We start from the raw sequence: 57,531 nt of genomic DNA on the forward strand, positions 1-57,531 counted from the left end.
CCGCCGATCGCGATCGCCGACAGGAACAGGCCCAGCGTGCGCGGATCGCCGCCGAACCGTTCGTCGTTGATCAGCGGGAACAGGCTGGCCGGCATCGCCAGGACGGTGGCGGCGAGGTCGGTGACGAGCGCGCCGCGCACCACCCGGTGGCCGGCCAGGAAGCGCAACCCGTCCAGCACCCCGTGCAGCCCCGCGCGGGACGGCTCGCCCTCGGGCGGCAGCGCGGGCAGACCGAACGCGCCGTAGAAGGACAGCAGGAAACTCAGCGCGTCGAGCAGATAGCAGACGCCGATGCCGAACCAGCCGAGCAACAGACCCCCGAGCGCGGGTCCGAGGAACATCATCGCCTGACCGGTGACCTGGTAGAGCGCGAGTCCGGAGGCCACCTGCTCCTTGGGCAGCAGCCGGGGCACGAACACACCGGCCGCCGGACCGCCGACCGCCGCGCAGGCGGACTGGGCGGCGACCAGGGCGAGCACACCGCCCACCGGCACGTTCCCGGTGAACCCCTGGACCGCCAGCAGCAGCGAGCAGACCGCCTGGCCGACCGTCGCGGCCAGGAAGATCCGGCGCCGGTCGCCCCGGTCGGCCCAGGCCCCGGCGAACAGCCCGAAGCAGACCAGTGGCAGCGCCTGCGCGAGCCCCACCGCGCCGCTCCAGGCCGCGCTGTGCGTCATCTCCCAGACCTGGTACATGACGGTGACCATGGTCATGAAGCCGCCGAGGAGGGACACCGTCCGCCCGATCAGCAGGCGCCTGAAGACCGGTGAGGTACGCAGGGGACGCACGTCGATCAGCGTGCGGGACAGGCTCACGAGGGCAGGGCGACGGGGCGGGGCACGGGCTGGGGCACGGCGGGGACGTTATCCGGCCGCCGCCCGCCCCGGCCAGTGGGTTTTCCGTCCGGTCAGGCCGACTCGCTGAGCAGCCGGGCCAGGTGCTCCCGGCCGGGGGTGAGCAGGCCGGGCAGCGGGGCGGCGTCGGCGTACCAGCGCTTCTCGTACTCCCAGCAGAGCCAGCCGTCCCAGCCGTGCCGGGAGAGGATCTCCACGCAGTCGGTCAGCGGGAGGACGCCGGCGCCGAGCGGGAGCGGGGTCGTGTCGTCGGCGGAGGCGATGTCCTTGACCTGGACGTAGCCGAGGTGCGGGGAGAGGGCCGCGTAGCTCTCGGCGGGCTGTTCGCCGCCGAGCCAGGTGTGCATCACGTCCCACAGCGCGCCCACCTGACGGTGGCCGACCAGGCCGAGGACCCGCATCGCGTCGGCGCCGGTGCGGTGCGAGTCGTGGGTCTCCAGCAGGATCCGTACGCCCAGGTCGGCGGCGTACTCGGCGGCCGTGCCCAGCCGGCGGGCGGCCGTCGCGTCCGCCTCCTCGGGGCTCTGCCCGGTGCCGCCGCCGGGGAGGACGCGGACGAAGGGGGCACCGAGGTCCCGGGCGAGGTCGAGGAGGGCGCGGATCTCGGCGAGGACGGGTTCGTCCTCGCCGGGCGCGGCGACCCGGGCGTACCCGGCGAGCCCCAGGATCTCGATGCCGGCCGCCTTGAACTCGGCGGCCACGTCGGCACGTTCGGCGGGGCCGAGCCCCGGATGGACGGGTTCCTCGGGGTGGGCGCGCAGCTCCACGCCGTGATAGCCGTGCGCGGTCGCGAGGGCCAGCACGTCGGTGAGGGGCAGCCCGGGGACGCCGAGGGTGGAGAACGCCAGCTTCATGAAAACGGACCCTACCCGCGAGGGACCGGACCGACTCCTCTCCCTCGCCCTGGTGTCGGCGTCCGCGCCCGCGCGGCGGAGCCGCACATTGATGCAGCCCCGCGCCCCTGGGAGGTTTCCGGTCGGGTGCGGGCCCGGTGGGGGTTTGTCGCGCAGTTCCCCGCGCCCCTGGGGTTGCCCCTGCCGACGCCGCAGAGGCCCCGGCAAGCACCCCCCCACGGGCCCGCACTCGACAACGCACCCCTCTAGGGGCGCGGGGAACTGCGCGAAAACCCCCCACGGGCCCGCACCGGCGGTGCAGACCCCGGACCGAGGTCCGATCAACCCCGCGGCCCCGCCGTGGACCCCCGCACCATCAACTCCCCCCGCACCGCCGCGATCCCCCCGTGCGGCGCCTCCTCCCGTCCCATGGCGATCCGCCCCGCACGGGCCCCCGCCTCCGCCAACGGCAACCGCACCGTCGTCAGCGCCGGCACCGCGTCGATGCTGAACGGCAGGTCGTCGAACCCGGCCACCGACACATCGTCCGGAATCCGCAGCCCCGAGTCCCGCAGCGCCGCGCACGCCCCCAGCGCGACGGAGTCGTTCGCCGCGACCACGGCCGTCAACGACGGATCACGCCGCAGGAGTTCGAGCGTCGCCTCGTACCCCGACCGCCGGTCGTACCGGCCGTGCACGGTCCACCGGGGATCCTCCTCGATGCCGTGCGCGGCCAGCGCGTCCCGGTGGCCCTCGAGCCGGTGCCGTGTCGTGGTCCGCTCCAGGGGCCCCGCGATGTACCCCAGCCGCCGGTGTCCCAGCCCGATCAGGTGTTCGGTGAGTTCCCGCCCGCCGCCCCGGTTGTCGAAGGTCAGCGCGATCGCCCCGGTCTCCACCGCCGGCGGCCGGCCGCACAGCACCACCCGGGTCCCGGCGTTCGCCAGTTTCCGCAGCTTCGCGTCCATGGCCGCCTTGTGCGGCGCGTCCTCGATCGCGCCACCGGTCAGCACCACCGCCGCCGCCCGCTGCCGCTGGAGCAGGGTGAGATAGGTCAGTTCGCGTTCGGGCGAGCCGCCCGTGTTGCACACGACCGCGAGTCTCTCCCCGCCGGCGCGCCCGCCCGGCCCGCCGATCTCCGCCTGGATCGCGCTCGCCATGATCCCGAAGAACGGGTCGGCGATGTCGTTCACCAGGATGCCCACCAGGTCGGAGGTGGCGGCGGCCAGCGCGCTCGCGGGACCGTTGAGGACGTAGTCCAGCTCGTCCACGGCCTTCAGCACCCGTTCGCGGGTGGACGCGGCCACGGGGTAGTTCCCGTTGAGCACGCGCGACACCGTCGCGGGGGAGACCTGTGCCCGTGCCGCCACGTCCGCCAGGGTCACCGTCATGTCTCGTCCTCCGCCTCGCGCGTTCGCCGTACGCCGTCGTACACATCCACGCCCACACCCGTGGTTCCGAGCAGACCCTACGGCCATCCGCGCGGTTGTTCGCCCCCTCGAACAACTCGGCTCCGCCGTGGTCTTGTCCACACCGCCGTTCAGAGGCTAGCTTCTCTCTACATAGAAAGCGCTTGCTGTCACGCTCACCAGTGGGCGTACGCGGCGCGAACCGCGTACGAAGGGAATGACGTGACACGCAAGACGGTGCGTATCGCCATGAACGGTGTGACCGGGCGCATGGGCTACCGCCAGCACCTCGTCCGCTCCATCCTGGCCCTGCGCGAGCAGGGTGGCCTCGACCTCGGTGACGGCACCGTGCTGTGGCCGGAGCCGATCCTGGTCGGCCGGCGGGAGCACGCGCTGAAGGCGCTGGCCGAACGGCACGGACTCGAGCACATCTCGACGGACGTGGACGCCGTCCTCGCCGACGACAGCGTCGACATCTACTTCGACGCCCAGGTGACCTCGGCCCGCGAGGAGGCGATCAAGAAGGCGATCGCGGCCGGCAAGCACATCTACACCGAGAAGCCGACCGCCACCGGCCTCGACGGCGCCCTGGAACTCGCCCGCCTGGCGAACGCGGCCGGCATCAAGCACGGCGTCGTCCAGGACAAGCTCTTCCTCCCCGGCCTGCTCAAGCTGAAGCGCCTCATCGACGGCGGCTTCTTCGGCCGCATCCTCTCCGTGCGCGGCGAGTTCGGCTACTGGGTCTTCGAGGGCGACTGGCAGGACGCGCAGCGCCCGTCCTGGAACTACCGCAGCGAGGACGGCGGCGGCATCGTCGTCGACATGTTCCCGCACTGGGAGTACGTGCTGCACGAGCTGTTCGGCCGCGTGAAGTCCGTACAGGCCCTCACCGCCACCCACATCCCGCAGCGCTGGGACGAGAACGGCAAGCCCTACGACGCCACCGCCGACGACGCCGCCTACGGCGTCTTCGAACTGGACGGCGGCGCCATCGCCCAGATCAACTCCTCCTGGGCGGTCCGCGTCAACCGCGACGAACTGGTCGAGTTCCAGGTCGACGGCACCGAGGGCTCGGCCGTCGCCGGCCTGCGCAACTGCCGCGTCCAGCACCGCTCCGCCACCCCCAAGCCGGTCTGGAACCCGGACATCCCCGCCACCGAGGTCTTCCGCGACCAGTGGCAGGAGGTCCCGGACAACGGCGAGTTCGACAACGGCTTCAAGGCCCAGTGGGAGCTGTTCCTGCGCCACGTCTACGCCGACGCCCCCTACCACTGGGACCTGCTGGCCGGCGCCCGCGGCGTCCAGCTCGCCGAGCTGGGCCTGAAGTCCTCGGCCGAGGGCCGCCGCCTCGACGTGCCGGAGGTCACGCTGTGACCCTCCACCTGCCCGACGCGAACGGCACCCTGCGCGCCTACGAGCCCCGCACCGAGCCCCTCGCCGTCACTCCGGGAAGCGCTTTCACCTCCCGTACGGTCTTCTCGGCGGCGCACGTCGTCGCCGACCCGTACGCGGACGTGTCACCCGACTCACCGGCCGCCGTCGACTGGGACGCCACCCTCGCCTTCCGCCGCCACCTGTGGTCGCACGGTCTGGGCGTCGCCGAGGCCATGGACACCGCGCAGCGCGGCATGGGCCTGGACTGGGCGGGCGCGGCCGAGCTGATCCGCCGCTCCGCCGCCGAGGCGAAGGCCGTCGGCGGCCGCATCGCCTGCGGCGTGGGCACCGACCAGCTCACCGGCGGCACCCTCGCCGAGGTCCGCGCGGCCTACGAGGAACAGCTCGCGGTCGTCGAGGAGTCCGGCGCGCAGGCCATCCTGATGGCGTCCCGCGCGCTGGCCGCGACGGCGAAGAGCCCGGACGACTACCTGGAGGTCTACGGCCACCTGCTCCGCCAGGCCGCCGAGCCCGTGGTCCTGCACTGGCTGGGCCCGATGTTCGACCCGGCCCTCGACGGCTACTGGGGCTCGTCCGACCTCGACGCGGCCACCGACACCTTCCTGGAGGTGATCGCCGCCCACCCCGACAAGGTCGACGGCATCAAGGTCTCCCTCCTCGACGCCCAGCGCGAGGTCGACCTGCGCCGCCGCCTCCCGCAGGGCGTGCGCTGCTACACCGGCGACGACTTCAACTACCCCGAGCTGATCGCCGGCGACGAGCAGGGCTTCAGCCACGCCCTGCTCGGCATCTTCGACCCGCTCGGCCCGCTGGCGGCGGAGGCGGTCCGCGTCCTCGACACCGGGAACACGGAGGGCTTCCGCGCCCTCCTCGACCCCACCGTCGAACTCTCCCGCCACCTCTTCCAGGCCCCCACCCGCTTCTACAAGACGGGCGTGGTCTTCCTGGCCTGGCTGGCCGGTCACCAGTCCCACTTCACGATGGTCGGCGGCCTGCAGTCGGCGCGTTCCCTGCCGCACTTCGCCCGCGCCTACGAACTCGCCGACGGCCTCGGCCTGTTCCCCGACCCCAAGCTCGCCGAGGAACGCATGAGGACCCTGCTGCACCTGTACGGAGTGACCCCATGAGCGCCGACCTCGCGCGTTTCAGCATCAACCAGATGACGGTCAGGCAGCTGTCGCTGCCGGAACTCGTCGACGCCTGCCGGGACCTGGGCGTACCGGGCGTGGGCCTGTGGCGCGAGCCCGTCCAGGCGTACGGCGTCGAGGCGGCCGCGAAACTGGTCCGTGACGCGGGCCTGGCGGTGACGACACTGTGCCGGGGCGGCTTCCTCACCGCGATCGACCCCGGCGAGCGGGCCGCCGCCCTGGCGGACAACCGCCGCGCCGTCGACGAGGCGGCCACGCTCGGCACCGACACCCTGGTCCTGGTCTCGGGCGGCCTCCCGGCCGGCTCCAAGGACCTGCGCGGCGCCCGTGAGCGCATCGCCGACGCGCTGGCCGAACTCGGCCCCTACGCCGAGGAACACGGGGTGAGACTGGCCATCGAGCCGCTGCACCCCATGTTCGCCTCCGACCGGTGCGTGGTCTCGACGCTCACCCAGGCCCTGGACATCGCGGAACGCTTCCCCGCCCACCAGGTCGGCGTCACGGTCGACACGTACCACATCTGGTGGGACGACCAGGCGCCCGCCCAGATCGCCCGCGCGGGCGCCCAGGGCCGCGTCCACACCTTCCAGCTCGCCGACTGGACCACCCCGCTGCCCGAGGGCGTCCTCAACGGCCGCGGCCAGATCGGCGACGGCGCGGTCGACATGCGGGAGTGGAAGGGCTACGTGGAGGCGGCCGGCTACACCGGCCCCATCGAGGTCGAACTCTTCAACGACGTGCTCTGGGCCCGCGACGGCCGCGAGGTCCTGGCGGAGACGGCGGCACGGTTCGTGGAGCACGCGGGCTAGGAGCCGCACGCGGCGATCCGGGTCCTGTGCGGGGCCCGGGTCCTGTCCGCGTGGCGTCCCGGGTCCTGTGCGGGGCCCGGGTCCTGTCCGCGTGGCGTCCCGGGTCCTGTGCGGGGCCCGGGTCGCCGCGCGCGGAGACGCGGGGCACGGGAGAAGCTCTGGGGAGAGGTCTTCCCGTGCCCTGTCGTCCCGCGCGGAGCGCACCGTCAGGCATCCGCCCCCGGCACACCGGCCCGCAGATGCGCCGCCAGGCGGTGCAGCTCGGCGAGGGCACCCGCGTCCGACCCGTCCCCCAGCGGGTAGTGCAGGGCCGGTTCGGACGCGGGCCCCAGGACGACGGGCCGTACCCCGACGGGCGGGCGACGGGCATGGGTGAGGCCGATGCCCCGTACGTCCCGCGCGCCCAGGGTGAAGGCGACCGGGACGGAAGGGGCCTGGAGCACGGGTCCCGTGGTGAGGTCACGGGAGGCCCGCCGCACCGAGGCCAGCATCGTCGTCAGGCCGTGCTCCGTGACGAGTATCTCGGCGAGCGGGGCGATCACCTCCAGGGGCGGTTCCTCGCCCTCCCCGTACCCGAGGACGAGCGTCACGTCCTGCTCGACCCCGGCCGTCGTCCGCGTGACCCGGATCCACGCCAGCGCGGGCCGGTCGGGGTGCCCCGTCACGATCAGATGGGTCGGCTCGGGGGCCCGGTCACGGGCCAGACCGGTCAGCCGACGCGGCGACCAGGGCAGGTTGACGGGCTCCGCGGTGCCCCAGCCGGCCGGCGCCGAGCCGGTGAGCGCGCGCCAGGCGGTCTCGAGCCCTTCGCCCAGGACGGCGTCCTCGTGTGCGGGGAGCGTCGTACGGAACGCCACGACGAGCTGTCGGTCACCCGACGGGGACGTCCGGCCGAACGCCTCGGCGACCGGGGCCGTGCCGTCCGCCCCGGGCACGGGCGCGAACGTCCCGTCCCGCCAGCGCAGCACCGCCCCGGACAGCCCGTCGTAGTAGCCCTGCTCCGGGTCCTGGACGACCCAGCGGTTGGGCACCTGGAGGAGGGTGGCACGGGCCGGGGCACTGAGCCGGACGTGCGGCGGGGTGACGATCTGCAGGGCACGGCCCGACCCGGAGGTGCCGCGCAGCACCTCGGAGAGCCAGGTGGTCAGGGCCAGGACCGGCCGGTCGGCCAGGACGACGGACGTGCTGTCGGTGAGGACGTCCACGACCGGCTGTCCGTCGTCCGGCGCGACGGCCGCGCGCACGTCCACGACCTCGGTGCTCGACGCCGGCCCGGGCCAGGTGCTGCCGCCCAGCAGCAGGGAGAGCCGCCCGCACACGGATCCCGCCAACCGCTCGGCCTCGGGCACGGCGCCGGAGGCCCGGACCTCGGTCCACCAGAACGGCACGGGCACGTCCCGTCCGAGCAACCGTTCGGCCTCCCCGGGGACCTGGACCAGCAGCGGGGCCTCCACGGACACGAGGGGCCTGCCGTCCGGGGCGCACAGCCGCAGCACGGCGCCTCCGGAGCCGGCGGTCACGCCCACCTCGGGGCCGCCCGCGTACAGGCCGGCCAACAGGGCCCAGGTGTCCGGCATCCTCGGGGTGAGGGCGATGACGTCCTTGGTCACGACCGCTCCTCTCCGGCTCCGGCCAGCGCGGTCTGGACGAGTCGGTGGTTCCGGCCGCGACGGACCAGGGTGCCGCGGCCGGGTGGCTGCCGGGAGGCGTACAGGCCGGGGAAGAGCTGCCCCTCGGTGCGGTCGCCGGTCATCACCAGGGCGGTGGCGCCCGTCTCGCGCAGTGTGGTCAGGAGCGGCTCGTACAGTGCGCGGGAGGCTCCCGCGGTGCGGCGCGCCAGCACGAAGTGCAGGCCGATGTCCTGCGCGGAGGACACGTACGGCAGGAAGGGCGCGAGGGGCTGTTGCCCGGCGGTGGTGAGGATGTCGTAGTCGTCGACGAGGATGACGATCCGCGGGCCCCGGAAGGCGGGTTCGCCGGTCTCGGGTGCGTCCGGGTCGGCGGTCTCCGGCATCCGCTTCCGCAGTTCGGCGGCGATGCCCGTGGAGAGGGCGGAGGCGAGCGTGGCGTTGTGGGCGTAGCCGCCCCGGTACGGTTCCGGGACGACGCCGCGCAGGCCGCGACGGGGGTCGAAGACACCGAAGACCAGCTCGTCGTCGGAGTACCGTTCGACGAGCCCGGCGACGATCAGCTTCAGCAGGTTCGTCTTGCCGCACTCGTTGTCGCCGAGGACCAGCAGGTGCTGGTCGTCGCCGAAGAGGTCGAGCAGCACGGGGGCGAGGGCGTCCTGGTCGAGGCCGACCGGTATCCGCCGCGGTTCGGCGGCCGGCGAGGGCAGCCGGGTCACCGGCAGCCGGGCCGGCAGCACCCGCACCGGGGCGGCGGGCTCGCCGTGCCAGGTGGCGCGGACCGTCCGGGCCGCCTCGTCCAGGGCCGGGCCCAGGTCACCGGTCGTGGGCGAGCCGTCGATACGGGGCAGGGCGGCCTGCGCGAACAGTTTGCCGTCGGTCAGCACCCGGCCGGGCACGTCCGGCGAGAGGGTCTCGGAGAGCTTGCGGTCGACGGAGGAGTCGGCGGGGTCGTTCAGGCGCAGCTCGACGCGGGTGCCGAAGAGCGACTGGGTGGCGATGCGGACGTCGTTCCAGCGCAGCATGCCCGCCACCACGTGGATGCCGTAGCCGCCGCCCCGCTTCAGCAGGTCGGCGACCGGCTCGTCGAGGTCGGCGAAGTCGTCGCGCAGCGCGCCGAAACCGTCGACCACGAGGACGACGTCGGTGGAGCCGAGCTGCGGCAGCCGACCCCGGGCGCGGAGCCGGCGGAGCTGGTCGACGGAGTCGATGCCGTGCTCGCGGAAGACCGTCTCGCGCTCGGTGAGCATGGCGCGCACCTCGGCGACCGTACGGGCCGCGCGTTCCCGGTCGGCCCGTCCGGCGATTCCGCCGACGTGCGGCAGGGCGGCCAGCGCCGACAGGCCGCCGCCGACCAGGTCCAGGCCGTACACGGCGACGTCGCGGGGCGTGTGGGTGACCGCCAGGGACAGCACGAGGGTCCGCAACAGCGTGGTCTTGCCGGACTGGGGGCCGCCGATCACGGCCACGTGACCGCCGGCCGTGGTCAGGTCCAGCACCCACTGGCCCTGCCACTGCCGGGCCGGGTCGTCGAGCACGCCGAGCGGCACCCGCATACCGTCCGTGGCACGCGCCAGGCGCAGCCCGTGCTCGGATACCCGGGCCGGTCCGGCGACCGCGTCCAGGGTGACGGCGTCCGGCAGCGGGGGCAGCCAGATACGGCGCACGGCGGGCGCGGCGCCGGCGAGCCGGCCGACCATCAGGGACAGGACGGCCGGGCCGGTCTCCCGACGGGGGGCGGCGGGTTCCTCCTCCGGCTCCTCGGTCCGTTCCGCGGTGTTGTACGCCGGGTAGGGCAGGGCGAGCGGTTCCTCGTCCCGCTGCTCGAGCACCGCGGGGCCGCGGTGGACGCCGGAGACGTACCCGGCCTTGAACCGTTCGTAGGTGGAGGTGTCGACCTTCAGATAGCCGAATCCGGGCAGGGGCGGCAGATGGAAGGCGTCGGTGGTGTCGAGGACCGTGCGGGACTCGTCGGCGGAGAAGGTGCGCAGGCCCAGCCGGTACGACAGGTAGGTGTCCAGGCCCTTGAGCCTGCCGCCCTCGATGCGCTGGCTGGACAGCAGCAGATGGACGCCGATGGAGCGGCCGATGCGTCCGATGGACAGGAACAGGTCGATGAAGTCCGGCTTGGCGGTGAGGAGTTCGCCGAACTCGTCGATGACGACGAACAGGTGCGGGAGCGGTTCGAGCTCCGGCCTCTCCGTCGCGCGCAGTGCGGCGTAGTGACCGATGTCGGCGACGTTCCCGGCGTCCTTCAGGACCTGTTGGCGGCGTTTGACCTCGCCGGCGAGGCTGGTGTGGACGCGTTCGACGAGCCCGGCCCGGTTCTCCAGATTGGTGATCATTCCGGCGGTGTGCGGGAGTTCGGCGAAGGGGGCGAACGTGGCGCCGCCCTTGTAGTCGATCAGGACGAGCGCCAGGTCCTCGGGGGAGTGGGTGGCGGCCAGGGCGAGGACGAGGGTGCGCAGGAGCTCGCTCTTGCCGGAACCGGTCGCGCCCACGCACAGCCCGTGCGGACCCATGCCGAGCTGGGACGACTCCTTCAGATCCAGCAGAACCGGCTCGTGCCGGTCCGTCAGTCCGATGGGCACGCGGAGGAAGTCCCGTTCGCTGCGGGGCTTCCACAGGGCGGGCAGATCGAGGTCGGCGGGGTCGGCGATGCCGAGGAGCGCGGGGAAGTCGACCGGCCCGGTGACGGGGCTTCCCTCGGCGACGGACTCCGGGGACAGCCGCAGCGGGGCCAGCAGCCGGGCGACACCCTCCGCCCCGGCCGCGGTGACCGGGTCGACGGTGCCCTCGGCGGCGGAACCGCGCAGGTCCTCGACGACCACCCGCTCGCCGTGGACGGTGATGCGCACGCTCACCTCGTCCGGCTCGTGGACCCGCTCCTGGAGGAGGTGCACCACGGTGACCCCCATGTCCGGCAGCCCGACCGCCGAGTCCGGGCGGGGGAGTTCGGCGGCCGGCTCGCCGTGGGCGTCGACGACCACCAGCAGCCGGTCCGCCAGCCGCAACGCGTTCCGGTCGGCCAGGCCACGCCGTACCTCCGCCGCGTACGCGGACCGCCGGCCCAGCTCGTGCCGCAGCCGTTCGGCCAGCTGCCGCAGCTCGGGCGCGATACGGCGGGCGGCCACCGGACCGTCGTGCGCCTGCGGATCCAGCACGTGGGGCAGCCACTTCGCCCATTCCCACTCGGTCAGCCGTTCGCCGGGCACGGCCAGGGCGAGCGCGACGTCGTCCGGAGCGTGCGTCACCGCGGTCTGCACCAGCAGCGCCCGGGCGACCCGCAGGACGTCCTCCCGGTCGCCGACGACGCTGACGTTCCCGGCGCGGTCCAGCGGCACCGTCAAGGGCACGTCGGCGGCCGTCGCGAACCGGCGTTGCAGGGCGCGCGCCTCGTTGAGCATGAACGGGTCCGGCGGCGTCAGCACCCCGCCGGCGCCGCTCCGCTGGATCGCCGGCTCCTGGACGGGTACGTCACCGAGACCGATTCGCACCCGCAGGAAGTCGGCGTCCCGGCGGCGCCGTTCCCACAACCGGGCGGGGTCCCGCACCAGGTCGTACAGCGCGTCCGGCGGCGGGTTCAGCTCCCGCTCCGCGTCCCGCAGCCGGCGTTCCGCGGCGCCGAGCTCCTCCCGCAGTTCCTCCAGGTACTCCAGGTAGCGCTCACGCTGCGTGCGCCGGGTGCGCTGCGCCTTGCCCCGCTGCGACAGGAACAGCGCCACCGCACCCAGCAGCGCGAAGACCAGCACGACCGCGCCCACCACCGCGAACCGGCTGTTGCGGACCACGGTCATCATGATCACGGAGCCCATGACGCCGGCCATCGGCAGCAGCGCGGTGGCCGCGTTGCCGATCTTCCCCTCGGGAAGGTTGGGCGGCGCCTCGACCGTACGGGGCCGGGCGGGTTCCGGGGGGCGGGTGCTGCGGGCTGGCCGGTGGACGATCTGCAGGGTCACGGGCGGACTTCTCCGGAGCGGGTCGTGACGGGAAAGGGGCGGAGCGGGTCGTGGCGGAGGAGGGGCGGGGCGGGCACGGGCCGGGGAGCACCGGCCGGATACTCAGCGCACCCTCACCGCGCGCTCCATCACCTCGGCGGCCAGCCGCAGGGCGGCCTGCCGCGTGGTGTGCGCCAGGAGGTCGGTGCGGATGGGGCCGCCACCGGCCAGATGACGGTCGTACGGCACGGTGACGACGGTGACACCGGCCTCCTTGAGGTGCCCGGCGGCCGTCTTGTCGTCGAGGAGCGTGTCGGGGGTGTTCGACACCAGCGCCACGACCGTCGTGGCCAGGGCGGAGTGCGGCAACCGGGCCAGCCAGTCCAGTACCTGGCGGGTGGCGCCGACGCCCTCCGCGGTGGCCGGCGCGACCACCACCCGGGCGTGCGCCGTGTCCATGGCCGTACGGGCCACCTCGCCGGGGAGCGTCTCGCAGTCGACCACGCTCACGGCGAAGTAGCGGCGCAGCGCCAGCGTCACCTTGCGGTACGACACCATGTCGAGCGGCGGACCGACCCGGCCCCGGCTCGCGGGCAGCAGCCAGCCGCCGTCCGACACCGGCACCAGGTAGCCGGTCACGTCCGTCAGTCGCATGGACGGGTGGAGGATCGGCGCGAGATCGGCGAGCGTCCAGCGCACCGCCTCCGCACCCATGCGCACCGGCAGGGTGCCCAGCGCGGCGTCCGCCTCCAGTGTGAGCACCGGGTCGTGCCGGTAGTGGTTGAGGGTGCGTCCGAGCAACGCGGAGACGGTGGACTTGCCGACGCCGCCACGGATGGAGGTGACGGCCACCACCCGGCCCGTGGTGACGGGCTGCTGCAACTCGCGGGCGATCCTGGTCTGTTCGGCGACGTCCCGGGTCACGGAGGAGGTGAGTTTGCGCAGGGCGCGCCCCGTGCGCCGGGTCACGGGGTCGCCGTGCGGGGGGCGTTTCAGGGCGAGGAGGAGACGGGGGTCGAGGGTGGGGGAGGACTCGGGGGCGGGGGCCGCGGGGAGGCGAGGGTCGCGGGCGGGGGCAGGGGCGGTGTGCGTCGCGGGCCGCTCCGGGGCCGGCTCGTCGGCGGCCCCCGCGCCGGACCTGAGGGCCGGGGACTCGGGGCCGCCCGGAGCGTCGGTCGGGCCGGACGCGTCACCGCCTGTGTCCGCCCCCGCTTCCGGCGCCGTGGCCGCGGGCTGCGGGGGTGCGGGGTGCACGAGCCGCAGCGCGGGCTCGCCGGGCCGGACGTCCGTACCCGGGTGGCCGCTCCCGGAGCCGCCGCCCAGCTCCCGCAGCACGTCCCGCTGCCAGTCGCCGCCACCGCCGTGTGCCGACGGCCGCTCCCGCCACTGGTCCCCCTGCTCCTGTGCCATGCCGCCGCGCCTCCTAGGCGAAGGTGTCGAGCAGTCGCCCGTACACACCGAACACGCCGACGAGCAGCGGGAGCAGCGCGATGACCCCCACCGATTCGAGCAGGTCACCGGCCCGCCGCAGCCGGACCCGCACATGCTCGGCCGGCTGCACGGCGAGCACGAGGAGCGGCAGGACCGCCAGCACGACGAGGACGGCCGACGGTGCCGCGGCCGAGGACCGCTCCGCCCACACCGTCAGCAACCGCACGACGACGCCCGCCGCGGCGGCCAGCAGCACGACCACCTCGGCGACCAGCGGAAACGCCCGGGCCCGCAGAGCCAGCACCACCGCTACGACCGCGGCCAGCGGCACCGTCCACACGGAGGGATCCCGCAGCGCCAGTACGGCGGCCACGGCGGCCGATCCGGCCACGGTGACCGTGGCGAGAACCAACCCGCGGTGGGCGGCGGCCAGGGCGGCGGACACCTGGTGGCGGCTGACGGAGATCCCCCCGGCCCGGCGGTCGTCGAGCCCCGAGAGCCCGGACGCCGTCAGCGCGAGCCGCGGCAGCATCCCGAGCACCACCACGCAGACGACGCCGAGCACGGCCCCGACACGGGCCTGCTGCTCCGCCGTCCCGGCGCCGGACTGCACGGCCACGACGGCCTCCCAGCCGACGGCGGTCACGGCCACGGCACCGGCGCCCACGACCCCGCCCCGCCCCAGCGGCGTGAACAGCCCGAGCAGGGCGAGGACCAGCACACCCACGGCGGCCACCCCGGCGAGCCGCAGGGCGCCCGCAGAGGAACCGCCGACGACGTCGACCAGGCTCCACACACCCGGCACACCGAGCGCGCCCGCGCCGCACAGCAGGGTCGCGGCCGGCCCGTGCCGGCGCAGCCGTCCCAGGACCGCGCCCGTGACCGCGGCCAGGCCGGCCGCGGCGAGCAGGGCACCGGCGACGGCCGTCCGGTCGTACTGCGCACGCGCGAACAGGGCGGCGACGACCATCCAGCCCACGCTCGCGGCACCCGCCGTGACCCGGCGCGCGGCCGGCCCCCACACCCATGCCCGATGACCGAGGTCCTCCGCCACCTCGTCGGTGACGTCGTGCACGACGGGGGCGGGCGGGGCGTCCTCCGCGCGGACGAGACGCAGCACGGCGCCGTCGCGGATGCCCGCCGTCTCCAGTGTGCTGTCGTGATCGAGCGCGGAGCCGTCCACCGTGACGAGGTGACGCGATGCGGGCCGCCCCGCCACACGGTCGTCCAGCAACCGCATGATCTCGGGCAGCAGCAGCCCGACCGGCTCCCGCGCCGGAAGCACCAGGTCGACGCGGCGCCGCTCACCGACGAGCGTGACCCGGCTCAACACCGTCGGCCCACCGGCCGTTTCCCTGCTCAAGGCCCCCGTAGACATCACGATCGCGAACCTATCACCGGCTCGTAGGACTGTCGGAGGGCGTGGAAACGCCAGGGGAGTACGGGCTCTGCCCGATCAGCCGGTGGGACACGAACGACCACCCCACGCACCCCGCGCACAGCACGGCCGCGATCACCACCCCGGCGACCGCCTTCCCCGTCCGCTCCTCCACGGCCCGCCGTTGCCGCTGCGCCCCGAACACCAGGGCGTCCCGCAACCGCCGTCGCCGCACGGAGACGGACTCGAGGAGCTGGCTGTCGTAGTCCTGAGCGGTCATACCGGTCACCTACCTCACGTGGGGAACTCGCCCAGCCAGCTGCGCTTGAGCAGGTTCTCGGGCAGGTACTCCGACTCGACCTCGACGGGCAGTCCGGCGTCGTGGGCGAGGCAGGCGAGGGCGAGGACGTCGAGGGGGATGTCACCGTCACTCGTCTCCCGGCGCTCCTCGTTCGCCGTCCAGTACTCCTTGTGCAGCTCGAGCGCCTGGGCCAGAGCCTCGTTGAACTGCTCGGCGTCCCGGCCGACGAAGCGGTAGAACAGATTGATCGGCGGATACAGGACCTTGAGCATCATCTCGCGGTCCATGAACCGCAGCCGGTCCGGGTCGGTCCCGTCGAACGCGGCGACCAGCTTCTCACCGAGTCCCGGCCGTTCCAGCCAGTACGTCTGGAGGGTGTCCACCCAGTGGTAGATGTACTCCTCGAAGACGGCGCCGGAGGCCCGCAGCGTCTCGACCGGCACCTCGCACAACTGGGTCATCCGCGCCTGGTCCCGGCAGACGACGGCCAGCCAGAAGGCTTCCAGCCAGGTACCGGCGTCGACGAAATGCGTGATCCCCACAGCGGGGATCGTCCGTACCTCGTGGCCGATCATGCACTCGACGGTGGAGCCCTCGGGAGCGGTCGCCGAGGCGAACAGGGCGGACCCGACCTGCATGGCCATGACCCAGGCTTCCCACGTCTCCAGTTTGTCCGCGGTGGGGTCGAGGGAGCACTGGAGCTTGGCGGTGTGCAAGGCACTGCTGAAGGTCATGCCAAAACTCTGAGGCCACTCCTCGAGCCGCCCGATGTCCTCGAGCGTGTCCTCGTTGAGTTCTTGTCTGAGTTCGTCGGGGTTCGGATGGCCGATTCCCTGCGCAGGTCGGGAGACGCGCGTCGGCATGAACTACTTCCTCATTTCGTGAGGTCGAACTGCTTCATTTCGTAGCCAGCGTACTTAGCCCCGTCGGGCTTGGCTTTCACGAGGACATAGTCCACCTTGCCCGCACCCAGCGCGGTTTTCAGGTCACGAGCCAAGGTGCGCTCAGCTCTGGCTTGATCGAGGTGACCATCCTTGCGGAGCTTCGCGGCCCTCTTTTCCATTTCCTTGAGAATGGTCTCGAAGTATTCTTTTGTCCCCTGTGTCACCAACCGTCCACTGTGCCCCTTGCGCACCCCGAGGGAGGCTTTCGTGGACCCCTTCGCCTCGACCACCACGTACCGGCCGTCCGTCGTCCGGTACACCTGGTCGAACCGGTTGTTGCCGAACGCCCCGTCGTCCAGGCGCACCGCACCCGCGTAGTGCTCCGGTATCGCGTGGTGTTCGGCCGCGTGCTCGCCGAGCAGTTCGCTCTGCCGGCCGGCGTCGCCGTGGAGCGGCGAGTGCGTTTTGTCGGCGAGATCCCTCGCGGCGGCCAGCTCGTCCGTGGGGTTGGCGGCATAGGCCTTCTCCGCGTCCTTGAGGACGTCCTCCGCCGCCTTGTCGGCCTTGATGGCCGCGTCCCGCTTGGCGGCCTGCTTGTTCAGGTCCTCAAGGACCTTGTCGGGGAGGTCCGATGCCTTGCCCTTGATGGGATCCGGGCGCACATAGTCCTCCTTGATCGCCGGAGGCATGTCACTCGCCGCGATCCACTTGGGCGGCGCGAGCGGGTTGCGCGTGAGCTGGGGTACGGCCTGGCCGTATCCGCCCTCGGCGGACGTGGAGCGCCGGTATCCGTTCTCGCGGTAGTGCTCCTTGAACCACTGGGGGTCGTTGTTGGCCCGCTCGACCTGCCGGCGCATGACCTCGCGTTCGGCATCCAGCGGATCGCGGCTGCCGGACGGCGATCCGCCGGAGCCGTCTCCGCCACCACCACCGCGACCGCCACCGGTCCCGCCGTGCTGGGCGGGAACCGAGCCGCTGTCGGCCCCGCCGCCCGCGTGCCCGTCACCACCCGCCGCATGCCCCCCGGTGTCGCGTGCGGGCACCGTGTCCGTGCCACGCGCCCCGGCGTGCTCGCCGGCGTGAGCGGTCGGTGCCGTGTTCCCGCCGGCCCGGCCCGTCGCGTCACCGCCGACGTGGGCCGCCGTCTCCCCGGCCGCGTGCACGCCTGCCCGCTCGCCCGCCCCGACGAGCACACCCTCCTCGTGCGGCAGGCTCCGCTCCAGCAGCTCCCGGTCCGCCGCCGACAGTTCCACCTTTGCCGGCGCCGCCGTGCCGTCCGCGCGGACGACCGAGCCGTCGTCCAGGTTCAGCCGGGTTCCGTCCGGCCACTCCACGACGTTGTCGCGGATGACCGGCGTGTCGTCGGCGACCCGGACCACGCTGCCGTCGGGCTGGACCCGTCCCGTTCCGGAGAGGACGTCGGCGTACGCGCCCGCGTGCACGCCCCGCAGACCGGCGAACAGGTCGGTGACCTTGACCGTGCCGAACGTGGCGGCCTTGCCGAGGTACGTCATCGGGTCGACCAACCGGGCCGTCTTGCCGAGCGCGCCGACCGTACGGGCCACCGCGCCGCCCTTCGCCGCCGCTCCGGCGCCTCCGGTGAAGACCGTCGTCAGGACGTTGAAGGTGACCGCGCCGCCCGCCCGCGCGGGGTTCTCGCCCCACTGGTCCCAGGCGACCAGCGCCTTGCCCGTCTCCTTGACCGCGTTGCGGGAGTCACGCAGGTAGGAGGGCAGCTTGTCCTCGGGCATCGCCCAGTAGGCGACGCCGACGACGGGCACCGCGGTGACGAGCACGCCGGTCGCGAGCTTGCCGAGCCCCTTCCATGCCTCGCCCGCGGCGTCCAGGCCGTCGAAGCCGACGAGGGTGCCGAGGCCCTGGATCGTGCCCCACACGCCGTCGACGACGAAGCCCTTGCCGAACTCCGTCAGCTGATGGCCCAGCCAGTCGAGCCCGTGCCGCTCCTTCTCCACGGTCCTGCCCCAGGGCAGTTCCTCGGACTGGTCCAGGAGGTCGGCGGTGAAGCCGTAGGTGCTGGTGCCGCGCTTCACCAGCCGTTGCCGGGCGCCGTCCTCGATGATCAGCGTCGAGCCGCCCACCAGCGCGGTGATCTTGTTGTGGCAGGAGATCTCCGCCAGCCAGAAGGCCTCCGCGGTGGCGTTGACGTCGTACACCAGGTCGTTGTTGAGCTGGACGTTGTCGTCGTCCTCACGCCAGTCGTCGTCCCCCGCGATCTGCTGACGGAAGGTTTCCGCACGCTGCTTGAGGCTCTTCAGTCTGGCCACGAGCGGCTGGATCTCCGTCTCGTACGAGCTGAGGGCCGCCGCCACCTTCTCCAGGTCGTCGGCGAACTCGTCGGCCCTGGCCGCCACCGGCGCCGTCGTGGCGAACAACTGCTCCGCCTCCGGCGCCGTGTAGCACGCCGACAACCCCTGGAAGCGGGTGTGCACGTCCGACCCCGACTGGCGGAAGACGAGGGCCTCCGCCGTCAGCAGCATGTGGTCCGTGCCCAGTTGCTCCAGGTCGCCGGTGAACTGCGGGATCTTCTGCGGTTCGATGAGGTCCGCGCTCACCGGCCCCCCTGCTGCCCACCCGCGCCCGGCAGGTCGATCTTCGGTTCCTTCAGCGCGTTCGCCTGGGCCTGCGCGGCCATCTCCAGGTCACCTTTGACGTAAGCGTTGGTCGCGCCGGCCGCCCCGTTGAGGGAGTTCGACGTGCGCACCGCGACGTACATCAGCTTCTCCTGGTAGGCGGTGAAGAACTCGCCCAGCGCCGCCGCGACCGGGCCCTGGACCCCGCTCCTCTCCACGCCACCCTGCTGGATCGTGCCGGCGGACTTCGCCGCGCTCGGCATGGTCTCCTGCAGGGCCTTCCCGGTGTCCGAGAGGCCCTCGGCCGCCTTGGCCGTCTCCGTGAGGACGTGCTGCACGCCCGACGGCGATATGTCCCACCCCGTCATGTGGATTCCCCGTACTCCCGTGTGCCGTCGTCCGCCGACGCGCCCGCGTCAGCCGATGTTGTCGACCGCCGCCCGCGCCCTCGCCATCGTCGACTGGGCCGTTCCGTCGTTCTCCTCGAGAGTCGTGCGCACCAGTTGGATGATGCTGCGCACCTCGTCGGCCGCGCGGTTCCAGCGCAGTTCCTTGCCGTGGTACTCCTCGGAGACCCCGTCGGCCTGGAAGTCGGCCATGGCGGCCTTCACGGCCCTGTCGCGGTCGGCCAGCACGCGCTCCAACTGCCCGACGATCCCCTGCAAGCCACCCTGCACCTCGCTCGACGCGCCGGTGTCGTAGGAGCGGCGGTCCAGATTCTGGCCCATCGTCAAAACCCCCTGTGGTTGTCGGCCTCGGCCCCGGCCGGCGGTCTAGCGCGCGCCGAAGCGGGCCGCGTCGAAGTTGGCCGCGCCCATGTTCTTCTGGGCGTTGTCCTGCTGTTCGGTCTCACCGGTGGTGAACGCGGTGTCCATACCGCCCTGGCCTTCGAGGATCGCGCCGAGTGACTCGTTCAGCGCGGCGGTGATCTCGTCCGCGCGCGTCTTGAACGAGTCGAAGGCGACCTTTCCGGAACCGTTGAACTTGCCCTCCAGCGGCTCGGCCGCCTGGATGAGCATGCGGATCAGCGTGCCCAGGTCGGTGCTCGAACCGAACGTGTTCCTGCCCAGCTCCGACAGGGTCGTGGACCCCATGTCGAACTTCACGTGTGTCACCCCCGTGCGTCACGTACGCATCACAAAGCTGTTCGAACATGTTGTCGCACAACCCGTTGCGGACGCAACGCCGTTGATCACGGTGTGACGCGATCCGGACATGGTGGGGACAAGGCCGATGCCTGCGCACGTCGGCGCGAGGTACTCACCGGGACGGCGGCACGGTTCGTGGGGCACGGGGGCCGGAGCCGGGACGGGGTTCGTGCGAGTGCGAGTGCGAGGGAACGGTTCCTTCCGGGCTCGCGCGGAGCGCAAGCCGTGCGGTGCCGGATCGGACGCCGACGTCCGCCGGCACCGCACGCTGCTTCCCCCCGTTCCCCCGTGCGTGCACAGCCCCCACTGCGCACGGGCACCAGCATGCGCCCACCGGACGGTTGCATCCTTGACCGTCCGTGCAGGGATCTTGTCGATTCCGGCAGGACGCGCCGGGCCCTACCGGTCGCGGCCCGCGTGGTGACGGCGGTGGTCCGTCGGCGTCATGCCGTACGCGCGGCGGAAGACACGGCTGAAGGTGGCCGCGTCGGCGAAGCCCCACCGCGCGGCGATCGCGTGGACGGAGCGGCCCCGCAGCCGGGGGTCGGCCAGGTCGCGGCGGCAACGCTCCAGCCGGCGGTGGCGGATCCAGGCCGCCGGGGCCTCGCCCTCCGCCGCGAACAACTGGTGCAGATGCCGTACCGAGATGCCGTGGGCCGCCGCGACGGTCGCCGGGGACAGCGACGGATCGCCCAGGTGCTGGTCGATGAAGTCCCGGATCCGGGTGCGCAGGGCGCGCCGGCGGGACTCCGGCGGCAGCGCGTCCTCGGAGTCCGCGCAGCGGCCGAGCACGGAGGCGAGCAGATCCGTGGTCACCGAGGCCAGGGCCGGCACGTCGGCCTCGGTGAACTCGTCGGCCCGCCGGGCGACGTCGGCCAGCCAGCGGTGCAGCGCGCCGCCCGTGCCCCGGTCCACCGGGACCGGCACCGCCAGCAGGCGGCGCACCGCGCGCGGCGGCAGCGGGAGCCGGGCCCGGGGCAGGCTGACGACCACCGTCGTGGACCGCTGCGACGTCCTGTTGATGCGGACGTCGTACGGCAGGCTGGTGTCGGCCATGATGAGCTGCCCCGCCCCGAACACCCCCTCGGTGCCGTCCTGCGCCAGCATGCCGTCACCGGAGAGATGGCAGTTGATCTGGAGGACCTCGGGGTCGAAACGCCGGATGGTGCGCGGTGTGCGCGTGGTGTCCAGGTGCGGCAGGTCCAGCTCGGCGATCTGCAGGTCCCCCAGCGGCAGGACCCGCATCGTGGCCTCGAAGTCGTCGCTGCGCTCGCTGCGCAGCAGGTTGGGCACGTGCGTCCGCGTGGCGACGTCCTGCCACAGATCCCACCGCTCGGCGGGCGGCACCACTCCGGTCCGGAACTCCTGCACCAGCATCGTCACACGCCCCCAACGCGTACCGGACGACCGCATCCTGCCCAGGAGGACATCGTAGGGAACCGGGGCCGGAAGAATTCCGGAGAGACCGTGCAACCCTCCCCGCGCCTCGCGGGTCGTACGTGGAGTCAGGACTCCTGGGAGGGGACCCGGGGGGGGCTTGAGGGGTGCTGACGGGGGAGGGACCGAGGGGCCCGGTCGACGGACCGGGCCCCCTCGAAGTGGTGCGCGCCTCGTACCGGGCGTTGCTAGAAGAACACCCCGCAGCGCAGCAGCACGTTCGCGTACGGCCGTGCCTCGCCGGTGCGCACGACGAGCCGGGCGCCCGCGCTCAGCTCCTTGAGCCGCTCGTGCGGGACCAGGCCGAGGCCGGGGAAGCGGTCCGTCAGCAGCTCGGCCGCCGCCGGATTGGCCTCCCGCACCTCGGACGCGGCCGTGGCGCCCTCGACGACCAGCTCGTCGAGGAGCCCCTCCAGCACCTCCGCGAACGACGGCACCCCCGCGCGGAAGGCGAGGTCCACCACGCGCGGCCCGCCGGGTATCGGCATCCCGGCGTCGCACACCAGCACCCCGTCGCCGTGCCCGAGCTCGGCCAGGGCGCCGGCGAGGTGCCGGTTCAGGATCCCGCGCCTCTTCACCGGGTGCCGCCTTCCGGGGCCACGCCGGACGCGCTGTCCGGCTCCCGGGGGGCGTCCCCCGGATCGGCACGGCACAGCGCCGCGACCTCCGCCGCCGTGGGGAAGGACACCTGCGCGCCCTCCTTGGTGACCGTCGCCGCGCCCACCCGGGCCGCGTACGCCGCCGCCCCGGCGAGCGGTTCGCCCGCGCCGAGGCGCCAGGCCAGCGCGGCGGTGAACGCGTCACCCGCACCGGTGGTGTCCACGGCGCGCACCTCGACGGACGGGACGCGGGCGACACCGTCGGCGGAGGCCACCAGCGCGCCCTCGCCGCCCAGCGTCACCACCACCGACCGCGGGCCCTTCGCCAGCAGCAGCCGCGCCCAGTCCTCGGGCTGGTCGCTCACCCCGGCGGTGTCGCCGAGGATCACCTTCGCCTCGTGCTCGTTGACGATCAGCGGGTCGCAGGCCGCCAGCACCTCCGCCGGGAGCGGGCGCGGCGGGGACGGGTTCAGCACGAACCGGCTGCCCGGCACCAGGCTCCGCACCACCTCCACCACCGTCTCCAGCGGGATCTCCAGCTGCGCGGAGACCACCCGGGAGGCGTGGAACAGGCTCCCGGCCGCCCGCACGTCCGCCGGCGTCAGCCGGCCGTTGGCGCCCGGCGAGACGACGATGCTGTTGTCCCCCGACGGGTCCACCGTGATCAGCGCGACCCCGGTGGGCGCCCCGCCGACCAGCACGCCCACCGTGTCCACCCCGGCCGCCCGCTGCGAGTCCAGCAGCAGCCGCCCGTGCCCGTCGTCGCCGACCCGCGCCAGCAGGGCCGTACGGGCACCGAGCCGGGCGGCCGCGACCGCCTGGTTCGCGCCCTTGCCGCCCGGGTGGACGGCCAGGTCGGAACCGAGCACCGTCTCCCCGGCGCCGGGCCGGCGCTCGACCGCGGTCACCAGGTCGGCGTTGGCCGATCCCACGACCAGGAGGTCGTAGTCGTACATGAATCGCTCCCCGATCTCGGTGTGCGTCAGCCCTCGAAGCCGGCCACGTTCTCCCGGGTGACCACCTTCACCGGCACCTTCACCATGTTCTCCACCTTCTCGTCCTCGGCGGCCCGCAACGCGTTCCGTACCGCGATCCTGCCCAGTTCCGACGGCTGCTGCGCGACGGACGCGTACAACGTGCCGGCCTCGACCGCCTTCAGCCCGTCCGGCGTACCGTCGAAGCCGACGACCTGGACCGACTTGCCGGCCTTGGAACCGAGCGCCTTGATCGCGCCGAGCGCCATCTCGTCGTTCTCGGCGAAGACACCGTCGACGTCGGGGTGCGCCTGGAGCAGGTTCGTCATCACGTCCAGGCCCTTGGTGCGGTCGAAGTCCGCGGGCTGCTTGGCGACGACCTCGATGCCCGGGTACTCCTTCAGCCCGGCCGCGAAGCCCGCGCCGCGCTCCCGGCTGGCGGAGGTGCCGGCCTGCCCCTGGAGGATGACGATGGTGCCCTTGCCGCCGAGCTTCTCGGCGAGCGCCCTGGCGCCCAGCGCGCCGCCCTCGACGTTGTCGGAGGCGACCAGCGCGGCCGTCTCCCCCTTGTTGACCCCGCGGTCCACGGCGACGACCGGGATGCCGGCCTTGTTGGCGCCGCGCACGGCGGGACCGGCGGCGTCGGAGTCGACCGGGTTGACGACGACCGCGGAGAGCGAGCCGCTGGTGAAGTTCTGCAGCTGGTTGGCCTGCTGGGAGGCGTCGTTCTGGGCGTCCGTGACCGTCAGGTCCACGCCCAGCTTCTTCGCCTCCTCCTCGGCGCCGTTGCGGATCTGCACGAAGAACGGGTTGTTGAGCGTCGACAGCGACAGGCCGATCTTCTGCGTCTTCGCGGCCGAGGAGCCGTTGTGCAGCAGCGAGGTCGCGCCGACGACGGCCACCGCGACGACCGCGGCGATGACGTACGTCAGTGCCTGCTTGCCCCTGTTCCCGTTCCCGGACGCCCCGGCCGCCGGGGTGGTCGCGCCCGCCTTGCGGCGCAGCGTGTCGAAGAGGACGGCCAGCGCGATGACGACACCGATGACGACCTGCTGCCAGAACGCGGAGACGGACAGCAGGTTGAGCCCGTTGCGCAGCACGGCGAGGATCAGTGCGCCGATCAGCGTGCCCGACGCCTTGCCGGTGCCGCCCGCGAGGGAGGCGCCGCCGATGACGACGGCGGCGATCGCGTCCAGCTCGTAGCCCTGCGCGGCCTGCGGCTGCGCGGAGGACAGCCGGGAGGCGAGCACGATGCCCGCGGCGGCGGCGAACAGACCCGAGAACGCGTAGATGGCGAGCTTCTGCCGCTTCACCCGCAGGCCCGAAAGGCGCGCGGCCTCCTCGTTGCCGCCGATGGCGTACATGGACCGGCCGATGTACGTCCGTCCGAGCACGAAGGCGGTGAGCAGCCCCATGACGACCATCACGAGCACCGGCACGGGCAGCCAGCCGCCCAGCGTGTCACCCAGGTGGGAGACGGAGTCCGGGAAGGGGATCGGGGAGCCCTGCGAGATGACGAGCGACAGACCGCGCCCCACCGACAGCATGGCCAGCGTCGCGATGAACGGCGGCAGCTTCCCGTACGAGATGAGGAAACCGTTCACCAGACCGCAGGCGATGCCCGTCGCGACGGCCAGCAGGACGGCCAGGGCGACCGGGATCCCTGCCTCGGTCGCGCTCCACGCCAGCACGGTCGCGGACAGCGCGGCGACCGAGCCGACCGACAGGTCGATGCCCGCCGAGACGATCACGAAGGTGACGCCGAAGGCGAGGATCGCGGTCACGGCGGCCTGGACGCCGACGTTGAGGAGGTTGTCGGCGGTCAGGAAGTCCCCGGACAGCGCCGACATGGCGATGACGAGGACGATCAGCGCGGTCAGCGCGCCGTTGTCGAGGAGCAGGCGGCGCAGGCCGGCCGTGGCGCCGCCCTGCGCGCCCGGCTTGCCCTTGAGCGTGTCAGTGGCCACGGGAGGCCTCCGTTCCGTTGGTGTGAGTGCTGACGGCGAGGGCCATCACGGCGTCCTGGGTGGCCTGTTCGGCGGTGAGTTCGCCCGCGACGCGTCCCTGCGCCATGACGACGACGCGGTCGCTCATGCCGAGCACCTCCGGCAGATCGCTGGAGATCATGAGCACGGCGGCGCCGGCGGCCGTCAGTTCGTTGACGAGCTGGTAGATCTCGACCTTCGCGCCGACGTCGATGCCGCGCGTCGGCTCGTCGAGGATGAGCACCTTGGTGTCCGCCAGCAGCCACTTGCCGATGACGACCTTCTGCTGGTTGCCGCCGGAGAGCGTGCGGACGTGCTGCCCGAGCCCGGCCATCCGCACGCCGAGCTGCCCGGCGATCCGCTCGGCGGCCTCGTGCTGCCCCTTGAGGTCGACGAGCCCCGCGCGGGAGGCGGACCGGAGGGTGACCAGGCCGAGGTTCTCCTCGACGGAGGCGTCGAGGACGAGCCCCTGCCCCTTGCGGTCCTCGGGCACGAGCCCGATCCCGGCCGCCATGGCGGCGTTCACGTCGTGGCGGCGCAGCGGGGTCCCCGCGACGTGCACGGCCCCGGCGTCGTACGGATCGGCCCCGAACACCGCCCGGACCACCTCCGTCCGCCCGGCGCCCACGAGCCCCGCGATGCCGACGACCTCACCGGCCCGCACCTCGAAACCCACGTCGTGGAAGACACCGTCCCGGGTCAGTCCCTCGACCTTGAGCAGCGCGTCACCGGCCTCGGCGCGCTCGCGCGGGTACTGCTGCTCGATCGACCGCCCGACCATGAGCCGTACCAGCTCGTCCTCGGGGGTCGAGGCGGGCACCTGCCCGACGCTGCGCCCGTCCCGGATGACGGTGACCCGGTCCCCCAGGGCGGCGATCTCCTCCAGGTGATGGGTGATGAACACGATCCCGACGCCGTCCTCGCGCAGCCGCCGCACGATGGCGAACAGCTTCTCGACCTCCTCGGAGGTCAGCACGGCGGTCGGCTCGTCCATGACGAGCACGCGCGCGTCCAGACTGAGCGCCTTGGCGATCTCGACCATCTGGAGCCGCGCGATGCCGAGTTCGCGCACGCGCGCACGGGGGGAGACGTCCACCCCGACCCGCTTCAGCAGCACCTCGGCGTCCGCGTCCATCCTCTTCCGGTCGATCATCCCGAACCGGCGCGGCTGCCGCCCGAGGAAGATGTTCTCGGCGACCGTCAGATCGGGGACGAGGTTGAACTCCTGGTAGATGGTGGCGATCCCGAGCCGCTCGGAGTCCTGCGCACCGTGGATGCGCACCTCCTCGCCGCCGACCGTGATCCGGCCGGCGTCGGGCGTGTAGGCACCGGAGAGCATCTTGATCAGCGTGCTCTTGCCGGCGCCGTTCTCACCGAGGAGCACGTGCACCTCGCCCCGGCGCAGGTCGAAGTCGACGCTGTCGAGGGCGACCACGCCCGGGAAGGTCTTGCGGATGCCCTCGATGCGCAGCAACTCGTCCGGGCTGCTCACGACGTACTCCTTCGTACGGGGGACGGGGACTGTGGGGGTACCGGCTCACCGCACGAGCGGCGCACGACGAGCCGGGCGGGGAGGGTGACGGACTCGCCGGGGCCGCCCTCGATCCGGTCGACGAGCGCGCGTACGGCGGCCCGGCCCAGCGCGCCGGTCGGCTGGGCGATGGCGGTGACCGGCGGATCGGTGTGCACGAACCAGCGGATGTCGTCGAACGCGGCCAGCGCGATGTCGTCGGGCACCCGCAGCCCGCGCGCGCGTACGGCGTCCAGCGCGCCGAGCGCCATCAGGTTGTCGGCGGCGAACACGACCTCGGGCGGCTCGGCCAGGTCGAGGAAGCCCTCGGTGACCCGGCGCCCGCTGTCGGCCTGGAAGTCGCCCTGGCCGATGTAGGCGTCGGGGAGGGGGAGCCCGTACGCGCCGAGCGCCTCCCGGAAGGCGTCCACGCGCTCGCGGCCGGTGGTGGTGGCGGCCGGCCCGGCGATGATCGCGAGCCGCCGGTGCCCGAGGGCGTACAGGTGCGCGACCAGATCCCGTACGGCGCCGCGTCCGTCCGACCTGACGACGGGTACGTCCACGCCGGGGATCCACCGGTCGACGAACACCATGGGCGTGCCCGCGCGGGCGGCGTCCAGCATGCGCGGGGAGCCGCCGTCGGTGGGGGAGACGAGCAGGCCGTCGATACGCCGGTCCAGCAGGGTGGTGACGTGGTGGTCCTGGAGGTCGGGCCGCTCGTCGGCGTTGCCGATGATCACGCTGTACCCGAGCGCGCGGGCCTCCTCCTCGACGGAGCGGGCCAGCTCGGTGAAGTACGGGTTCATCACGTCGCTGATGACCAGCCCGAGGGTGCGGGTCTGGTCGGTGCGCAGGGAGCGGGCGACGGCGTTCGGGCGGTAGCCCAGCGCCTCGACGGCGGCCAGCACGCGGGTGCGGGCGTCCGCGCTGACCGACGGGTGGTCGTTCAGGACGCGCGACACCGTGGCGACGGACACCCCGGCCCGCGCGGCGACGTCCTTGATGCTCGCCATCGCCGTTCCACCTCCTCGTGGAATCGATTACACGGAGGATTGGAATCGATTACACGGGTGGCTGACAAGAGGGTGCGGGGTGGCCGAAATCGAATCGTGACCGGGGTGGGGGAGCGCGGCGGAGGACGCCTGCCGGCGAGGAGGCCCTCGGGCCGCCCAGGACCTGTCCTGGCGATCATGAGCGGAGCCAGACCGCAAGAGCCGCGGTGGTGACCGTGCCGAGGAAGATGTAGACGCGTTTGTCATACCGGGTCGCGACCGCGCGGAAGTTCTTCAGCCGGTTGATCGCTCGCTCAACGGTGTTGCGCTTCTCGTAGCGGTCCTGGTCGAAGCCGGGTGACCGTCCGCCGCGTGAGCCTTCGCGCAGGCGGGCGGCCTGGCTGTCGGTCTTCTCCGGGATCGCGTGCCGGATACCGCGACGCCGCAGGTACTCGCGGGCGGGGCCGTTGCTGTAAGCCTTGTCGGCCGCGAGACTGTTCGGCTTCTTGCGGGGCCTGCCCGCCCAGCGTCGCGGTCTCGGTGGCCGGGGCGAGCGCGGCCAGCATCGTGAGCGCCTCGATGCACGGGCTGATCAGGGAGTCGTTGACGAAGAGCGAGGAGAAGCCCGAGCGTTCGGCCTGGCGTCCGAAGGCGACCAGCTCGCGAGGGTCGTCGGACGCGCCCCACTGGGCGGTTCCGGTCGGAAGCAGTACACCGATGTCCATGCCACAGATGTTCACGACCGGTTCGGGTGGCGACAATTCCCTGCGGGGAATGGCCCGGGACCCTTCCTCGTCGGTACAACAGGCCCGTGGACTTCCCTCGTACGCTTCGCGAACGCCGTACCCGCCGTCATCTCAGCCAGCTCGACCTGGCGCTGCGGGCGGGCACCACCCAGCGGCACCTCAGCTTCATCGAATCCGGCAGGTCCGTTCCGGGCCGGAACATGGTCGTGCGCCTGGCCGAGTCGCTGGAGCTGCCGCTGCGCGAGCGTAACGAACTGCTGCTGGCCGCCGGGTACGCGCCCGCCTACCCCGAGAGCTCACTGGACGACTCGGCGCTGGCCCCCGTGCGCACAGCGATCGACCACATCCTCCGGGGGCATCTGCCGTATCCGGCGCTGGTGGTGGACCGGGGCGGTGACCTGATAGCCGCGAACACCGCATTCGACCTGATCACCGAGGGTGCGGCCGCCGAACTGGTGGGCCCGGGCAGGAACATTTACCGCCTTGCGCTGCATCCCGACGGCCTGGCTCCCCGCATCCGCAACCTCGCCGAATGGGCGCGCCACATCCTGGCCCGCCTCGGCCACCTGGAGGAGTTGCGCGCCGAGCTCACCGGGTACGTTCCCGAGCTGGAGCGGTCCGCCGGGCTGCTCGGTTTCGCAGTTCCACTCCGCCTGCGGTCCTCGTACGGCGAGCTGAGCCTGATGACGACCGTGACGACCTTCGCCACCGCCGTTGACGTGACACTTGCCGAGCTGAAGCTGGAGGCGTTCCTGCCGGCAGACCCGGCGACAGCCGAGGCTCTCACGGCCGCCGCCAGACCGATGGCCTCCGCTGCTGCGGGTCAGGCCCCCGGAAACATGTAGTCGGCCTTGATCCGGCCGTCGTCGTCGAGCACCAGAATCTCCAAGCCCCCACCCACCACGTCGCCGGTTTCGGTGGACACCGCCTCCCAGCCGAACTTGACCAGGCCGTGAAGGCGTACCGCATCGGCGCGTGCCCGGAAGGTGAATCCCCTTTTCTCGACGAACCGCTCGTAGCTTCGCGCCACTCGGGTCTCGATGGCGTCGTGCCCCTGAGCCTCCAGAGTCGTGTGGCCGAAGCCGAGTTCCGCAGCGATCTCCCGAATCTCCGCGGGCGGCTGCAGGATGTGAGTGGCGTCGTCGGACCACAGCCGCTCGATGGCCGCGCGGCGTTCGGCGGCGTCCGGCACTGTCCACTGAGCCATATAGCGGTGGGCCAGGTGCTGCGGGTCGATCTCGATCATGTACATCTCCTTGCCGGGCGGGTCGCTTCGGACCAGATCCTGCGGCGCGCGGCCGAGACCGACAATTCCCTGCAGGGAATGGGCTTTCAAGTCAGGAACGGCGGCGGTCATGCATGATCTCAGTGAAATGATCACTACATGAGCGGTGTGATTCCGGCGTCGGAGCCGTTTGGATAGCTCCCTTCACCGGGCTGAGTCCGCAGATTTCCGGCAAGCTGGTGGCCCGGCTGCGGCGTGAGGGCGCCGACGCGTCCAGCCGGGGCGGCCGTGGAAGCTGTCACTTGAGGACCGTGTGCTGCTGGTGGCAGCGTACTGGCGGACGAACCTGACGCTGCGGCAACTGGCTTTGCTCTTCGGGGTGTCGAAGTCCGCGGCCGACCGCGTCATCGACGACCTCGGCCCGAAGTTCGCGCTCCGGCCGCGCAAGCGGTTCGCGAAGGATGCGGTGCTGATCGTGGACGGCACCCTGGTCCCGACCAGGGACCACAAGGTGGCTGAGCAGTCGAAGAATTACCGCTGCTCCACCGACCATCAGGTGGTCGTCGACGCCGGCACCCGGCTGGTGGTCCTGGTCGGCTGGCCGCTGCCGGGGAACCGGAACGACTGCCGGGCCTGGGCCGAGTCCGGTGCCGCGGCCGCCGTCAGGAACACCACCACGATCGCCGACGGCGGCTGTCCGGGCACAGGCCTGGTCATTCCGCACCGCCGCCGCAGGGCGAGGAACTTCCGGTATGGAAGCAGGCCCACGACAAGAGCCACAAGCGGGTGAGAGCCCGCGTCGAGCACGCCTTCGCCCGCATGAAGACCTGGAAGATCCTTCGCGATTGCCGCCTACGCGGTGACGGCGTCCACCATGCGATGTCCGGCATTGCCCGCATGCACAACCTCATGCTCGCCGGACAGGCACCCGGTCCCCGCGACGTCAGGACGCACCCCGACCGGGAGAACGATCACTTACGGGACAGCTCTCAGTCACCTGAGAATCCGAAGATTCCCAGGTGAGTCGGCTTGTCGCCGGAGTAGAGGACGATGTAGTAACCGGTCCACCTCATCCGGCACTCGCCTAGCAGGCTTTGCTCGTACTCCTCGTGGCTCGCGGCCTCGTCGGCGGCAGCAGCGTGTTCCTCGTACTGCTCGACCGACGGGCGATCTGTGCCGAAGTGGTGCATCACGCGGGTGAGGGCAAGAGGGCGCAGGGTGCCGTAGTCGGCGATACCGGAGCGTGTCGGCGGGGCATCCGTGGCGACAACCCCGTCGATGTCGAGGATCGTATGGGTACCCTCGGTCCCCATGAACTCCTCGTCCTCGTAGAGATCCTCCAGGCTTCGGTATCGGGCATCGTCGCCGTATTCCTCCTGGAACACCCTGGCCTGCAATGCCGCCAAAGCCGCCTCGACATCACCGTCGTACCTGGTGACGTGACCCCATCCGCTGGCGCCCATCGACCCACCCCTCCCTGAAGATCGTGAACGCGCGAACGATAGCGGCGGGGACTGACAACGCAGCGGCCTGGCGGCGGGTTCTGCTCGACGTCCCGGACGGAGGTGTCCGAGCGGTCGACCGCATCACGAAGATCACCAGGACAGGTCCTGGCCTCTTCGCCGGTGCCGTGCTTCCGTGAGCCGGGCAGAGGGCGCTCCGTCACGCCCCGTGCCGCTCACGGCGACGGCACTCCGGGCCGCAGGCCGGCGGTCACGTTTCCTGCGCGTCGCCGTCGCCGTCGCCGTCGCCGTCGCCGTCGCCGTCGCCGTCGCCGTCGCCGTCGCCGTCGCCGTCGACGTCCGCGCGCGTGATCACTGGAGGGCGCCGCTGTGCCTGCCCTCGGCGAGCAGGGCCTGGACCAGGGCGGACTTCGCGCCCGGAGCCACGAGCCAGAGGGGCGCGGCGGAACGGCTCCTGAAGATCTCGATGCGGTGGCAGCCCATGACGTACCCCACTATCACCGTCTGCTGCACCCCGGTCACCTCGCTCCACGCCACGGAGTCGCGTATCCGGCCGAACCGGCCGGTGACGGCCACGCCGCCCGCGCACAGGTAACACCTGTTCACACCGAGCCGGGCGGTCAGCAGGCGCCACCCGAACTTCAGGGCGTACACCACGGCCACCACGACCGTCGCGACGGCGGCGTTGTCGTCGACCGCGTCCGGATCGACGACGGTGGCGATCAGCAGGGCGATCCAGAGGATCAGCAGGAACCCTCGCAGCACCTGGAACATGGCGCCCATCGCCGGGTTGATGACGGCGTGGTCGCCACGGATCCCACCGAGTCCCAGACCAGCCACTCTGTCGCGCATGGATCCCCCTCGGTCCAAGCCGGATCCGCGCGCACGGCATGCGCGCGGCAGGGCATGGCATACCCGCGCCGCCGGTGCCCCGAACGGGATCGCCCCGGCGGATTCCCCGTCCTTTCCGACCCTCAAGTGACTGCCGTAGGAGAACAGTTGACCTTTTCGCGCGTACGCCGTGAAGCGGGAACGGCGGTCGCCGACGCCGAGTGCGTCGTGCCCCGGTGGGGTACCACCGACGGCGCTGGTCCTCACGCGGCGGGCGGAGGTGCGACAACGGGCGGGTTGAGGCGGGCGAAGCCTTCCTGGCGCTGGTAGGGGAAGTACGGGTAGGGCGCCGTCCTGTCGCTCGCCGCGTCGAGTTTCGCCGTCTGCTCGGGCGTGAGCGTCCAGCCGACGGCGCCGAGGTTCTGGCGGAGCTGGCGCTCGTCGCGGGCGCCGATGATGACGGAGGAGACGGTCGGTCGCCGCAGCAGCCAGTTGAGGGCGATCTGCGGAACGCTCCTGCCGGTCTCCCGCGCGACCTCGTCGAGGGCGTCGACCACGCGGTAGAGGTGTTCGTCCTCGACCGGCGGGCCGTGGTCCGCGGTGCGGTGCAGTCGGCTGCCGGCCGGCAGCGGCCGGCCGCGGCGGACCTTGCCGGTGAGCCGTCCCCAGCCGAGCGGGCTCCAGACGAGGGCTCCGAGCCCCTGGTCGAGCCCGAGGGGCATCAGCTCCCACTCGTAGTCGCGGCCGATGAGCGAGTAGTAGACCTGATGCGCGACATAGCGCGGACGGCCGTGTCTCTCCGCGCTCGCGAGGGACTTCATCGCCTGCCAGCCGGAGAAGTTGGAGATGCCGAGGTAGCGGACCTTCCCCGCCCGTACGAGATCGTCGAGCGCGGACAGGACTTCCTCGACCGGTGTGCCGGCGTCGTAGGCGTGCAGCTGGAACAGGTCGATGTGGTCGGTGCCGAGCCGGCGCAGGGCGTCCTCGCACGCGGTGATCAGGCGTGCGCGGGAGGTGCCCGCGTCGCCGGGGCCGTCGCCCATCGGCAGGCCGGTCTTGGTGGACACGATCACCCGGTCCCTGCGGCCCTTGATCGCTTCGCCCAGCACCTCCTCGGAGGCCCCGCCGGAGTAGACGTCGGCGGTGTCGAACATCGTGACTCCGGCGTCGAGGCAGATGTCCACGAGACGTCGTGCTTCCCGCGCGTCCGTGGTGCCCCAGGCGCCGAACAGCGGCCCCTGGCCGCCGAAGGTGCCGGCGCCGAAGCTCAGTGCGGGGACCTTGAGGCCGGACGCGCCCAGCCGCCTGTACTCCATGGCTGTACCTCTCTCATCACACGACCTGGCTAACGGGTCTGTAGTTCCATTAATGTGGACCCCAACGTAGCAGGTGTGAGTGATTAATGGAACTGGGGTGCCGTTATGGAGTTCGAGGGTGCGGATCCGGGGACCGTTCGCCCTGGTGGGCGCACGGCGCGGGTGCGGGCGTCGGTGCTGCGGGCGGCCGGGGACGCCCTGGCGGAGCACGGCTTCGCCCACCTGGACCTCGCCGACGTCGCGCGCCGTGCCGAGGTGGGCAAGACCACCGTCTACCGGCGCTGGGGGACGGTGACCGGCCTGGTGGCCGATCTGCTGCTGGACATGGCCGAGCAGTCACTGCCGCGTACCGAGACCGGCTCGCTGCTCGGTGACCTCAAGGCCAACGCCCGGCTCGTGCAGCGCACCTTGTCCGACCCGCGGCAGGGAGCGCTGTTCAAGGCGGTGATCGCCGCCGCCACCTGCGAGGCGAGGACGGCCGAGGCCCTGCGCCGCTTCTACGACGTCCGCGTCGAGGAGTGGGCGCCCTGCGTCCAGCAGGCCGTCGACCGGGGCGAGGTCCCCGAGGGGACCGACGTCCACGAGGTGATCCGCGCCGTCTCCGCCCCCCTCTACTACCGCCTGCTGACCGGCGGCGCCCCCCTCGACGAAGCGGCCGCGGACCGGGCCGCCGAGGCCGCGGTGGCGGCAGCGCGCGCGGGAGTGTACGTACGGGGCGGCGAAGGCCGTACGTGACGGGCTTCCCGCTTCATGTCCGCTCACGGGGGTCGAGCGGGCGCGGGAAGCTCCGCGCGGACAGGCCGTGTGTCCCGGCCGCGCGTCAGGCCGCCGACAGCTCGCACCACACGTACTTGCCCCGGCTGCCCTGTCTGGCCAGTGGCTGCCACCCCACACGTCGGCGCAGGCCCGCACCAGCGCCGGCCCCCGCCCGTCCTCCGCCTCCTCCTCGAACGGCCTCGGCGGCTCCGGGGGTTGGGGGTCCGCGTCCCACACCCCGATCCGCAACGTCCCCGGCGGCGACCAGCGCACGCGCAGGCCGGCGGGGCCCTTGGTGTGCCGTACGGCGTTGGAGACCGGCTCGGTGGCGAGCGGTTCGGCGACGTCGACGAGGCGGATCAGTCCGTGCACGGTCAGGATCAGGCGGAGGGTACGGCGGCTGACGGTGACGGTGCGGAGGTCGGTTGATGGTCCTGAGGCGCGAACCAACCGCACGTCAGGTGCGCCTTGGACTTGAGCTGCGCAGGCTCCGCGAGGCGGCAGGGCTCACCACCATCGAGGCGGCAGCGCTGCTCGGGGTGAATCGGGTGCAGATCAGCCAGATCGAAACCGGGGTCACGGGTGTGAGTGAGCAGCGACTGCGCCGCCTTGCATCCCACTATGCGTGCACGGACGAGGAGTTCACCGCAGCCCTGACCACTATGGCCACTGACCGGACTCAGGGCTGGTGGGAGGAGTACCGGGGCCACCTGCCCACCTCGTTCCTGGACCTCGCCGAACTGGAACACCACGCCGTGTTCTTGCGGGAGGTGGCGCTCCTGTACGTGCCGGGCCTGCTTCAGACGGAGGATTACGCACGGGCGGTCTTTTCCTCAAGGGTTCCTGAACTGACTCGCGAAGAACTTGATCTGCGCGTAGGGCACCGCATGAGGCGCCAAAAGATCACGACTCCATACGAGTTGGTGATCCACGAGTCCGCCCTGCGTATCAGGGTCAGCGACCGTGCTGCGTCCCGGGATCAACTCGCCAAGCTCCTGGAGTTCTCCGAAGCGGACCGCATCACCGTGCGCGTCATCCCCTTCGACCTGGATGGCTTCGCCAGGGCGGGCAGCACCATGACGTATGCGGGTGGCCCCGTGCGCAGGCTGGACACTGTGGTGCGGGACGTGCCGCACGGCTCGGCGTTCATCGATTCCGAAGCGCAGCTCGCTGCTTTTCGAACGCGCTTCCGTAAGGTGGAAGCCGTCTCGCTCGGCACCGAGCGGTCGCGAGACTTCATCAACCGCCTGGCGAAAGAGCTGTGAGGCATCCATGGACAACTGGCGGAAGTCGTCCTACTCGGGTCCCGACGACGGCAACAACTGCGTCGAGATCGCGAACGTCTCCACCCGTATAGCCGTCCGCGACTCCAAGGCCCCCGCCCGGGCCACCCCGACCTTCCCGCCGGAGGCCTTCGCCCCCTTCCTCGAAGACCTCAAGTCACAGCCGCGCCGTTAACCGTCCCTGCCGTACCTGCGGAACTCCGACGTCTCCACCGTCCACGGCCCGAACGGCACCGAGTCGCCGAAGATGTACGGCTCCTTGTTGCTGTAGCGGCCCTTGCACGGCTCGGAGTGCACCTCGATCGTGCCGGTGCGCGGGTCGACGATCATGTAGTGCGGGATGCCCATGGCCGGATAGTCGGCCAATTTCTCGTCGTAGTCGTTGCTCGGGTTGGACGGCGAGACGATCTCGACAGCGGCCAGCACCTGCGTCGCGTCGACGGCCAGGCCCTCCTCGTCGAGGGTGGCCTCGGGGATCACAACGGCATCGGGTCGGCGCATGCGTCCGATGGCCGGGTGCTCGATCTCGGGTCCGTTCGCGCAGATGTGACCGGGGTGGGTGCGGGGCAGTTGCGCGTCCAACTGCTTGCAGATGCGGCGGACAGTCCCCTCGTGGCGCTTCGACGGGCACATCATCGCCAGTATCGGACCGGACGGCCCGATCTCGACACTCCACGACCCCTCGAGCTGCTCCGAGTAGGCCCCGAGCTCTGCGGCGATGGCGCGCATCTTGGCGTAGTCCATGAGCCCAGAGTACTGAGGGGGCGACTCTCCGGCCGCCCTGTCAGTCCCCAGCGGTACCGTCGGATCATGCCCAACCAGTCCGCCCAACCCTCCGCGGCCCCCGGCGAACGCCGGCTCGCCACCCTCGAAGGCGTGCTGGAGCGCATCACGTACGCCAACGAGGAGAACGGCTACACGGTCGCCCGGGTCGACACCGGCAGAGGCGCCGGTGATCTGCTCACCGTCGTCGGCGCGCTGCTCGGCGCGCAGGTCGGGGAGTCGCTGCGGATGGAGGGGCGCTGGGGGTCGCACCCGCAGTACGGGAAGCAGTTCCACGTCGAGAACTACACGACCCTCCTCCCCGCCACGGTGCAGGGCATCCGCCGTTACCTCGGCTCCGGCCTGGTCAAGGGCATCGGACCGGTCTTCGCCGACCGCATCACCCAGCACTTCGGGCTGGACACGCTCCAGATCATCGAGGAGGAGCCCAAGCGGCTCATCGAGGTCCCCGGGCTCGGCCCCAAGCGGACCAAGAAGATCGCCGACGCCTGGGAGGAGCAGAAGGCGATCAAGGAGGTCATGCTCTTCCTCCAGACCGTCGAGGTGTCCACCTCCATCGCCGTCCGCATCTACAAGAAGTACGGCGACGCCTCGATCTCCGTCGTGAAGAACCAGCCGTACCGGCTCGCCGCCGACGTCTGGGGCATCGGCTTCCTCACCGCCGACAAGATCGCCCAGTCCGTCGGCATCCCGCACGACAGCCCCGACCGGGTGAAGGCCGGCCTGCAGTACGCCCTCTCGCAGGCCACCGACCAGGGGCACTGCTACCTCCCCGAGGAGAAGCTGATCGCCGACGCGGTGAAGCTGCTCCAGGTGGACACCGGCCTCGTCATCGAGTGCCTCGCCGAACTCGCCGCCGAGCCCGAAGAGGGGGAAGACCCCGGTGTCGTACGCGAGAAGGTCCCCGATCCGCAGGGCGGCGACCCCGTCACCGCCGTCTACCTCGTCCCCTTCCACCGCGCCGAACTGGCCCTCTCCGCCCAGTTGCAGCGCCTGCTCCGTACCGACGAGGACCGGATGCCGGTCTTCCGGGACGTGGCCTGGGACAAGGCGCTCGGCTGGCTGAAGGGGCGTACCGGCACCGACCTCGCCCCCGAGCAGGAGGCCGCCGTCAAGCTGGCGCTGAGCGAGAAGGTCGCCGTACTGACCGGCGGTCCCGGCTGCGGCAAGTCCTTCACCGTCCGGTCGATCGTGGAGCTGGCCCGCGCCAAGAAGGCCAAGGTCGTCCTCGCCGCCCCGACCGGCCGCGCCGCCAAGCGCCTCGCCGAGCTGACCGGAGCCGAGGCCTCCACCGTCCACCGCCTCCTGGAGCTCAAGCCCGGCGGCGACGCCGCCTACGACCGTGACCGCCCGCTCGACGCCGACCTGGTGGTGGTCGACGAGGCGTCCATGCTGGACCTCCTCCTCGCGAACAAGCTGGTCAAGGCCGTACCGCCGGGCGCCCACCTGCTCTTCGTCGGGGACGTCGACCAGCTCCCCAGCGTCGGCGCGGGGGAGGTGCTCCGGGACCTCCTCGCCGACGGCGGCCCCGTCCCCGCCGTCCGGCTCACCCGTGTCTTCCGCCAGGCCCAGCAGTCCGGCGTGGTGACCAACGCGCACCGGATCAACGCGGGGCAGCATCCCGTCACCGACGGCATGAAGGACTTCTTCCTCTTCGTCGAGGACGACACCGAGGAGGCGGGCCGGCTCACCGTGGACGTCGCGGCCCGGCGCATCCCGGCGAAGTTCGGCCTCGACCCCCGCCGTGACGTGCAGGTCCTCGCCCCCATGCACCGGGGCCCGGCCGGCGCGGGCACGCTCAACGGGCTGCTCCAGCAGGCCATCACCCCCGGCCGCCCCGACCTCGCCGAGAAGCGGTTCGGCGGCCGGGTCTTCCGCGTCGGCGACAAGGTGACCCAGATTCGCAACAATTACGAGAAGGGGGAGAACGGTGTCTTCAACGGCACCGTGGGCGTGGTCACCGCCCTCGACCCGGTCGACCAGCGTCTGACGGTGCTGACCGACGAGGACGAGGAGGTGCCGTACGAGTTCGACGAACTGGACGAGCTGGCGCACGCCTACGCCGTGACCATCCACCGTTCCCAGGGCAGCGAGTACCCGGCGGTCGTCATCCCGGTGACCACGGGCGCCTGGATGATGCTCCAGCGCAACCTGCTGTACACGGCGGTCACCCGGGCCAAGCGGCTGGTCGTCCTCGTCGGCTCCCGCAAGGCGATCGGACAGGCGGTGCGCACGGTCTCGGCGGGCCGCCGGTGCACGGCGCTGGACTTCCGCCTCGCCGGCTCCCGCCTCTCGACCCCCGCGTCACCCCTGTGAGCGGTCCGTCATCAAAAAATGATCGATCAAATGAGTCACGAAGGTCACAGAACCCTTCCGGACAGGGGGCACAGGGGGCAGGATGGGCAAGTTGGCGGCACTCAGTGCCGCCGATAGGCCCGATGGTCGACCCCGAGTGCACTCTCCTGCGCCGAGTGGGGGATGGTGGAGACAGTCAGGGCACCTCGAAGATGAGGCACTAGGTCGGTGAGGGAAGACGTGAGCGACAACTCTGTAGTACTGCGGTACGACGGCAGCGAGTACACCTACCCGGTGATCGACAGCACCGTCGGCGACAAGGGCTTCGACATCGGGAAGCTCCGCGCGCAGACCGGTCTGGTGACACTGGACAGCGGCTACGGCAACACCGCCGCCTATAAATCCGGGGTGACCTACCTGGACGGCGAGGCCGGCATCCTCCGGTACCGCGGCTACCCGATCGAGCAGCTGGCCGAGCGCTCCACCTTCCTGGAGGTCGCCTACCTGCTGATCAACGGCGAGCTGCCGACCGTCGACGAGCTCTCCGCGTTCAAGGGCGAGATCACGCAGCACACCCTGCTGCACGAGGACGTCAAGAACTTCTACAAGGGCTTCCCGCGCGACGCCCACCCGATGGCCATGCTGTCGTCGGTCGTCTCCGCGCTGTCGACGTTCTACCAGGACAGCCACAACCCGTTCGACGAGCAGCAGCGCAACCTCTCCACCATCCGGCTGCTCGCCAAGCTTCCGACGATCGCGGCCTACGCGTACAAGAAGTCGGTCGGCCACCCGTTCGTCTACCCGCGCAACGACCTCGGCTACGTCGAGAACTTCCTGCGCATGACGTTCTCGGTCCCGGCTCAGGACTACGAGCTCGACCCGGTCGTCGTGGCCGCCCTGGACAAGCTGCTCATCCTGCACGCGGACCACGAGCAGAACTGTTCGACCTCCACCGTGCGCCTGGTCGGCTCCTCGCAGGCGAACATGTTCGCCTCGATCTCCGCGGGTATCTCCGCCCTGTGGGGCCCGCTGCACGGCGGTGCCAACCAGTCGGTGCTGGAGATGCTGGAGGGCATCCGGGCCGACGGCGGCGACGTCGACTCCTTCATCCGCAAGGTGAAGAACAAGGAGGACGGCGTCCGCCTGATGGGCTTCGGCCACCGGGTCTACAAGAACTTCGACCCGCGCGCCAAGATCATCAAGGCTGCCGCGCACGATGTGCTGTCCGCCCTCGGCAAGTCCGACGAGCTGCTGGACATCGCGCTGAAGCTGGAGGAGCACGCGCTCTCCGACGACTACTTCGTCTCGCGCAGCCTCTACCCGAACGTCGACTTCTACACCGGTCTGATCTACCGGGCCATGGGCTTCCCGACCGAGATGTTCACGGTCCTGTTCGCCCTCGGCCGCCTTCCGGGCTGGATCGCCCAGTGGCACGAGATGATCAAGGAGCCGGGTTCCCGCATCGGCCGCCCGCGCCAGATCTACACGGGCGTCGTCGAGCGCGACTTCGTCCCGGTCGAGAAGCGCTGACACCTGCCGGTGGGGCGTTTGATGTGCGCCCGGCACCGGCCGGTGGGGGCGCTGAGCGCCCAGTAGCTCGTTGCTGAAGGGGTGTGGGCGGCTGCCGGCCGGTCTGTGGCTGGTCGCGCCCACGCGGCGGAGCCGCATATCGATACAGTCCCGCGCCCCTTCAGGCATGCTGCCCAGCCGCAAGCCGCAAGCCGCAAGCCGCAAGCCGCAAGCCGCAAGCCGCAAGCCGCAAGCCGCAAGCCGCAAGCCGCAAGCCGCAAGCCGCACGGAAGCCCGTGCCCCTTCGGGCGTGTCGCACAACGGCCCGTGCCCCTTCGGGCGTGTCGCACAACGGCAAATGAAGAAGGCGCCCCGGTCGCCGGTCCCCCCACGGGCCGACGAACCAGGGCGCCTTCCCATGTCCCGGTGCGGATTCCCCCCACGGGATCCGGCCGGGCGTCTGTGAGGACAGCGCCTGAATCGCTGTGTGAGTGCGGACGGACCTGAACCCGCCGTACTCGTCGGTGTGTGCGGTCTGCCGGGACAGCGCACGTTCGGGAGGGCCGCTCAAAGCTCCCCGCTGGGTACGTGCCCCGGCAACGCAATCTCCGGGAAAAGTCCCCCAAGACATTCCCCAGATGTCAGGAAGCGCCCCCCAAGACGCTGCCCGACATCGCCAACTTAGACCTTCGAACCCCTTCGATGGTTACGTTCAGATCACTATGATCTGCGTCTCTTGCATATCCCCTCAAGGTGCGCAAGAGCCCGCAAACCGCTCACGGGGCCCAAGCGTAAGGAAGATGCGCGAGCCGTGTGAAGAGCTTATGTGAGGGTCGTACCGGATGACAGGGGTACACCCCAACTCGAGACCTCAATGAAACGCCCGCAGGCGCAGGCTGTTCGTCACCACGAAAACGGACGAGAACGCCATCGCCGCACCGGCGATCATCGGGTTCAGCAGCCCGGCCGCGGCCAGCGGCAGGGCGGCCACGTTGTAGCCGAAGGCCCACACCAGATTGCCCTTGATCGTGCCGAGCGTCCTGCGGGACAGCCGTATCGCGTCCGCGGCCACCCGCAGGTCGCCGCGGACCAGGGTCAGATCGCCCGCCTCGATCGCCGCGTCCGTGCCGGTGCCCAGGGCGAGACCCAGATCGGCGACGGCCAGCGCGGCCGCGTCGTTGACGCCGTCGCCGACCATGGCGACGCTTCGCCCCTCGTCCCGCAGCCGTCGTACGACGTCGGCCTTGTCCTCGGGCAGCACCTCGGCGATCACCCGGTCGATGCCCACGGTCCGCGCCACCGCCTCGGCGACGGTCCGGTTGTCACCGGTCAGCAGCACCGGCGTGAGCCCCAGCGCGCGCAGCTCGCGCACCGCCTCGGCGCTGGTCTCCTTCACGGCGTCGGCGACCGCGAGGACACCGCGCGCCACCCCGTCCCAGCCGGCCACGACGGCCGTACGCCCGTCCCGCTCGGCCTCCTCCCTGGCCCGGGCCAGCTCCGGCGGCACCTCGTCGAAGAGGCGTCCCACGGCCACCTCGTGGCCCTCCACGCGCCCGCGTACGCCCCGGCCGGGGACGTTCTCGAAGTGCTCGGCGCGAGGCAGCGCGCCAGTGCGTTCCTCGGCGCCCGCAGCGATCGCCCGGGCGATCGGGTGCTCGGAGGCGTGTTCCAGGGCGCCCGCGAGGCGCAGCACCTCGGTCTCGTCGGTGTCGTCGGCGGTGTGCACGGCGAGCAGGGTCATGCGGCCGGTGGTGACGGTGCCGGTCTTGTCGAGGACGACGGTGTCGACGCGGCGGGTGGACTCCAGGACCTCGGGGCCCTTGATGAGGATGCCGAGCTGGGCGCCGCGCCCGGTGCCGACCATCAGCGCGGTCGGCGTGGCGAGCCCGAGGGCGCAGGGGCAGGCGATGATCAGGACGGCGACGGCGGCGGTGAACGCGGCGACGGTGTCACCGGTCGCGCCGAGCCACGTCCCGAAGGTGCCGGCCGCGATCAGCAGCACCACGGGGACGAAGACCCCGGAGATCCGGTCGGCGAGGCGCTGCACCTGCGCCTTGCCGTTCTGCGCCTCCTCGACCAGCTTCGCCATCCGCGCGAGCCGCGTGTCGGCGCCGATCCGGGTCGCCTCGACGACGAGCCGTCCGCCCGCGTTGACCGTGGCGCCGGTGACGGTGTCGCCGACGGTGACGTCCACCGGGACGGACTCGCCGGTCAGCATGGACGCGTCCACGGCGGAGACGCCCTCGACGACCGTGCCGTCGGTGGCGATCTTCTCCCCGGGCCGTACGACGAACCGGTCGCCCACGGCCAGCCGCTCCGCCGGGATCCGCACCTCGCGCCCGTCGCGGAGCACGGCCACCTCCTTGGCGCCCAGTTCCATCAGCGCCCGCAGGGCCGCTCCCGCGCGGCGCTTGGAGCGGGCCTCCAGATAGCGGCCGAGCAGGAGGAACGCGGTGACGCCCGCGGCGACCTCCAGGTAGATCGTGGAGGCGCCGTCGGTGCGGGCGACGGTGAGTTCGAAGGGGTGCCGCATGCCGGGCATGCCCGCGTCGCCGAGGAACAGCGCCCACAGGGACCAGCCGAACGCGGCGAGCGTGCCGACGGAGACCAGCGTGTCCATGGTGGCCGCGCCGTGCCGGAGGTTGGTCCAGGCGGCCCGGTGGAAGGGGGCGGCGCCCCAGACCACGACGGGCGCGGCGAGGGTGAGCGAGAGCCACTGCCAGTTGTCGAACTGCAGGGGCGGGATCATCGCCGGCAGGACGACGGGGAGGGCGAGGAGCGCGGAGACGGTGAGGCGGTGGCGCAGGGTGGCCAGCTCGGGGTCGGTCTCCCCCAGGGCGGGCGTCTCGTCCTGCGGGGACCGCGGAGGCGCGGGCTCCTCGGCGGTGTAGCCGGTCCGCACCACCGTGGTGATCAGGTCGGCGACTTCGGTGCCCGGCGGGTAGGTGATCCGGGCCTTCTCCGTCGCGTAGTTCACCGTGGCGGTGACGCCGTCCATGCGGTTGAGCTTCTTCTCGACGCGGGCCGCGCAGGAGGCGCAGGTCATCCCGCCGATGAGCAGCTCGACCTCCGAGAGGGCCGGCTGCCCGGCGGCCGGTGCCTCGGGGGCGGAGGTGCTGGTCATCGGTGCTCTCCTTCGTGGATACCCCCGGCTTCAGCCGGGGGAGGAAACGAAGCTCCTGCGGAGCAGGGCGGGGAAAGCCGGTTCGCCGCCGGGACGGACCGGCGTTCACCCCAAACCACCGGCAGCCCGTCACAAACTGATGGTCCAGTATGTGAGATATGGGAACCGCCCATGTGAAGCGGGCGTTCAAGTACCGCTTCCATCCGACCGATGCGCAGGCAGCCGAGCTGTCGCGCACGTTCGGGTGTGTGCGGAAGGTCTACAACCTGGCTCTTGCGGCGCGCACTCAGGCGTGGACGCGGCAGGAGCGGGTGAACTACAACCAGACGTCGGCGATGCTGACGGCCTGGAAGAAGACCGAGGAACTCGCGTACCTCAACGAGGTCTCCTCCGTCCCGCTCCAGCAGGCCCTGCGTCACCTCCAGACGGCGTTCACCCACTTCTTCGGCAAGCGGGCCAGGTACCCGCGGTTCAAGTCGCGGAAGAAGTCGCGGAAGTCGGCGGAGTACACCACCAGCGCGTTCCGGTTCCAAGACGGCCGGCTGATCCTGGCGAAGATGGCCCGGCCGCTCGACATCGTGTGGTCCCGTCCACTGCCCGAGGGAGCGTCGCCGTCCACGGTGACCGTGTCGCAGGACGCGGCCGGACGCTGGTACGTGTCCCTGCTGGTCGAGGACCCGACGGTTCAGCCGCTCCCGGCCACCGATACGGCCGTCGGCGTGGACGTCGGACTCGACCACCTGCTGACCCTCTCCACCGGGGAGAAGGCCGCCAACCCCCGGCACGAGCGGCGCGACCGCGCCCGTCTCGCCAAGTCCCAGCGGCAGCTCGCCCGCAAGGCCAGGGGCGAGGGTGCCAACCGCCGTAAGGCCCGTCAGAAGGTCGCCGGAATCTACGCCCGGATCACCGACCGGCGCCGGGACAACCTCCACAAGCTCACCACTCGACTCGTTCGTGAGAACCAAACGATCGTGATCGAGGACCTCACCGTTCGGAACATGGTGAAGAACGGCAAGCTGGCCCGCGCCATCAGCGACGCGGCCTGGGCCGACTTCCGGAGCCTGCTGGAGTACAAGGCCCAGTGGTACGGCCGCGAAGTGATCGCGGTCGACCGCTGGTTCCCCTCCTCCAGGCTGTGCTCCACCTGCGGCATCCTGCGGGACAAGATGCCGCTGCACGTCCGCACCTGGACGTGCGACTGCGGGACGACCCACGACCGGGACGTGAACGCGGCGAAGAACATCCTGGCCGTCGGGCTGACGGCGTCTGTCTGCGGAGCTGGCGTAAGACCTCAACGGAGTACTCCGGGCGGGCGGCCGGCGATGAAGCAGAAACCCCTACGGCGCGAGCCGTAGGAATTCCCCTCCTTCAAGAGGGGAGGAAGCCAAGTCCGTATCTCCAGGGACGAGCTCAGGGGGCGTGGCGTGCCGGGCCGCAGGGAACGGGGGCTGGTACGACCCGGTTCACGCCGCGCGGGGGCTCAGGACCGGCTCAGGCCTGGCCCGCCAGCTCGAAGCCGGCCTCGTCGACGGCGGCGCGGACGGCCTCCTCGTCGAGCGGGGCCTCGGAGACGACGGTCACCTCGCCGGAGGAGGCGACCGCCTGCACCGAGCTGACACCGGGGAGTTGGGAGATCTCGCCGGAGACGGCGCCCTCGCAGTGCCCGCAGCTCATCCCGCTCACCTTGTAGACGGTGGTGACGGAGCCCTGGGTGTCGGTCTGGAAGGTCATGTCGTTGCTCCTCGTCGAGGTGTGGATGATGGGTGGGGCGGTGCGGGCCCACGCGGGTCACGGGGACCTCAAGACCCTCCTGCCACCCAGATTATACCCCTAGGGGGTATAAATCCACGATGATCGGGCCGAGCGGAAGGCGGGACGGTTCATGCGGGCGGTGGTGTTCGAGCGGTACGGGGAGCCGGCCGGGGTGCGGGAGGTCGCGGACCCGGAGCCCGCGGAGCACGGGGTCGTGGTCCGCGTCGAGGCCACCGGCCTGTGCCGCAGCGACTGGCACGGCTGGCAGGGCCACGACCCGGACATCACCCTCCCGCACGTCCCCGGCCATGAACTCGCCGGGACCGTCGAGGCCGTCGGCGCCCGGGTCACCGGCTGGCGCGCCGGGGACCGGGTCACCGTCCCCTTCGTCTGCGCCTGCGGTTCCTGCTCCGCCTGCACGGCCGGAGACCAGCAGGTGTGCGAACGCCAGACCCAGCCCGGCTTCACCCACTGGGGCTCCTTCGCCCAGTACGTGGCGCTGGACCACGCGGACGTCAACCTCGTCGCCGTCCCCGACGGGATGTCCTTCGCGACGGCCGCCTCGCTCGGCTGCCGTTTCGCCACGGCCTACCGCGCGGTGGTGCAGCGGGGCCGGGTGGCGGCGGGGGAGTGGGTGGCCGTGCACGGCTGCGGCGGGGTGGGCCTGTCGGCGGTGATGATCGCCGCGGCGGCCGGTGCGCGCGTCGTCGCCGTCGACGTGTCACCGGGGGCCCTCGACCTGGCACGGAGGTTCGGCGCCGCGCAGTGCGTGGACGCCGCGGCCGTGCGGGACCCCGCCGGGGCGGTCCGCGACCTCACCGGCGGCGGCGCCCACCTCTCCCTGGACGCCCTCGGCGCACCCGCCACCTGCGCCGCCTCGGTGAACGGCCTGCGCCGCCGGGGCCGCCACGTCCAGGTCGGCCTGCTGCCCTCACCGACGGGCACCACACCCGTCCCCATGGCCCGCGCCATCGCCCTCGAACTCGAACTCCTCGGCAGCCACGGCATGGCCGCGCACACCTACCCCCCGATGCTGGAACTGGTCCGGGCCGGCGTGCTCCGCCCCGATCTGCTGGTGACCTCCACCATCACCCTGGACGCCGCCCCGTCCGCCCTCGCCGCCATGGGCGGGGCGGCGGCGGGGGCGGGCGTGACCGTCATCGAACCCTGGAGCTGATCTCAGCCGTTCCCGCGTCCCCGGTTGCCCGGACGGGAGGCGACCCACGCCCGGACGGTGTCGGCGTACCAGTAGGGCTTGCCCGCCTCCACATGGTCGGGCGGGGGCAGCAGTCCGTGCTTGCGATACGAGCGGACGGTGTCCGGCTGCACCTTGATGTGGGCCGCGATGTCCTTGTAGGACCACAGCGATCGGTCGGTCATGGTGGCACCTCCCCGCGCGCACCACGGCGACGGCCGGGGGCGGCCGTCAGGGGGGCCGGGCGTGCGCTGGTGATCGGGCATGCGTTGTGCCCGGTGAACGAGGCCCGTCGGCGGCAGGGCAGGGGTTGTGTGCCGGGTGTGACGGAAGGTCCGCGCACGTGTGACGCCCGTGACGGCACGGGAGTGTTTGTGACAGGGATGTCACACAGGCGCACGCCGGTCCGTCGGCGGGGCGCGTTGACTTCCCTCGCGGCAGCAGGCCCGGACCCCGCGGCGGCGGAGCCGGCCCGGACCCCGCGGCGGCGGAGCCGGGCAGGACTCGACAAAGTCTCGTCCGAATGTCCGGACAAAACATTGACAGGGCTTCGTGACCGGGGCTAGAAACCGGGGGAGGACCACACAGGCGTGGAGCCGTACGAAGGGGACGCGATGGCGTACGACGTGATCACCATGGGGCGGATCGGGGTGGACCTCTATCCGCTCCAGACGGGCGTACCGCTGCCGCAGGTCACGTCCTTCGGCAAGTTCCTCGGCGGCTCGGCGGCCAATGTCGCGGTCGCCGCCGCCCGCCTCGGCCGCCGTACCGCCGTGATCACCCGCACCGGCGACGACCCCTTCGGCACCTACCTCCACGAGGCGCTGCGCGACTTCGGCGTCGACGACCGCTGGGTCACCCCCGTCCCCGGCCTGCCCACCCCGGTCACCTTCTGCGAGGTCTTCCCGCCGGACGACTTCCCGCTCTACTTCTACCGCCGGCCCAAGGCCCCCGACCTGGAGATCGACGCCCACGAACTCGACCTGGACGCCATCCGCGACGCGAGCGTCTTCTGGGTCACCGGCACCGGCCTGAGCGAGGAACCCAGCCGCACCGCCACCCTCGCCGCCCTCGCCCACCGCGCCGGGTCCCACGCCACGGTCTTCGACCTCGACTGGCGCCCCATGTTCTGGACCGACCCCGACGCCGCCCGCCCCTTCTACCGCGAGGCCCTGCGCCACACCACGGTCGCCGTCGGCAACCTGGACGAGGTGGAGGTCGCCACCGGGGAGCGCGAACCGCACGCCGCGGCCCGCGCCCTGCTCGCCGCCGGAGTGGAGATCGCGGTGGTCAAGCAGGGCCCGAAGGGCGTCCTGGCCATGGACCGCGACGGCCGGTCGGCCGAGGTCCCGCCGCTCCCGGTGACCGTCCTCAACGGCCTGGGCGCCGGCGACGCGTTCGGCGGCTCGCTCTGCCACGGCCTGCTGGCCGGCTGGGACCTGGAGAAGACCATGCGGCACGCCAACGCCGCCGGGGCCGTCGTCGCCTCCCGCCTGGAGTGCTCCTCCGCGATGCCCACCCCCGACGAGATCGACGCGGCACTCGCCGCGGGAGCCGTCACATGACCGCCCCGCACGTCCCCCGGTGCGCCGGCACGGGCACCACAGGCACCACAGGCACCACCCCACCGATCGCCTCCGGCGCGGGAGGCCGCTTCGCTTTGGCAGGAGCGAAGTGCGAGCGACGACTCCCCGCCCGCCGCGGCCCCGCGCCGGAGGTTCCGCCGAAGTCCCATGTGTCCACTCGGAGACCCGAACGGCCGACACTGTGTCGGGCCCGCCCGGCAGCCCCTCCCTGGTGGGATGGATCCATGGCCGAGGCCGCGGCGCGTCCGCCCGCGGCCGAGGCGCACGAGCTGTACGAACGGCACGTCACCACCCGTCGCCGCCATCTGTGAAGGAGTTCTCGGTCATGACGAAGGTCGTCAACCACTGGATCGGCGGCAGGACCGCCGAAGGCGCCTCGGGTACGTACGGCCCGGTGACGGACCCGGCGACCGGCGAGGTCACCACGAAGGTCGCGTTCGCCTCCGTCGAGGAGGTCGACGCCGCCGTCGCCGCCGCCAAGGAGGCGTACCTGAGCTGGGGCCAGTCCTCGCTCGCCACCCGCACCACCGTCCTCTTCCGGTTCCGCGCGCTGCTCGACGCCCACCGCGACGAGATCGCCGAGCTGATCACCGCCGAGCACGGCAAGGTGCACTCCGACGCGCTCGGCGAGGTGGCGCGCGGCCTGGAGATCGTCGACCTGGCCTGCGGCATCAACGTGCAGCTCAAGGGCGAGCTGTCCACGCAGGTCGCCAGCCGCGTCGACGTGGCGTCCATCCGCCAGCCGCTGGGCGTCGTCGCCGGCATCACGCCGTTCAACTTCCCGGCGATGGTGCCGATGTGGATGTTCCCGCTCGCCATCGCCTGCGGCAACACGTTCGTGCTGAAGCCGTCCGAGAAGGACCCGTCTGCCTCGGTCCGCCTCGCCGAACTCCTCTCCGAAGCAGGCCTGCCCGACGGCGTGTTCAACGTCGTCCACGGCGACAAGGTGGCCGTCGACCGCCTCCTGGCCCACCCCGACGTCAAGGCGGTCTCCTTCGTCGGCTCCACCCCGATCGCCCGCTACATCCACACCACCGCCTCCGCGAACGGCAAGCGCGTCCAGGCCCTCGGCGGCGCCAAGAACCACATGCTGGTCCTCCCCGACGCCGACCTCGACGCGGCGGCCGACGCGGCCGTCTCCGCGGCCTACGGCTCGGCCGGCGAGCGCTGCATGGCGATCTCCGCGGTCGTCGCCGTCGGCGCGATCGGCGACACGCTGGTGGAGAAGATCCGCGAGCGCGCCGAGAAGATCAAGATCGGCCCCGGCGACGACCCCGCCTCCGAGATGGGCCCGCTGATCACCAAGGTCCACCGCGACAAGGTCGCCTCCTACGTGACCGGCGCGGCCGACGAGGGCGCCGAGGTCGTCCTGGACGGCACCGGCCACACGGTGGACGGCCACGAGAACGGCCACTGGATCGGCATCTCCCTCCTCGACAAGGTGCCGGTCACGGCGAAGGCCTACCAGGACGAGATCTTCGGCCCGGTCCTCTGCGTCCTGCGCACGGACACCTACGAAGAAGCCCTCGACCTCATCAACAGCTCCCCCTTCGGCAACGGCACCGCGATCTTCACCCGCGACGGCGGCGCCGCCCGCCGCTTCCAGCTGGAGGTCGAGGCCGGCATGGTCGGCGTGAACGTCCCGATCCCGGTCCCCGTCGGCTACCACTCCTTCGGCGGCTGGAAGGACTCCCTCTTCGGCGACCACCACGTCTACGGCAACGACGGCACGCACTTCTACACCCGCGGCAAGGTCGTCACCACCCGCTGGCCCGACCCGGCGGACGCCCCCGCCGGCGTCGACCTGGGCTTCCCGCGCAACCACTGAGCCCGCGCGGACCGTCACCCCGGCCGGCCGGGACCGTGCCCACCTCCACGGTCCCGGCCGGCCCTCCTCCGCACCTCCCCCGGAACCAAATGATCCGGATGAGTGGTCCTCCTGTCCGAGATCCTGACCGGAGGAGGAGATGATCCTGGACAGCGCACAGCAGCCCACGTCCCGGCGCAAGGTGCTCGCCTGGGGGACCGGCGCGGCACTGGCCACCGCCCTGCCCATGAGCGGGAGCGCCCACGCCTCGGCGCCGGACGGCGACAGAAGGGCCGGCGGTGCGGTCGTGCGCCGGCTGAGGGAACTCGAACAGCGGCACTCCGCCCGACTGGGCGTCTACGCCCGCGACACCGCCACCGGCCGAACCGTGCGGTACCGCGCGGACGAGCGTTTCCCCATGTGCTCGCTCTTCAAGACACCGGCCGTCGCCGCCGTACTGCGCGACCTCGACCGCGACGGGGAGTTCCTGGCCGAGCGGATCCGGTACACCGAGAAGGACGTCACGGACTCGGGGTACGCGCCGGTCACCGGGGAGCCCGGGAACCTCGCCTCGGGCATGACCGTCGCGGAGCTCTGCGCCGCCACGATCCGCTACAGCGACAACGCCGCCGGGAACCTCCTGCTCCGGGAGCTGGGAGGGCCGGCCGCGGTCACCCGGTTCTGCCGGTCGCTCGGGGACCGGACGACGCGGCTCGACCGGTGGGAGCCCGAGCTGAACTCCGCCGAACCGTGGCGGGTGACGGACACCACCACGCCGTACGCCATCGGACGGACCTACGCGCGCCTGACGCTCGGCACCGCGCTCGCACCCGAGGACCGCGAACGGCTCACCGGCTGGCTGCTGGCCAACACCACGGGCGACGCGAAACTCCGGGCCGGTCTGCCCTCCGACTGGACCGTCGCGGAGAAGACCGCCGGCGGGAAGTACGGGACCAACCACGACGTGGGCGTCGCCTGGCCCCCGCGGCGCGCGCCCGTCGTCCTGGCGGTCCTCACGACGAAGCGCGAGCCCGACGCCGCGCCCGACAACCCGCTGATCGCCGAGACCGCCGCACTGCTGGCAGGGGCGCTCACCTGACGGCGACCGCCACGACGGGCGTCGTGCGCCGCCGCGTACCGCGGACGCGGTACGCGGCCGCCCTCCCGTACGCCTGCGGGAGGTCCCCGGGTTCGGTCTGCGGTCGACATCCGTCCGACAGGTTCGCCACGTACCGTTGACGCATGGATCTTCGACTGCCCGGATCGCGGTGGCCGCGGTCACGATGGCCGCGACGGACCGTCGCCGCCGCGGCCGCCGTCGTCGTGCTCGCCGGTGCCGGTACGTGGAGTGCCGTCGCCTCCGACGACGCGCCCGCGGTCCGCCGCGCCGACCGGGTCATGAGCGTGGGCGACGGGGTGCGCGTCGACACCTCGTTCTTCACCGCCGGGTCCGGCGGGCGCCGGCCCGCCGTGCTGCTCGGGCACGGCTTCGGCGGCAGCAAGGACGACGTGCGGGAGCAGGCCGAGGACCTCGCGCGTGACGGGTACGCCGTGCTGACGTGGTCCGCGCGGGGCTTCGGGGGGTCCACCGGGAAGATCGGGCTGAACGACCCGGAGGGCGAGGTCGCCGACGTCTCCCGGCTGATCGACTGGCTGGCGGAGCGGCCCGAGGTCGAGCTCGACAAGGGCGGCGACCCGCGGGTGGGGATGGCCGGCGGCTCGTACGGGGGTGCCATCGCCCTGCTCGGCGCCGGGTACGACGACCGGGTCGACGCCATCGCCCCGGCGATCACCTACTTCGACCTCGCCGACGCGCTCTTCCCGAACGGCGTCTTCAAGAGGCTGTGGGCCGGTGTCTTCGTCAACTCCGGCGGCGGGTGCGAGAAGTTCGAGCCCGCGCTGTGCGCGATGTACGAGCGGGTCGCCGAGTCCGGCGTGCCGGACGCCGAGGCGAGCGAGCTGCTCGAGGCGCGTTCGCCGTCCGCCGTCGCCGACCGCATCGACGTGCCCACGCTCCTGATGCAGGGGCAGACCGACTCCCTCTTCCCGCTCGGCCAGGCCGACGCCGCCGCCGAGGCGATCCGCGCCAACGGCGCCCCGGTCGACGTCGACTGGATCGCGGGCGGCCACGACGGCGGCAACCCGGAGACGGACCGCGTGCAGCAGCGCGTACGGACCTGGTTCGACCGGTACCTGAAGGACGACGAGAGCGTCGACACCGGCCCCGCCTTCCGCGTCACCCGCACCGGAGGCGTCGACTCCACCGACGGTGAGGCCGTGCTGAACGGCGCGAGCTCCGACACCTACCCGGGTCTGACGAACGGCGGCCGGTCCTTCCCCCTCACCGGACGCGAACAGAGCTTCGCCAACCCGGCCGGCGCCAGCCCGCCCGCCGTCTCCTCCCTGCCCGGCCTCGGCGGTTCCGGCGGACTCGCCCAGCTCTCCTCGCTCGGCGTGGGCATCTCCCTGGACTTCCCGGGCCAGTACGCCCGCTTCGACTCCGCCCCGGTCGGCGACGACCTGCGGATCACCGGATCGCCGACCGTCACCGTCCACGTGGAGTCGACCGGCGACGACGCCGTCCTCTTCGGCAAGGTGTACGACGTCGGCCCGGACGGACGGCAGCAGGTGCTGCCCTCGCAGCTCGTCGCGCCCGTCCGCGTCGAGGACGCCGAGTCCGGCGAGGACGTGACGCTCACCCTCCCGGCCGTCGACCACAAGGTCGAGGAGGGGCACCGGCTGCGCCTCGTCCTCGCCTCCACCGACCTCGGCTACGCCTCCCCGGCCGCCCCGGCGACGTACACCGTCTCCCTGAAGAGCGACCTCACGGTGCCCACCGCCCCCGGCGTGACCACCGCCGCGGCCCCGCTGCCCGCGTGGGTGGTGTGGCTGCCGGTCGCCGGTGCCCTGATCGCCCTCGGGCTGCTGCTCACCGGCCGCCGCCGCACCACCGCCCCGGCACCCGACCCGGAACTGGCCGACGTACCGCTCCAGATCACCGGCCTGAGCAAGCGGTACGCCCGCTCCTCGGACCGGTACGCCGTGCGGGACCTGTCCTTCCGGGTGGAGAAGGGGCAGGTGCTCGGTCTGCTCGGGCCGAACGGAGCCGGCAAGACGACCAGCCTGCGCATGCTGATGGGGCTCATCAGGCCCGACGGCGGCGAGATCCGCGTCTTCGGCCACGCCATCCGCCCCGGCGCCCCCGTGCTGTCCCGGGTCGGAGCCTTCGTCGAGGGCGCGGGTTTCCTGCCGCACCTGTCCGGGCGGGAGAACCTGGAGCTGTACTGGCGGGCCACGGGACGTCCGGCCGAGGACGCCCACCTGGAGGAGGCCCTGGAGATCGCCGGGCTCGGTGACGCGCTCGCCCGCGCGGTGCGCACCTACTCCCAGGGCATGCGCCAGCGCCTCGCCATCGCCCAGGCCATGCTCGGCCTTCCGGACCTGCTCATCCTCGACGAACCGACCAACGGACTCGACCCGCCGCAGATCCGCGAGATGCGCGAGGTGATGATCCGGTACGCGGCGGCCGGACGCACGGTGATCGTCTCCAGCCATCTGCTGTCGGAGGTCGAGCGGTCCTGCACCCACCTCGTGGTGATGGACCGCGGCCGGCTCGTCCAGGCCGGTCCGGTGCGGGAGATCGTCGGCTCCGGCGACACCCTGCTCGTCGGGACGGAGGAGCCCGTGGACGAGCCGGTCGCCGAGAAGATCGCCGCGCTGCCGGGCGTCGCCTCCGCCGTACGCGCCGACGGGGGGCTGCTGGTCCGGCTCGACGCCGACGGCACCGCCCCGCGCCTGGTCGCCGAACTGGTCCGGCTGGAGGTGCCCGTGGCGTCGGTGGGCCCGCACCGCCGCCTCGAAGACGCCTTCCTCACCCTGATCGGAGGTTCCGCATGAGCACGCTCACCCAGCTCACCGAGCGCGCCGAGGCAGCCGCCGGCTACCGCGCGGGCCGCACCCTGCCCCTCCGGGTCGAGCTGGTCCGCCAGCTCAAGCGCCGCCGCACCCTCGTGATGGGCGCGATCCTCGCCGTCCTGCCGTTCGTGCTGGTGGTCGCCTTCGCGATCGGCGGCGAGCCGGACCGTCCGGGCGGCCGGGTGAACCTGATGGACACGGCCACCGCCTCCGGTGCCAACTTCGCCGCCGTGAACCTGTTCGTGTCCGCGGGCTTCCTGCTGGTCATCCCCGTCGCCCTGTTCTGCGGGGACACGGTCGCCTCGGAGGCCGGCTGGTCCTCCCTGCGCTATCTGCTCGCCGCGCCGGTGCCCCGGATGCGGCTGCTGTGGTCCAAGCTGATCGTCGGACTGGGGCTGAGCCTGGTGGCGATGGTGCTGCTGCCGGTGGTGGCGCTCGTCGTCGGCACGGCCGCCTACGGCTGGGGCCCGCTGCAGATCCCCACCGGCGGCGCGCTCGATCCGGGGACGGCGGCGCAGCGGCTCGTGGTGGTCGTGGCGTACCTGTTCGTGTCGCAGCTCGTCACCGCCGGGCTCGCGTTCTGGCTGTCCACCCGCACCGACGCCCCGCTGGGCGCGGTCGGCGGCGCGGTCGGCCTGACCATCGTCGGCAACGTCCTGGACGCCGTCACCGCCCTCGGCGACTGGCGTCACTTCCTGCCCGCGCACTGGCAGTTCGCCTGGGCGGACGCCGTCCAGCCGACCCCGGAGTGGTCCGGCATGATCCAGGGCGCGTCGGTGTCCGTGACGTACGCGCTGGTGCTGTTCGCGCTGGCGTTCCGCGGGTTCGTCCGCAAGGACGTGGTGTCGTAGCCGGTGGTCCCTTCCGGGTGCGGAGCGGGCCAACCGGGTGAAACTGCGCAACCGATTCCGTCGGGTCGGGTTGATGAAGGAGTAGGCCATGCGGCAGCGGAGGGCCAGAACGCGTGGCCGCTCCCATTTCTTCAAGCAGGAAGACAACCACATTGCGACAGACCCTGAGCAGGGGAGTGTTCGTGGCGGCCGCCGCCGCCACGGGCATTCTGTCCCTGTACGGAACCCCCGCCCTCGCCGACTCGTACGCGACCGGCAAAGCCGAGGACTCTTCCGGTGCGCTGGCCGGGAACAATGTGCAGGTACCGGTCCATGCGCCGGTGAACGCGTGCGGCGACGGCGTCGACGTGGTCGGGGTGCTCAACGAGGGATCCGACAACACGTGCGTCAACGGCTCCCACACGTCCAAGGACGGCTCGCACGGTCACTCCGATGACGGTGCGCACGCGGTGGGCGGCACCAAGGGCTCGCCCGGACTGGCGTCCGGGAACAACGTGCAGGTACCGGTCCACGCGCCGGTGAACGCGTGCGGCAACGGCGTCGACGTGGTCGGGGCGTTCAACGAGGGATCCGACAACACGTGCGTCAACGGATCCTACGGATCCCACGGCTCCCACGACGACGCGGAGAAGTCCGCGGACGGGTCGCACGGGGAGAGCACGCACGGCGACTCCTCGAACGCCGGTTCCGCCCACGGCGGCTACGGCGACTCCGACGGCGCGCGCGCGGTGGGCGCCGCCAAGGGCTCGCCCGGTGTGCTGTCCGGGAACAGCGTGCAGGTGCCCCTCCACCTGCCGGTGAACGCGTGCGGCAACAACGTCGACGTGATCGGGCTGTTCAACGACTCCTACGGCAACAACTGCGGCAACTACGGCGGCTACGGCGAGGAGGACGAGCCCGGGAAGGAGACGCCGCCTCCGCCCACCCACGTCAGGATGCCTCCCGCGCACGAGGTCGAGAAGCCCCCGGCCGAGGAGGCGGAAGTGCCCGGCAACCCGCCGCACCTGGCCGAGACCGGCAGCGACGGCATGATCGCCGCCTCGGCGGCCGGCGCCGTCCTGATCGCCGGCGGCGCGATGGTCTACCGCCGCGCCCGCACCGCCTCCCGCCGCTGAGGCGCCGGCTGCCGGGCCCGCCCCACCCGGCAGCCGTACCCGTACGACGACGCGTCCCCCGTACCGAGACCGGTCCGGGGGACGCGTCGTCGATGCCGGTCAGCCGTTCACCGGCGACGGCGTCCCGCTGCGGCTGCCGCCGCCCGGCACGGGAACCGTCCCGCGCGCCGGCGTCGACCTCAGCCGCCGGCGCACCCCCTGGACCAGCGTCGGCGCCGTGAACGTCGCGCCGTGCACGAAGCGCATCGCCGGGCCGAAGCCGGACGCTGTCACCAGGCCCGCCATGAACAGCCCCGGACGCGACGACTCGAAGCCGTGGCCGAGCACCGGGGAACCGTCCGGCAGCGCCGCCAGCGCCCCGCGCAGCTCGGCGGAGAGCAGGCCGAGCCGGTCACGGTGCGCCTTGAACCCGGTGGCGGCGATGACGTGCTCGGTCTCCAGGGAGCGCCGGGCACCGTCACGGCCGGTCAGGTCCAGGCGCAGCCCGCCCGGCACCGCGGCGGCCGCCGTGACCTCCTGGCCCGGCATCAGGTCCACCGCCCGCTCCACCCGGTCCCGCACCCACCACGCGCCCGCGGGACCCAGCGCCGTGGCCGCGATCCGCGACCGGGACGTCTGCGGCAGCCGCCGGAACAGGCCGGGGCGCTCGGAGTAGAACCAGTTCCGCCAGCCGGGCCCGAGACCGCTGTGCGGCGAGCGGACCGACTGCCACCACGGGCGCTCCCAGGCCGGCGGCACATCGTTCCACCGCAGCCGCTCCGCCCGCGCCAGCACCCGTACGCGCGTGCCCTGTTCGGCGAGGAGCGCCGCCGTCTCCAGGGCCGCCTGGCCGCCGCCGATCACCGTGACGTCCTTGCCCTGGAAGTGGCCCAGGTCGCTGTGGTGGCTGCTGTGCGTCACCAGCGTGGGGTGCAGGCCGCGCAGGGCCGGCGGCACCTCGATGAACGGCATCACCCCGATCGCCAGCGCCACCGTCCGCGCGTGCAGCGCCTGCCCGTCCTCGGTGACCGCCGTGAACCCGTCGGCGCCGGACGAGATCCGGGTGATCGTGCGCTCGTCCACCTCCGGCACGGCGTTGCGGGCGAACCACAGGCCGTACGACGCGAACGCCTCCACCGGGATCGGGTGCGCGTGACGCGCCGCCAGGCCCTGCTCGGCGCAGTACGCGTCCAGTTTCCAGCGCCCTCCCGGGGCGGAGAGGTTGGACGCCCACGGCTCCGACTTCAGGAACATGCCGCCGGGCATGTGGTCCCGCCAGGACGCCATGGGCCGGCCGAACACGCGCAGGTTCAGTCCGGCGTCCGCGGCGTGGGCCGCGATCGACAGACCGTACGGACCGGCGCCCACCACCAGAAGGTCGTACATCATCAGCTGCTCGCTTTCTCGTTGTCGGTCGGGAGGGTCGGGGAGGGCGCGGCCGCCCGGGGTGCCGCCGGGGGGACCGCCCCGGGGACCGCCCGGGGGACAGGGCGGGGCGCCGGCACGGAGACCGCCGTACCCAGCCGCTGCCGCAGCCGGCCGGACACATGGCAGGCCCACAGGGCCCACATCGCCCATCCGGGGGCGCGGTCGTCCCTGGCGTACCAGGCCAGTTCGCGCCCGCCGGGCGCGGTACGCAGCGCGGCGAACGGCGCGTAGTTCTCCACCACGAACGACCGCCCGGCCAGCGGATCCCCGTCCGGCAGCGGCCGTCCGGTCAGATCCAGGTGCAGGGCGCGTACGACGTCCAGTCCCGCGCTGTCCGCGAACAGCCGGAACTGGGCGCCGGGGCGCGGGTTGAAGTCGAGGAGGTGGTAGCCGCCGGTCGTGCCGCAGCGGCGGAAGTCGAGGTCGAAGACGCCGCGGTAGCCGAGTTCGCCGGTGATCAGTTCGGCCAGCGCCCGGACCTCGGGGTTGGGGGTCCAGTGGCCCACCGCGGTCAGTCCCGCGCCGCGCGGCCAGGACGACTGCTTGCGGCCCGGACCGCCGGCGCGCACGGTGCCCGTACGGTCGGCGTAGCCGTGGAAGAACCAGTCCCGGTCCTCGCCCGGCGGCAGATACGCCTGGAGCAGCAGCGGGCTGCCCGCCTCCGCGGTGCGCGCGTGCAGTTCCCGGGCCTGTCGCGCGGTGTGCACCAGCTGGGTGCTGCGCAGTCCGCCGCGGGCCGGCAGCAGCCAGGGGCGGCTCCACTTCGCGACCAGCGGCAGCCCGAGCCGGTGGGCGTCGTCGGCTGCCTGCCGCGGGCTGTCCGGGACGAGCGTGAGCGGGTGCGGAACGTCCGCGGCGGCGCACACGGCGGCCAGTTCCGCCTTGTCGGCGACGCGTTCGGCCAGCGTGGCCGGCATCTCGGGCAGCAGGTAGGAGGGCGCGAGGTCGTCCCGCAGCCGGCCCGCGGCGATCGCGGTGGCGTCGTCCAGCGGGACCAGCACGGCCGGGCGCCCCACCCGGCCGGCCACCCGGCGCAGCACGGCGAGGATCTGCTGCGCGGATGCCTGTGGTGGCGGCGGGGAATGCATGTGGTGGACATAACGCGAGCGGCGAATGGGACTTCCCGTGGAATCGGCGACGACATGCACCTCCACCCCCGCCCTGCCGAGCGACCTTACGGCCCCCAGTGTTCCGTGGTGAAAGGGATTCCGGTCGGTCCGCAGCAGTACGGCGGGGACACGGGTGTCGAGCAGCGACACGAATACTCACTTTCTTCTGGTGCCGGCTCACCCGCACGGGCGAGCTTGGCACTCGAAAGCCGCAGTGGCATT

Annotated in this window: 46 protein-coding genes and 4 pseudogenes (1 of these 50 cut by a window edge); 18 read left to right on the plus strand and 32 right to left on the minus strand. The window is 72.2% G+C overall.

The features are described from left to right. The 3 genes from ACIA6T_RS03600 to ACIA6T_RS03610 all read right to left on the minus strand — a co-directional run. Positions 1-815, minus strand: partial view of an MFS transporter gene (locus ACIA6T_RS03600; RefSeq protein WP_399444906.1) — the 5' portion only. Its footprint begins 415 nt before the window's first position; only the first 815 of its 1,230 coding nucleotides appear in the window; its start codon is at positions 813-815; its stop codon lies off the left edge, out of view. Positions 816-907: 92 nt separating this feature from the next. Then, positions 908-1,708: a sugar phosphate isomerase/epimerase family protein gene (locus ACIA6T_RS03605; RefSeq protein WP_399444907.1), complete on the minus strand. Its 801-nt coding sequence runs from the start codon at positions 1,706-1,708 to the stop codon at positions 908-910. 320 nt (positions 1,709-2,028) lie between these two features. Next, positions 2,029-3,075, minus strand: a complete 1,047-nt coding sequence (locus ACIA6T_RS03610) for a LacI family DNA-binding transcriptional regulator (RefSeq protein WP_399444908.1) — start codon at positions 3,073-3,075, stop codon at positions 2,029-2,031. Between the two features lie 240 nt (positions 3,076-3,315). On the opposite strand from ACIA6T_RS03610, the gene ACIA6T_RS03615 reads away from it, so the two are divergent. Genes ACIA6T_RS03615 through ACIA6T_RS03625 form a run of 3 tightly spaced genes read left to right on the plus strand, consistent with a single transcriptional unit; the run spans position 3,316 to position 6,445 of the window. Then, on the plus strand, positions 3,316-4,467 hold the full coding sequence (locus ACIA6T_RS03615; RefSeq protein WP_385057671.1) for a Gfo/Idh/MocA family protein: 1,152 nt from the start codon (positions 3,316-3,318) through the stop codon (positions 4,465-4,467). Further along, on the plus strand, positions 4,464-5,615 hold the full coding sequence (locus ACIA6T_RS03620; protein WP_399444909.1) for a dihydrodipicolinate synthase family protein: 1,152 nt from the start codon (positions 4,464-4,466) through the stop codon (positions 5,613-5,615). The genes ACIA6T_RS03615 and ACIA6T_RS03620 overlap by 4 nt, the downstream gene beginning before the upstream one ends. Next, complete coding sequence (locus ACIA6T_RS03625; protein ID WP_399444910.1) at positions 5,612-6,445, plus strand: sugar phosphate isomerase/epimerase family protein; 834 nt, start codon at positions 5,612-5,614, stop codon at positions 6,443-6,445. Before ACIA6T_RS03620 ends, ACIA6T_RS03625 begins: the two co-directional genes overlap by 4 nt. Before the next feature lie 206 nt (positions 6,446-6,651). Here the strand turns inward: ACIA6T_RS03625 and ACIA6T_RS03630 are convergent, their stop codons facing one another. The 18 genes and pseudogenes from ACIA6T_RS03630 to ACIA6T_RS03715 form a co-directional block, all read right to left on the minus strand. Beyond that, positions 6,652-8,055 carry a DUF6177 family protein gene (locus ACIA6T_RS03630; RefSeq protein ID WP_399444911.1) on the minus strand — a complete coding sequence of 468 codons (1,404 nt, stop codon included), beginning with the start codon at positions 8,053-8,055 and terminating at the stop codon, positions 6,652-6,654. Continuing rightward, a complete protein-coding gene (eccCa, locus tag ACIA6T_RS03635) occupies positions 8,052-12,032 on the minus strand; it encodes a type VII secretion protein EccCa (protein ID WP_399444912.1) in 3,981 nt (1,326 codons plus the stop codon). Before eccCa ends, ACIA6T_RS03630 begins: the two co-directional genes overlap by 4 nt. Positions 12,033-12,134: 102 nt before the next feature. Next, the gene (locus tag ACIA6T_RS03640; RefSeq protein ID WP_399444913.1) at positions 12,135-13,421 is read right to left on the minus strand and encodes a hypothetical protein; all 1,287 of its coding nucleotides are present in this window, start codon (positions 13,419-13,421) and stop codon (positions 12,135-12,137) included. Positions 13,422-13,434: 13 nt separating this feature from the next. Beyond that, positions 13,435-14,805: a type VII secretion integral membrane protein EccD gene (gene eccD, locus ACIA6T_RS03645; RefSeq protein ID WP_399444914.1), complete on the minus strand. Its 1,371-nt coding sequence runs from the start codon at positions 14,803-14,805 to the stop codon at positions 13,435-13,437. Between the two features lie 31 nt (positions 14,806-14,836). After that, complete coding sequence (locus ACIA6T_RS03650; RefSeq protein ID WP_399444915.1) at positions 14,837-15,100, minus strand: hypothetical protein; 264 nt, start codon at positions 15,098-15,100, stop codon at positions 14,837-14,839. 14 nt (positions 15,101-15,114) lie between these two features. Then, on the minus strand, positions 15,115-15,855 hold the full coding sequence (locus ACIA6T_RS03655) for an immunity 49 family protein (RefSeq protein WP_399444916.1): 741 nt from the start codon (positions 15,853-15,855) through the stop codon (positions 15,115-15,117). A 140-nt stretch (positions 15,856-15,995) separates the two neighbouring features. Next, positions 15,996-18,578 carry a hypothetical protein gene (locus ACIA6T_RS03660; RefSeq protein ID WP_399444917.1) on the minus strand — a complete coding sequence of 861 codons (2,583 nt, stop codon included), beginning with the start codon at positions 18,576-18,578 and terminating at the stop codon, positions 15,996-15,998. Next, positions 18,575-18,964 carry a DUF6507 family protein gene (locus ACIA6T_RS03665; protein ID WP_399444918.1) on the minus strand — a complete coding sequence of 130 codons (390 nt, stop codon included), beginning with the start codon at positions 18,962-18,964 and terminating at the stop codon, positions 18,575-18,577. The genes ACIA6T_RS03660 and ACIA6T_RS03665 overlap by 4 nt, the downstream gene beginning before the upstream one ends. Positions 18,965-19,012: 48 nt before the next feature. Next, positions 19,013-19,324 carry a pore-forming ESAT-6 family protein gene (locus ACIA6T_RS03670; RefSeq protein WP_399444919.1) on the minus strand — a complete coding sequence of 104 codons (312 nt, stop codon included), beginning with the start codon at positions 19,322-19,324 and terminating at the stop codon, positions 19,013-19,015. 45 nt (positions 19,325-19,369) lie between these two features. Beyond that, entirely contained in the window at positions 19,370-19,702 is a 333-nt protein-coding gene (locus tag ACIA6T_RS03675) for a hypothetical protein (protein ID WP_399444920.1), read from the minus strand. A 441-nt stretch (positions 19,703-20,143) separates the two neighbouring features. Further along, positions 20,144-21,121, minus strand: coding sequence for a helix-turn-helix domain-containing protein (locus ACIA6T_RS03680; protein WP_399445300.1), 978 nt, complete (start codon positions 21,119-21,121; stop codon positions 20,144-20,146). Positions 21,122-21,369: 248 nt separating this feature from the next. Continuing rightward, complete coding sequence (gene rbsD / locus ACIA6T_RS03685) at positions 21,370-21,759, minus strand: D-ribose pyranase (RefSeq protein WP_399444921.1); 390 nt, start codon at positions 21,757-21,759, stop codon at positions 21,370-21,372. Continuing rightward, a complete protein-coding gene (locus ACIA6T_RS03690) occupies positions 21,756-22,736 on the minus strand; it encodes a ribokinase (RefSeq protein WP_399444922.1) in 981 nt (326 codons plus the stop codon). Before ACIA6T_RS03690 ends, rbsD begins: the two co-directional genes overlap by 4 nt. Before the next feature lie 26 nt (positions 22,737-22,762). Then, the gene (locus ACIA6T_RS03695) at positions 22,763-24,721 is read right to left on the minus strand and encodes a substrate-binding domain-containing protein (RefSeq protein WP_399444923.1); all 1,959 of its coding nucleotides are present in this window, start codon (positions 24,719-24,721) and stop codon (positions 22,763-22,765) included. Then, positions 24,711-26,231 (minus strand): sugar ABC transporter ATP-binding protein, encoded by a 1,521-nt coding sequence (locus ACIA6T_RS03700; RefSeq protein ID WP_399444924.1) that lies wholly within the window; start codon positions 26,229-26,231, stop codon positions 24,711-24,713. The genes ACIA6T_RS03695 and ACIA6T_RS03700 overlap by 11 nt, the downstream gene beginning before the upstream one ends. Next, positions 26,228-27,262, minus strand: coding sequence for a LacI family DNA-binding transcriptional regulator (locus ACIA6T_RS03705; protein ID WP_385057682.1), 1,035 nt, complete (start codon positions 27,260-27,262; stop codon positions 26,228-26,230). The genes ACIA6T_RS03700 and ACIA6T_RS03705 overlap by 4 nt, the downstream gene beginning before the upstream one ends. Before the next feature lie 175 nt (positions 27,263-27,437). Next, positions 27,438-27,776, minus strand: a pseudogene (locus tag ACIA6T_RS03710) (transposase); the annotation flags it as partial. Positions 27,777-27,822: 46 nt separating this feature from the next. Then, positions 27,823-27,966 (minus strand): annotated as a pseudogene (locus ACIA6T_RS03715) (LLM class flavin-dependent oxidoreductase); the annotation flags it as partial. A gap of 86 nt (positions 27,967-28,052) precedes the next feature. Here ACIA6T_RS03715 and ACIA6T_RS03720 point away from each other — a divergent pair. Continuing rightward, positions 28,053-28,832 (plus strand): helix-turn-helix domain-containing protein, encoded by a 780-nt coding sequence (locus ACIA6T_RS03720; RefSeq protein ID WP_399444925.1) that lies wholly within the window; start codon positions 28,053-28,055, stop codon positions 28,830-28,832. On the opposite strand, the gene ACIA6T_RS03725 is transcribed toward ACIA6T_RS03720, so the two are convergent. Continuing rightward, complete coding sequence (locus ACIA6T_RS03725) at positions 28,811-29,344, minus strand: hypothetical protein (RefSeq protein WP_399444926.1); 534 nt, start codon at positions 29,342-29,344, stop codon at positions 28,811-28,813. The genes ACIA6T_RS03720 and ACIA6T_RS03725 overlap by 22 nt on opposite strands. Before the next feature lie 190 nt (positions 29,345-29,534). On the opposite strand from ACIA6T_RS03725, the pseudogene ACIA6T_RS03730 reads away from it, so the two are divergent. Then, positions 29,535-30,235: pseudogene (locus ACIA6T_RS03730) on the plus strand (transposase). On the opposite strand, the gene ACIA6T_RS03735 reads toward ACIA6T_RS03730, so the two are convergent. The 3 genes from ACIA6T_RS03735 to ACIA6T_RS03745 form a co-directional block, all read right to left on the minus strand. Beyond that, positions 30,202-30,675 carry a hypothetical protein gene (locus ACIA6T_RS03735; protein WP_399444927.1) on the minus strand — a complete coding sequence of 158 codons (474 nt, stop codon included), beginning with the start codon at positions 30,673-30,675 and terminating at the stop codon, positions 30,202-30,204. The pseudogene ACIA6T_RS03730 and the gene ACIA6T_RS03735 overlap by 34 nt on opposite strands. 351 nt (positions 30,676-31,026) lie before the next feature. After that, positions 31,027-31,527 carry a hypothetical protein gene (locus tag ACIA6T_RS03740; protein WP_399444928.1) on the minus strand — a complete coding sequence of 167 codons (501 nt, stop codon included), beginning with the start codon at positions 31,525-31,527 and terminating at the stop codon, positions 31,027-31,029. Positions 31,528-31,769: 242 nt separating this feature from the next. After that, positions 31,770-32,822, minus strand: coding sequence for an aldo/keto reductase (locus tag ACIA6T_RS03745; protein WP_399444929.1), 1,053 nt, complete (start codon positions 32,820-32,822; stop codon positions 31,770-31,772). Between the two features lie 105 nt (positions 32,823-32,927). On the opposite strand from ACIA6T_RS03745, the gene ACIA6T_RS03750 reads away from it, so the two are divergent. After that, entirely contained in the window at positions 32,928-33,557 is a 630-nt protein-coding gene (locus ACIA6T_RS03750) for a TetR/AcrR family transcriptional regulator C-terminal ligand-binding domain-containing protein (protein ID WP_399444930.1), read from the plus strand. An 85-nt stretch (positions 33,558-33,642) separates the two neighbouring features. Here ACIA6T_RS03750 and ACIA6T_RS03755 read toward each other — a convergent pair. Then, positions 33,643-34,034, minus strand: a pseudogene (locus ACIA6T_RS03755) (ATP-binding protein). Between ACIA6T_RS03755 and ACIA6T_RS03760 the strand changes: the two are divergent. Both ACIA6T_RS03760 and ACIA6T_RS03765 read left to right on the plus strand, forming a co-directional pair. Continuing rightward, positions 34,007-34,843 (plus strand): helix-turn-helix transcriptional regulator, encoded by an 837-nt coding sequence (locus ACIA6T_RS03760; RefSeq protein WP_399444931.1) that lies wholly within the window; start codon positions 34,007-34,009, stop codon positions 34,841-34,843. The pseudogene ACIA6T_RS03755 and the gene ACIA6T_RS03760 overlap by 28 nt on opposite strands. A 7-nt stretch (positions 34,844-34,850) precedes the next feature. Continuing rightward, positions 34,851-35,036, plus strand: a complete 186-nt coding sequence (locus ACIA6T_RS03765) for a DUF397 domain-containing protein (RefSeq protein WP_399444932.1) — start codon at positions 34,851-34,853, stop codon at positions 35,034-35,036. Here the strand turns inward: ACIA6T_RS03765 and ACIA6T_RS03770 are convergent. Beyond that, a complete protein-coding gene (locus tag ACIA6T_RS03770; RefSeq protein WP_383609277.1) occupies positions 35,033-35,605 on the minus strand; it encodes a Uma2 family endonuclease in 573 nt (190 codons plus the stop codon). The genes ACIA6T_RS03765 and ACIA6T_RS03770 overlap by 4 nt on opposite strands. Positions 35,606-35,671: 66 nt before the next feature. On the opposite strand from ACIA6T_RS03770, the gene ACIA6T_RS03775 reads away from it, so the two are divergent. Both ACIA6T_RS03775 and ACIA6T_RS03780 read left to right on the plus strand, forming a co-directional pair. Beyond that, positions 35,672-37,960 carry an ATP-dependent RecD-like DNA helicase gene (locus ACIA6T_RS03775; RefSeq protein WP_399444933.1) on the plus strand — a complete coding sequence of 763 codons (2,289 nt, stop codon included), beginning with the start codon at positions 35,672-35,674 and terminating at the stop codon, positions 37,958-37,960. Positions 37,961-38,179: 219 nt separating this feature from the next. Next, positions 38,180-39,469, plus strand: coding sequence for a citrate synthase (locus ACIA6T_RS03780; protein ID WP_399444934.1), 1,290 nt, complete (start codon positions 38,180-38,182; stop codon positions 39,467-39,469). An 850-nt stretch (positions 39,470-40,319) separates the two neighbouring features. Here ACIA6T_RS03780 and ACIA6T_RS03785 read toward each other — a convergent pair. Continuing rightward, complete coding sequence (locus ACIA6T_RS03785) at positions 40,320-42,572, minus strand: heavy metal translocating P-type ATPase (protein WP_399444935.1); 2,253 nt, start codon at positions 42,570-42,572, stop codon at positions 40,320-40,322. Positions 42,573-42,730: 158 nt separating this feature from the next. On the opposite strand from ACIA6T_RS03785, the gene ACIA6T_RS03790 reads away from it, so the two are divergent. Then, the gene (locus ACIA6T_RS03790) at positions 42,731-43,927 is read left to right on the plus strand and encodes an RNA-guided endonuclease InsQ/TnpB family protein (RefSeq protein ID WP_399444936.1); all 1,197 of its coding nucleotides are present in this window, start codon (positions 42,731-42,733) and stop codon (positions 43,925-43,927) included. A 136-nt stretch (positions 43,928-44,063) separates the two neighbouring features. Here ACIA6T_RS03790 and ACIA6T_RS03795 read toward each other — a convergent pair whose 3' ends face one another. Then, positions 44,064-44,303, minus strand: a complete 240-nt coding sequence (locus ACIA6T_RS03795; RefSeq protein ID WP_399444937.1) for a heavy-metal-associated domain-containing protein — start codon at positions 44,301-44,303, stop codon at positions 44,064-44,066. Between the two features lie 151 nt (positions 44,304-44,454). Between ACIA6T_RS03795 and ACIA6T_RS03800 the strand changes: the two genes are divergently transcribed. Then, the gene (locus ACIA6T_RS03800) at positions 44,455-45,501 is read left to right on the plus strand and encodes a zinc-dependent alcohol dehydrogenase family protein (RefSeq protein WP_399444938.1); all 1,047 of its coding nucleotides are present in this window, start codon (positions 44,455-44,457) and stop codon (positions 45,499-45,501) included. A 2-nt stretch (positions 45,502-45,503) separates the two neighbouring features. Here ACIA6T_RS03800 and ACIA6T_RS03805 read toward each other — a convergent pair whose 3' ends face one another. Then, positions 45,504-45,704 carry an AlpA family transcriptional regulator gene (locus ACIA6T_RS03805; protein ID WP_073931800.1) on the minus strand — a complete coding sequence of 67 codons (201 nt, stop codon included), beginning with the start codon at positions 45,702-45,704 and terminating at the stop codon, positions 45,504-45,506. A gap of 429 nt (positions 45,705-46,133) precedes the next feature. On the opposite strand from ACIA6T_RS03805, the gene iolC reads away from it, so the two are divergent. The 6 genes from iolC to ACIA6T_RS03835 all read left to right on the plus strand — a co-directional run bounded on the left by iolC (position 46,134) and on the right by ACIA6T_RS03835 (position 54,793). Beyond that, positions 46,134-47,084, plus strand: coding sequence for a 5-dehydro-2-deoxygluconokinase (gene iolC / locus ACIA6T_RS03810; RefSeq protein WP_399445301.1), 951 nt, complete (start codon positions 46,134-46,136; stop codon positions 47,082-47,084). 346 nt (positions 47,085-47,430) lie between these two features. Continuing rightward, a complete protein-coding gene (gene mmsA, locus ACIA6T_RS03815; RefSeq protein WP_399444939.1) occupies positions 47,431-48,933 on the plus strand; it encodes a CoA-acylating methylmalonate-semialdehyde dehydrogenase in 1,503 nt (500 codons plus the stop codon). 139 nt (positions 48,934-49,072) lie between these two features. Next, complete coding sequence (bla, locus tag ACIA6T_RS03820) at positions 49,073-50,011, plus strand: class A beta-lactamase (protein ID WP_399444940.1); 939 nt, start codon at positions 49,073-49,075, stop codon at positions 50,009-50,011. 143 nt (positions 50,012-50,154) lie between these two features. Beyond that, positions 50,155-52,809: an alpha/beta fold hydrolase gene (locus ACIA6T_RS03825; protein ID WP_399444941.1), complete on the plus strand. Its 2,655-nt coding sequence runs from the start codon at positions 50,155-50,157 to the stop codon at positions 52,807-52,809. Beyond that, positions 52,806-53,678, plus strand: coding sequence for an ABC transporter permease (locus ACIA6T_RS03830; protein WP_399444942.1), 873 nt, complete (start codon positions 52,806-52,808; stop codon positions 53,676-53,678). The genes ACIA6T_RS03825 and ACIA6T_RS03830 overlap by 4 nt, the downstream gene beginning before the upstream one ends. 152 nt (positions 53,679-53,830) lie before the next feature. Then, positions 53,831-54,793, plus strand: coding sequence for a chaplin family protein (locus tag ACIA6T_RS03835; protein WP_399444943.1), 963 nt, complete (start codon positions 53,831-53,833; stop codon positions 54,791-54,793). A gap of 99 nt (positions 54,794-54,892) precedes the next feature. On the opposite strand, the gene ACIA6T_RS03840 is transcribed toward ACIA6T_RS03835, so the two are convergent. Then, positions 54,893-56,158 carry an NAD(P)-binding domain-containing protein gene (locus tag ACIA6T_RS03840; protein ID WP_399445302.1) on the minus strand — a complete coding sequence of 422 codons (1,266 nt, stop codon included), beginning with the start codon at positions 56,156-56,158 and terminating at the stop codon, positions 54,893-54,895. A gap of 2 nt (positions 56,159-56,160) precedes the next feature. Beyond that, positions 56,161-57,459, minus strand: coding sequence for an ATP-grasp domain-containing protein (locus ACIA6T_RS03845; protein ID WP_399444945.1), 1,299 nt, complete (start codon positions 57,457-57,459; stop codon positions 56,161-56,163). Positions 57,460-57,531: the final 72 nt, after the last annotated feature.

Source organism: Streptomyces sp. NPDC051740 (assembly GCF_044453165.1).
GTDB lineage: Bacteria > Actinomycetota > Actinomycetes > Streptomycetales > Streptomycetaceae > Streptomyces > Streptomyces atrovirens.

Coding starts and splice junctions, on each gene's coding strand:
- ACIA6T_RS03800 (WP_399444938.1), top strand. CDS start 44,455: ATGCGGGCGGTGGTGTTCGAGCGGTACGGGGAGCCGGCCGGGGTGCGG.
- ACIA6T_RS03840 (WP_399445302.1), bottom strand. CDS start 56,158: ATGTACGACCTTCTGGTGGTGGGCGCCGGTCCGTACGGTCTGTCGATC.
- ACIA6T_RS03725 (WP_399444926.1), bottom strand. CDS start 29,344: ATGACCGCCGCCGTTCCTGACTTGAAAGCCCATTCCCTGCAGGGAATT.
- ACIA6T_RS03640 (WP_399444913.1), bottom strand. CDS start 13,421: ATGGCACAGGAGCAGGGGGACCAGTGGCGGGAGCGGCCGTCGGCACAC.
- ACIA6T_RS03745 (WP_399444929.1), bottom strand. CDS start 32,822: ATGGAGTACAGGCGGCTGGGCGCGTCCGGCCTCAAGGTCCCCGCACTG.
- ACIA6T_RS03670 (WP_399444919.1), bottom strand. CDS start 19,324: ATGGGCCAGAATCTGGACCGCCGCTCCTACGACACCGGCGCGTCGAGC.
- ACIA6T_RS03735 (WP_399444927.1), bottom strand. CDS start 30,675: ATGGGCGCCAGCGGATGGGGTCACGTCACCAGGTACGACGGTGATGTC.
- ACIA6T_RS03775 (WP_399444933.1), top strand. CDS start 35,672: ATGCCCAACCAGTCCGCCCAACCCTCCGCGGCCCCCGGCGAACGCCGG.
- ACIA6T_RS03650 (WP_399444915.1), bottom strand. CDS start 15,100: ATGACCGCTCAGGACTACGACAGCCAGCTCCTCGAGTCCGTCTCCGTG.
- bla (WP_399444940.1), top strand. CDS start 49,073: ATGATCCTGGACAGCGCACAGCAGCCCACGTCCCGGCGCAAGGTGCTC.
- ACIA6T_RS03665 (WP_399444918.1), bottom strand. CDS start 18,964: ATGACGGGGTGGGACATATCGCCGTCGGGCGTGCAGCACGTCCTCACG.
- mmsA (WP_399444939.1), top strand. CDS start 47,431: ATGACGAAGGTCGTCAACCACTGGATCGGCGGCAGGACCGCCGAAGGC.
- ACIA6T_RS03785 (WP_399444935.1), bottom strand. CDS start 42,572: ATGACCAGCACCTCCGCCCCCGAGGCACCGGCCGCCGGGCAGCCGGCC.
- ACIA6T_RS03610 (WP_399444908.1), bottom strand. CDS start 3,075: ATGACGGTGACCCTGGCGGACGTGGCGGCACGGGCACAGGTCTCCCCC.
- ACIA6T_RS03790 (WP_399444936.1), top strand. CDS start 42,731: ATGGGAACCGCCCATGTGAAGCGGGCGTTCAAGTACCGCTTCCATCCG.
- ACIA6T_RS03605 (WP_399444907.1), bottom strand. CDS start 1,708: ATGAAGCTGGCGTTCTCCACCCTCGGCGTCCCCGGGCTGCCCCTCACC.
- ACIA6T_RS03760 (WP_399444931.1), top strand. CDS start 34,007: ATGGTCCTGAGGCGCGAACCAACCGCACGTCAGGTGCGCCTTGGACTT.
- ACIA6T_RS03765 (WP_399444932.1), top strand. CDS start 34,851: ATGGACAACTGGCGGAAGTCGTCCTACTCGGGTCCCGACGACGGCAAC.
- ACIA6T_RS03805 (WP_073931800.1), bottom strand. CDS start 45,704: ATGACCGACCGATCGCTGTGGTCCTACAAGGACATCGCGGCCCACATC.
- ACIA6T_RS03680 (WP_399445300.1), bottom strand. CDS start 21,121: ATGCTGGTGCAGGAGTTCCGGACCGGAGTGGTGCCGCCCGCCGAGCGG.
- ACIA6T_RS03740 (WP_399444928.1), bottom strand. CDS start 31,527: ATGCGCGACAGAGTGGCTGGTCTGGGACTCGGTGGGATCCGTGGCGAC.
- ACIA6T_RS03750 (WP_399444930.1), top strand. CDS start 32,928: ATGGAGTTCGAGGGTGCGGATCCGGGGACCGTTCGCCCTGGTGGGCGC.
- iolC (WP_399445301.1), top strand. CDS start 46,134: ATGGCGTACGACGTGATCACCATGGGGCGGATCGGGGTGGACCTCTAT.
- ACIA6T_RS03705 (WP_385057682.1), bottom strand. CDS start 27,262: ATGGCGAGCATCAAGGACGTCGCCGCGCGGGCCGGGGTGTCCGTCGCC.
- ACIA6T_RS03795 (WP_399444937.1), bottom strand. CDS start 44,303: ATGACCTTCCAGACCGACACCCAGGGCTCCGTCACCACCGTCTACAAG.
- ACIA6T_RS03690 (WP_399444922.1), bottom strand. CDS start 22,736: ATGTACGACTACGACCTCCTGGTCGTGGGATCGGCCAACGCCGACCTG.
- ACIA6T_RS03625 (WP_399444910.1), top strand. CDS start 5,612: ATGAGCGCCGACCTCGCGCGTTTCAGCATCAACCAGATGACGGTCAGG.
- ACIA6T_RS03655 (WP_399444916.1), bottom strand. CDS start 15,855: ATGACCTTCAGCAGTGCCTTGCACACCGCCAAGCTCCAGTGCTCCCTC.
- ACIA6T_RS03770 (WP_383609277.1), bottom strand. CDS start 35,605: ATGGACTACGCCAAGATGCGCGCCATCGCCGCAGAGCTCGGGGCCTAC.
- ACIA6T_RS03830 (WP_399444942.1), top strand. CDS start 52,806: ATGAGCACGCTCACCCAGCTCACCGAGCGCGCCGAGGCAGCCGCCGGC.
- ACIA6T_RS03825 (WP_399444941.1), top strand. CDS start 50,155: ATGGATCTTCGACTGCCCGGATCGCGGTGGCCGCGGTCACGATGGCCG.